Consider the following 42,754-nt stretch of genomic DNA (forward strand, 5'->3'; position numbering starts at 1 on the left):
CCGAATTCTTGGGCGCGATAGGTTCTAAACCTTCTGAAACCGCTCCAGTACCACCGACCGCTTCGTCCGCAACTCGGTCATAGCCGCATTTTTCGCCAATGTCTGCTCTGGGTCAAAGCTGCCGTTGAGACCGGTATCAGATCGTGAAGGCAGCAGTTGAGGCCGAGGGTTACCAGCGCAAACGTGCTGATGACTTTTGGGTCAACCACAATATCATTCAAGACATCCCAGAGCTAATTTGCACTTCTTCAGTCGCAATTTGCGATTTGTCGGACAAGAATCCGAACGTGTTTTATGAGGCTGGTATTGCCCACACGTTGGGCAAAGAGGTTATTCTAATTACGCAATCCATGAACGATGTCCCGTTTGACCTTCGCTCACTGAGGTGCATCACCTACCTGAACAACCAAGAGGGATTCGACAAACTTGCATCTGATTTGTTGGCCAGACTCCATTTTTTTGGCCTGATACACAAATCCATGGTGGCGACTCGGTGGCGATTCACACGCACAAAACACTAGATTTCTCAGACGCCCAAGGGCAATCACTTGAAATATTTAAGAAAAGTGGCGGACCGAGGAGGATTCGAACCCCCGACCCCTTGATTCGTAGTCAAGTACTCTATCCAGCTGAGCTATCGGTCCGCGTTGGTGAGGCGGTATTTAGACCCAGGTCCGGGGACGTGCAAGTCGATTCTCAAAAAAAACTTCAAAAAGTCCGATCGCCGCGTGGCAGGCTTATTTCAAAGGTGGTTCCGTCAGGACCTGTGTGCTTCAGCACCAAATCACCGCCATGTCCGCGCACCAGTTCCTGCGATATCGCCAGGCCCAGACCCGAACCTCCTTTGCGCACGCCGCCCTGAAACGGGGTAAACAGGTTTTCCTGCGCTTTCGGGGGCAGGCCCGGACCGTTGTCGCGGATTTCAACGCACCAGCTGTCGTCGTCTTCACGGCCTTCTATCGTGATCTTCCCGGGCTTGCCCGAGGCGACAAGCGCCTGACGCGCATTGCGGACAAGATTCATCATGACCCGGAACATCTGCTCGGGGTCGGCGCGGGCGATCAGGTCTTGCGGCAGGTTGTTGACAATTTCCACGCAAGAATCGGCAACCGCCAGCCTTTCACTGGCCACAACATCTTCACCGACATCGCGCAACCGGACCATGGTCAATGTGGGTGCTGGTTCCTCGGCGCGGCCAAATGCCAGCGTGCTTTCACATAAGGACACCGCGCGGGTGATCGAATTCACCAGCTTGGGGGCCAGACGCCGAACCACCGGATCATCACTGGCTTCGATACGGTCCGTGAACAATTGTGCCGAGGTCAGGATGTTGCGCAAATCGTGACTGACCTTGGCCACGGCCCCACCCAACTGAGCCAAGCGTTCACGCTGTTTCAGGGCCTGCGTCAGTTCCTTCTGCAACATTTGCAGGGCCTCCTCGGCTTCCCTGAGTTCCGTCACCCGGGAATCCGGCGAGATGATACCGCGCGCATCCTCAGGTGCGCTGGCATAGCGCTGCATGTATCCGACCACGCTTTTGATCGGGCGCACCAGAACGACACGCACCGCAAGAAACAGGAAAAAAGCGGTGATGATAGAGATCACGAAGGACAGCCCCAGAATTCGCAGGCCGTAGTCCGTCATCGCCATGCGCAGCGGCGCGCTGTCGATCGTCACTTCGATCAGCAGCCCGGCACCCTTGACCGGCTCGCCTATCACTCGGATGACTTCGTTTTCCGGAGCGAACAGCCGGGCCATCGCGTCCCGGATCAGAACCCAAGGGCTCGCGTCGCGCAGATCGTAGGTCTTGGTGATCGGCTCGGGGATCGGTGAGGACAGCATCAGCTGACGCACTTCGTCACGCCGCAACACCACATTGTAGACGCCCGCATTGGCCAGAAGCTCGGCCTCGAGATCTTCGGCCAGCATGTCATCAGCCAGCAACGCCAGCGAGGCGATCTGCGCCCGTTCAAGCCGGTTCAGCAGGAAATCTTCGCGGAACCGCGCAATCGATGGGACAAAGATCAGCACCTCGGCCAACATCACGAAGACCGTCGTCAGGATCAGAAATCGGCCCGACAGCGAGTTCAATATGCGCTCCTTTCCCGGTCAGGGGATCCAGCGCTGGACGAACCTGACCACTCGTTTAACTGCCTGATTCTCAAACAGCCTTGGCGAGAAATAAGCGCCCGCCGCGCGTTTGTTAAGCTCTCCGATCGTCGGATAGGGGGACACCATCGCGGCGACCTGACCCATCTTCAGATTATTGGCCAGGGCCAGCGACCACAAGTTGATCAGTTCGCCCGCCTGATGACCCACGATTGTAACGCCCACGGGCCGGCCTTTTACGACCATGACCTTAATGAAGCCTTTCGTTTTCCGCTGGGAAATCGCCCTGTCATTGTGATGATAGTCAAAACGGGCGACCTCGACCTTGTCACCATGGTGTGCATGCGCCTGCGCTTCGGTCAGGCCAACCTGCGCCAGTTCCGGATCAGTATAGGTGGCCCACGGGATATGCGCCGTCTTCGCCTTGGACGGCGGGCCGAACAGCGCCGAGCGGATGACAATCCCTGCGTGATACCCGGCTACATGGGTGAATTGCAGCCCACCGGCGACGTCACCGATGGCATAGACCTTGCGGTTGGTAGTCCGCAACGCCTCGTTAACCTTGACCCCGGTAGGGGACAGTTCGATCCCGGCGGCTTCAAGGTTCAGGCGGTCTGTGTTTGCCTTGCGCCCCGCCGCCAGCAACAGATGCGAGCCCGAGAAGACGTCACCATTCTCGGTCACTACCTCAATCGTACCAGCGTTGCCCCTGATCTGCGCGACCAATGCCATTTCGTGAATCACCACGCCTTCCGCGCGCAAAGTCTCCAAAACAACCGCGGCCGCTTCGGGGTCATCCTTGCCCAGTGCTGTCATCCCTTCGATCACAGTGACTTTGCATCCCAGCCGAATATGGGCCTGCGCCATTTCCATGCCGATGGGCCCGCCGCCGATGATCAGAAGGTGATCGGGCTTGTCGCGCAGGTCAAAGATGGTCTCGTTGGTGAAATACGGCACCTGATCCAACCCGGGGATCGGCGGCACCAAAGGGGACGAACCCGTCGCGATCACCACACGCCGCGCAGTGATCAGGTGACCACCCGCCTGCACATGGGTCGGAGAAACAAAGCTGCCATATTCTCGGATAACTTTGACGCCAAAACCCTCGAACCGCTCCTGGCTGTCCATCGGTTCGATCTGGGCGATTACGTCCCGCACGTGGTCCTTGACCGCCGCATAATCCACCTGCGGAACCACGTCCGCCACGCCCAGCGCCGAGGCATGGGCCTGCGCATGGGCTGCGTTGGCGCTGGCGATCAGGGCTTTGGACGGAACACATCCGAAGTTCAGGCAATCGCCGCCCATCTTGTGACCTTCCAGCAGGATGACGTTTGCCCCCATCTGGCTGGCCCCTGCGGCCACGGACAACCCCCCTGACCCGGCTCCGATCACCAGGATATCGGCTTTCAGATCTTGCATGAATCAGGCGTCCTTTCGGCCTCGAACGGATTTGATGACAATCGGCAAAGCGGCCAGCACACACAAGCCGATGATGGGACCTATGACAAAGGGTTCCCACAGCAGCGAAACGTCAGGCGTCTCGCCCCGGTCGAACACACCGCCCAGCCCCACGCCGATCCAGGTGTACACAATCCCTCCGGGGATAATGCCCAGCGCCGTGGTGATCAGAAAATTGCGGAACTTCACGCCGACCAGAGCGGGCACAAGGTTGGCCACGAAAAACGGCACGACGGGTACAAGGCGCAGCAGAAACAGCACCGGAATTTCATTCTCGCGCAAACTGTCCTTGAGCTTTTTGATGCTGCCCTCCGAAGATTCGAGGCGAGCCGTCAGGGCTTCGCCCAACCCCCAGCGCGCGGCCAGAAAGATCACCGATGCACCGACCGTGGCCGCAAATACGTTGAAGACGGTTCCGGCGATCAGTCCGAACAGGAACCCGCCGGTCATCGAGGCCACCGCCGCACCCGGCAACGAAAATGCCACGATGACAATATAAATCGTCACGAAAGCACCGGCCATTGCCCAGTAATTGGCATCACGCCACGCCAAAAGCGCCTCGCGGTTGTCGCGCAGAGTTTCGAATGTCAGATAGTCGCCCAGCGTGAAAAACCCCACCGCTGCAACGGTAAGAATCACCAGCAACGGCATATGTCGCGCAAGCCCTCTGCGCGGGGCCTGAGTTGCATCACTCATGTGGCTGTCCGGTTTCGTGTGTTTCATTCTGCAAACAACATGCGCCGCATGGCGCCTCGGCAACAGGGGCCTCACGCTGCCTTGATGTTTTTGTCCGGGAATGTGAGGGTTTGGCGCCGCTGACCCGTCTTTTTGAAACCTTTTCACGGGCTGGGTTACAGAATTGTTGCAAAAGCCGCTAAAACCCCCACCTTGGGGTTTGACTTACCCCCCGCTACCCAGTAGAGGACGGGCTTCGAACACCACGGGCAGGCGAATCCGCGCCGCACCCGACCGCATAGATTGGAGACGGAGCGATGAAACGCACCTATCAGCCTTCGAACCTGGTTCGCAAACGCCGCCACGGTTTCCGCGCGCGCATGGCCACCAAGGCCGGCCGCAAGATCCTGAACGCGCGCCGCGCTCGTGGCCGCAAGTCGCTGAGCGCGTAAACCGCTCGACCTGTCAGGTTATGAACATGACGCCGCCGGAGGCCCCTCGTGGATGGTAAGAACCAGCCCGGGGAAACGCCCCCGGCGGCGTCCGTTTGCGCGCCTGAAACTCTGACCGTTCTCACGAAACGATCCGATTTTCTGAAAGCCGCCCGCGCGCGCAGACAGGGCACATCCTCGATGATGGTGCAGGGCCGCAAACGCGCGCCTCACGAGGCGACCGGAATTCGCGTCGGGTTTACCTGTTCAAAGAAGGTCGGCAATGCCGTTGCCCGCAATCGCGCCAAGCGGCGTTTGCGCGAGGCCGCCCGCGCTGTGCTGCCCGTCAGTGGGCTTGATGGGTGGGACTATGTACTGGTCGGTCGCGCCGAAGTGACCGCCGCGCGCCCGTTTGACGCCCTTCTGGATGACCTCCGTTATGCGCTGCGCAAAATCCACGGTGCGCGGAAATGACCCTGTTCTCTCATGTCCTTGCCCTGCCTGTCAGGGCTTATCGGCTGGTTTTCAGCCCCTGGGTCGGGTTCAACTGCCGCTATCAGCCCACGTGTTCGGCCTATGCGCTTGAAGCATTGGAAAAACACGGTGCGTTCAAGGGCGCGTGGCTGGCCGCCCGACGGATCGGCCGATGCCACCCTTGGGGCGGTGACGGCTACGACCCCGTGCCGGAAAGCCCTGACGAGCAGAGCAGAACGTTATGACCCCCGGTCAGACTTGACCCGGTTGAACCTGCGCTCAACATTCGGATCAGTCCAACCCGAGGTTCTGATGCCACCAGACGCGCGCCGCACTCTGCCCACGCACACCGTCCACAACCAACCGCAAGTTCGTGGTGACATTGACCTGTGGGCCTGCGACCCGGTGCTTCGAGACACGGTGAACGTGTCCGGCGCGCGCGTAGCGCCTTTGGCGGCTTTGGGCGAAACACTTGGACGCGCCGAGACACGAGAGCTGGGGCGCGAAGCCAACCGACAGCCGCCCGAACTCCGGGTATTCGATCAGGGCGGGCGGCGTCTGGACGAGGTGCGGTTTCACCCCGCCTATCACCAGATGATGCAGATCAGCCAGTCCGCCGGTTACGCCGCAATTGCCTGGGACGGTCAGCCTGGTGGGCACGCCACCCACGCAGCCATGGTCTACTTGGCGGGACAGGTCGAGCCGGGGCATTGTTGCCCGATGACCATGACCTATGCGGCAATCCCGGCGCTTGAGGTCAATCAGCAGATCGCCTCGGTCTGGCGCCCAAAACTCATGGCGCACAGCTATGATACGTCGACGCGTCCGATCGACCAAAAAGCCAGCGCCACGTTGGGTATGGCGATGACTGAGAAACAGGGTGGCTCGGACGTACGCGCCAATACCACCATTGCCACCCGCGACGGCAATCATTGGCGTCTGCACGGTCACAAGTGGTTCTGCTCGGCCCCGATGTCGGACGGCTTCCTGACGCTGGCGCAGACACCGGGTGGGCTGACCTGTTTTCTTGTTCCCCGCTGGTTGGAGGGCGAGCGCAACGCGATCCATCTGATGCGTCTGAAGGATAAGCTGGGCAACAGATCCAACGCCTCTGCCGAAATCGAATACCATGACGCGCTGGCCTATCAGCTGGGCGACGAAGGCGCTGGCGTTCAGACTATCATCGAAATGGTGCACCACACCCGGCTGGACACTGCCATGGCTCCGGCCGGGCTGATGCGTGCCGCCCTGTCCGAGGCACATCATTGGGTCAGCCACCGAACCGCGTTTCAGCGCCGTCTGATCGACCAGCCCCTGATGCGCGCCGTGCTGGCCGACTTGGCACTGGATTGGGAGAGCGCTCTGACGTTGGGGATGCGGGTTGCGAAGGCATTCGATGGCAGGTCGCCCGAAGACAGGTCCTTTGCCCGCATCAGCGTCGCACTGGCCAAATTCCTGAACAACAAGCGCTGTCCGGTTGTCGTGGTCGAGGCGATGGAGGTGCTGGGCGGCATGGGCTATGTCGAGGATACCCCCCTGCCCCTGCTCTATCGGGAAGCCCCGCTAAACAGCATTTGGGAGGGGTCAGGCAACGTGATCTGCCTCGACATTCTGCGCACCCTGATCCGAGAACCGCTGGCTGCCGAGGTACTGCAGGCCGAGTTGGACGCCGCAAGAGGTGCAGACCGGGGCTATGACGCAGCGTTGAAAGCCCATCGCGACCGTTGGCCCGACCTGCCACCCGAGGCAGAGGCACGGTGGTTTGCCGAGCGTACAGCACTGTTGTTGGCGGCGGCGCAGTTGGTGCGACATGCCCCTGGCGCGGTTGCCGACGGGTTTATTGCCACGCGCCTGTCAGGTGAAAGCGGTCGCATCCCGGGATCGGTCACAGGATTGGACACCGACGCCCTGCTGGCGCGTCTGGGCTGACCCGCCCACTTGCCCGGTTGCCACAACTGCTGTAGGGGCAGCCAATGTTTGACGAAGCTGACGATATCCACCCGCTTTTTGCTGGTGCGCCCTCGACCACCGAGTTCAAAAAGCTGCGCAAGCGCATCGTGCGCCAGACCCGTGAGGCCATTGAGCATTACGGGATGGTGGACCCGTCCGCCCATGACAAGGATGGCAAACCGCCCCGCTGGCTGATTTGCCTGTCAGGCGGCAAGGACAGCTATACCCTTCTTGCGGTTCTCCACGAGTTGAAATGGCGCGGACTGCTGCCGGTCGACCTTCTGGCCTGCAATCTGGATCAGGGTCAGCCGGGTTTTCCCGCCACTGTTCTACCCGAGTTTCTCGAACGAATGGGTGTTCCGCACCGCATCGAATATCAGGACACCTATTCCGTCGTGATGGACAAGGTTCCGCAGGGCCGCACCTATTGCGCACTGTGTTCACGCCTGCGCCGCGGCAACCTGTATCGCATCGCCCGGGAAGAGGGCTGCTCGGCCGTGGTACTGGGGCATCACCGTGACGACATCCTCGAAACCTTCTTCATGAACCTCTTCCACGGCGGGCGTCTGGCCACCATGCCGCCTAAACTTGTGAATGAAGAGGGCGACCTGTTCGTTTTCCGCCCCCTCGCCCATGTGGCCGAGGCCGATTGCGCGAAATTCGCAACCGCCATGAACTATCCCATCATCCCCTGTGACCTCTGCGGCAGTCAGGACGGCTTGCAGCGCCAACAGGTGAAACAGATTCTCGATCAGTGGGAAAAGAACAGCCCCGGCCGGCGTCAGGTGATGTTCCGAGCCCTGACAAACGCGCGACCCTCGCATCTGCTGGACCCGAAATTGTTCGATTTCGCGAATCTTTCGCTTGTTCCGGGTCAAAAAAGCGAAAAATCGGACGAAATTCCGCGTCTGCGTTAACGACTGACTCAGTTTGGTTTCCTACGGTTGGGCTTGCGCGCTGAGTCCAAGCTGAAGGCCGTTAGAACCAATGCGGAACCGATTGATCTTTAAACGAGTTCTCAACACGATTGTCGCTGGCCTGAGCGGCCCTTCCGCACTGGCCTTCATACCGGCACTCAGCCTTGCAGCCTTCTGGATCGGCGGAGAGCAAGTGCTGTTGATCGTCGCATTGGGCTTGCCCCTGATCCTTGCCGGAGCAAGCGCCGCAAATATCTGGCCTGCGATTGGGAATTCACTTCGCGACAACTCTGGCGGGATGATGCCGGATCAGGTGTTTCGTACCAGGTTGGGGCTCCTTCTGGATGGGGCGAGGAAAAATATGGAAAGCTCGGCCTGTTTCGTGATTTCACTGGATGACTATGCGTCGCTGCTAGACCTGCACGGGCAGGCGGCGGCTGCCCATATCGCCGAACTGGCTTGCAGCCGGACCTTGTCCACGATCCGGGCCTAGGACATCGTGACCCGAGACGGCAGAGACAAAATCGCTTTGGGTCTTGGGGCATCTCAGCATCTTGACCTGGAATCCTGCATTCAGATGTCCGGCCGCATCCAGACTGCAATCGAAGAACCGATCATGCTGAATGGTGCCGGGCTTTACGTCTCGTGCTCGATCGGGTTTTGCCTGATGCCTCATGACTTCGACGGCGACGCAACCGACGGGATCGAGGCGGCGAACGCCGCACTTGCCGAAGCACAAAGAAACGGCCCTTCGACCATTCGGGCCTATTCCACCGAAACGCGCCGCCGGTCCCGGATCCGCACAAACCTGCGCAAGGATTTCGAGGCAGCGTTGGACAATGGTGAAATTCGTCCCTGGTTTCAGCCTCAAATCTCGACGGACACAGGGCGCGTCACAGGTTTTGAGGCACTGGCCCGGTGGGAGCATCCGCAAAAAGGTGTGTTGGGCCCGCAGGTGTTTCTACCCTTCGCCCAGCAGGCGGAACTGCTGGAACGGCTGGGCCATACGATGCGCCACCATGCGTTCACTGCCATGCAGGCCAGGGACCGGGCCGGCGTTGTGATTCCGCGGATCGGTATCAATTTCTCGTCCGATGAACTCCGCGACCCGGGGCTCATGGATCGCCTGAAATGGGAACTGGACCAGTTTGATCTGACTCCGGACAGGCTTGCGGTCGAAATTCTGGAAACGGTGTTTGCCAAACGGCCCGATGACGTCATCACCCGCAATGTGACCGGAATGGCCGCGCTGGGGTGCTGTATCGATCTGGATGATTTCGGCACCGGTCATGCCTCGATCGCGTCCATCAAGCGCTTTGATGTTTCGCGGATCAAGATCGACCGGTCCTTTGTGACAAAATCCGATCGGGATCCCGGTCAGCAACAATTGGCCAGTGCCATCCTGACGATGGCGGAACGGCTGAACCTGGAAACACTGGCCGAAGGCGTGGAAACCCCGGGTGAGCATGCCCTGATGGCGCAGCTTGGCTGCAATCATGTGCAGGGGTTCGGAATTGGCAAACCGATGCCATTCGAGCAGACGCTCGACTGGATCGCTTCGCACCGCGCAAAAGTGAACAAGGTTCCCGGGATTGGACGGCAAACCGGATGAAATCCGGGATTTTGCAAGGCGCAATCCCTTCCGGTGGCAAATTGACGGGCGATTCCACTTGACCTTTGGGGCTGCACTCTGTTGAACACCTCCGGTGTGTTTCCCAGCTCAAGGTGGCTGTCCCAGATGGACGATCAGAACAAGAATCTCATCCTCGCAACCGCGCTCAGCTTTCTGGTGATCCTCGTCTGGTTCGTCCTTTTCCCACCCCCGGAACAGGCACCGACACCGGATCAGGTGGAAGTCAGCGCCTCCGAGGGCAGTGAGCTTCAGACTCCAAGCGCAGCGGGTGACACAGCCGTCGGGGATGCATCTGCTGTCACGGAAGAAGCACAAGCCGATGCCGAGGCCCCGCGCATTCAGATCGACACGCCTCGCCTGTCTGGCAGCATGTCCCTGGCCGGCGGACGCATCGATGAGCTGTTTCTGAAAGACTACAAGGTCTCGATCGAAGCAGGCGCCCCGATCGTCGAGCTGCTTTCGCCCGTCGGGTCCGATTCTGCCTATTACGCCTTGTATGGCTGGGCGCCCGGGGCGGGCGTTGCCGGCGCGGATGTCCCTGGGCCGAACACGCTCTGGTCGACTGAACAAGGCGACACGCTTACCGTCGACAGCCCGGTCACACTGGTCTGGGACAACGGTAAGGGCCTGATCTTCCGACGCACCGTGTCGGTTGATGAAGACTACATGTTCTCGGTCACGCAATCGGTCGAGAATACCACGCAGTCCGAAGTGGGCATGGCGCCCTATGGCATTTTGGCGCGCCACGGGATGGGTGAGGATGGTGACCTGCCGGGCCTGAAGAACTTCTTTATCCTGCACGAAGGCGTCATGGTCATGGCGGACGGCGTTCTGGACGAGATCGATTATGGCGATGTCCGCGATTTTGACATTGATCCGAATGAACGCGCGCAAGCCGAAGTCTTTCAGATCAAGGAAGGTGGCTGGGTCGGCTTTACCGATCACTACTGGATGACCACCCTGATCCCGGCTGAAGGTTCGGCCTTCAAGGCGGCGGCAAAATACGACGCGCGCCGCAAGATCTATCAAACCGAAACCGTGCTGCCGACCCTGTCCGTTGCGCCCGGCGCGACCGAGGAAGTCACCACCCGCCTGTTTGCAGGCGCCAAGGAATGGGAAACCATCCGCGAGTATCAGGCGGAAGGTGTGCAGAAGTTCGTGGACAGCATCGATTGGGGCTGGTTCTACTTCCTGACCAAGCCGATTTTCTGGCTGCTGCACAACATCAACGTTTTGATCGGCAATATGGGCTGGTCTATCATCGGCCTGACCCTGATCATCAAGGCGATCCTGTTCCCGCTGGCGTTCAAGTCCTACGTCTCCATGGCCAAGATGAAGGAACTTCAGCCGCAGATGGAGGCCCTGAAAGAGGCTGCCGGCGACGATCGTCAGAAGATGCAGCAGGGCATGATGGAGCTGTACAAAAAGGAAAAGGTGAACCCGGCCGCAGGCTGTTTACCAATCCTGATGCAGATCCCGATCTTCTTCTCGCTGTATAAAGTGATCTTTGTCACCATTGAACTGCGTCAGGCCCCCTGGTTTGGCCCGTTCCAGGACCTCAGCGCGCCGGACCCGACCTCGATCTTCAACTTCTTTGGCTGGCTGCCCTGGGGCGGACCGCAGCCTGATACGCTGATGGCGCTGATCTTCATCGGTATCTTGCCACTGCTGCTGGGTATCTCGATGTGGCTGCAGCAGAAACTGAACCCGGCACCAACGGATGCGACCCAGGCGATGATCTTTGCCTGGATGCCGTGGGTCTTCATGTTCATGCTGGGCGGGTTTGCCAGCGGCCTGGTGGTTTACTGGATTGCGAACAACACGATCACGTTCACGCAGCAGTACCTGATCATGCGCAGCCAGGGCTACACGCCGGACGTGTTCGGCAACATCAAGTCCGGGTTCAAGCGGACCCCGAAGACGGATGACAAATGAGCGGGTCTGTCACCAGCCTCTGGCGGCATCCAATCAAAAGTCACGGGCGGGAAAGCCTGAGTAATGTAACCGTGACCCCCGGGCAGACAATGCCCGGGGATCGCGTTTGGGCCGTCGCGCACGAGGCGTCAAAGGCCGATGGTTCGGAATGGGCGCCCTGTGCCAATTTCAGCCGCTGCTCCAAAGCCCCGCAACTGGCGGCCATATCGGCCCGGATGAACGGCGGCACCGTGACGCTCAACCACCCAGGGCGCCCCGAGATCAGCTTCGATCCCGACACGCAGCAGGATGATTTTCTGGACTGGGTCAAACCGCTGATGCCCGTCGACAGGGCTGCGTCGGCGCGGATCATCCGGGTTCCGGGACGGGGAATGACCGACAGTGACTTCCCCTCGATCAGCCTGTGCAACATGGCCTCGCATCGGGCGGTCGAGCAGAAGCTGGGGAAGGACCTGTCCCTTGTCCGCTGGCGCGGCAACATCTGGTTCGACGGGCTGCCCCTGTGGGAAGAGTTTGACTGGCTGAACCGCGACATTCGCATCGGTCAGGCCGTTCTGCGAGTTCGGGAACGTATCACGCGCTGTCTGGCCACGACCGCCAACCCGGAAACCGGCACGCGGGATGCAGACACGCTGGGCGCCCTGAACGCTTGGGATCATCAGGATTTTGGCGTCTACGCCGAAGTTATCCAGGGCGGAGATATCCGTGTCGGCGACAAGGTAGAACCAGTATGAGCACGCTTCCTTTTCCAATGGCGGACGCGCCGGATGCGATTGCGCAGGAAACCGGGCGCAAGCTGTTTGCTGGCCCGTCCGAATTCGTCAAAGGCGTGGTTGCCATGGACGGCCTGCCCGCCCCCGACCGGCTTGAGGTGTGTTTTGCGGGCCGCTCGAACGTGGGGAAATCCAGCCTGATCAACGCGCTGACCGGGACCAAGGGATTGGCGCGCGCATCGAACACGCCCGGCCGCACGCAGGAGATCAACTTTTTCACGCAAGGGCCCGACCTCTATCTGGTTGACCTGCCCGGTTACGGTTATGCCAACGCGCCGGTCAAAGTAGTCGAGAAATGGCAGCGACTGCTGAAACAGTACCTCAGCGGACGACAAACCCTGCGCCGCGCTTTTGTACTGATCGATTCGCGCCATGGGGTAAAACCTGTGGACGACGAGATCATGAAGCTGCTGGATACCAGCGCCGTGACCTTTCAATGCGTCATGACCAAGGCCGACAAGGTCAAGGCCAAAGAGCGTGAGAAGGTGCTGGATCAGGTCCGCACCGCGCTGTCCAAACACCCTGCCGCCTACCCCGAGATTGTGCTGACCTCCTCCGAGAAAGGTGACGGAATACCGACCCTGCGCTCGATCATTGCACATCTTGAGTAGCTTCACCCTTGGCAGCACCGTCCAAAGGCCCTAACACGGTTCGCCAGAAGGACCTAAGCCATGAAGACACGAGACATGAACCGGGACTGGATTGCCACCGCCGCCACTCTGAACAGCGCACTGCCTTACCTTCAGCGGTATGACGGCGCGATCGTCGTGATCAAACTGGGCGGTCACGCCATGGGCAGCGACGAGGCGATGGAAAGCTTTGCCCGCGATGTCGTGCTAATGCGGCAGGTCGGGGTAAACCCGGTCATCGTGCATGGTGGCGGACCCATGATCAACGCGATGCTTGATCAGTTGGACATCCAGTCGGATTTCGTGAATGGCAAGCGGGTCACCGACAAGGCCACGGTCGAAGTCGTCGAAATGGTGCTGTCTGGCCTTGTCAACAAACGGATCGTGCAAGCCATCAACCGTCAGGGCGGAACGGCGGTCGGGCTGTCCGGCAAGGACGCCAATCTGATGGTTTGCGAGCAGACGGATTCCTCGTTGGGCTTCGTCGGCACACCATCCGAGATGAATCCCAAACTACTGCATGATCTTTTCTCGCATGATGTAATCCCCGTGATTGCGCCGCTCGGAGCAGGCAAAGACGGTGAAACCTTCAATGTGAACGGCGATACCGCTGCCGGAGCCATCGCGTCGGCCCTGAAGGCGGATCGCCTGTTGCTGCTGACCGATGTATCCGGCGTCAAGAATGCAGCCGGAGAGGTGGTGACCGAGCTCAAAGCCGGACAGATCCGCGAGATGACCCGCGAAGGCACGATTGCCGGCGGCATGATCCCAAAAACGGAAACCGCTCTGGACGCGCTGCACAGTGGCGTTCGGGCGGTTGTCATCCTGGATGGCCGTGCCCCAAATGCCGTATTGCTGGAATTGTTCACCGAACACGGTGCGGGCTCTCTGATCCGGCCGGACTGACGCCTATGTGAATTTCCCGGTCTTGTCTCGGGCTTTAATATGCCTGAATGTGAATGTATGGAGCACGAATCCATTATTCGGCTGGGTATTTTCCTGGGGCTTTTTGCGATTTTCGCAATAGCCGAGACATTTGCACCCAGACGTTCGCTAGATTGCTCGAAACGACGGCGCTGGCAAACCAATCTTGCCATAACGCTTCTCAACACCCTGACGCTGAGGGTTATGGCAATCTGGGTCCCGTTGCTGGCTGTTGGGGCGGCGGTAGACGCCGGTCATCACGGGATTGGGCTTTTCAACAGGACCGCCTGGCCCGGATGGCTGGAAATTCTTCTGAGCGTGCTGATTCTGGACTATGCGATCTGGCTGCAGCATCTGGTGACACACAAGGTGCCGATCCTTTGGCAGCTGCACAGGGTGCATCACGCGGACAGGGACATGGATGTAACGACCGCCGTGCGATTTCATCCCATCGAAATCGCACTGTCCATGATACTGAAAATCGCGCTGGTTTATGCATTGGGTCCCAGTGCACTTGCCGTTGTTCTGTTCGAGGTTCTGTTGAACGGAACCGCGCTGTTCAATCACTCCAACATCAAACTCCCCCTTGCCGTGGACGCGGTGTTGCGTAGGGTTCTTGTGACACCTGACATGCACCGGGTTCACCATTCGGTGCACAGGAAAGAACACGACAGCAATTACGGCTTTGCGCTGTCGGTCTGGGATCGATTGATGGGCACCTATGTTGCGCAGCCAGGCGACGGGCATGACAGGATGAAGGTGGGACTGCAATGGCGGGACGAACAACCAACCCGGCTGGGATGGAGCCTGACACTGCCGTTTCGGCGCAAGTGAAATACTCCGACGTGACAGCAGCCGCTGGTCGGTCGGGCCTGGTCGTGATGGGTGCGCAGCACCCCCGGCACAGCGGCGCCAAGCAGCTGGATGGCGGCACCCTGATCCTGCTGGGTGCAGCGCAGACATTCTGGCCGGTTTTGAAGGCGTCGCCCGAATGGGCGGATGGGCTGGCGGACCCGGTCGACAGATGGTCCTTGCGGGTTGTTGGCGCGATGGCTGGCGCACTGGGTGCCACGCCATACTATCCGTTCGGCGGACCACCCTACACACCCTTCATCGACTGGGCGCTGAAGTCGGGGCGGACGTTTCAAAGTCCGGTTGGCGCATTGGTGCATGACACCGTCGGCATGATGATCTCGTTCCGCGGTGCGCTGCATTTTGCCGATGAGTTCCCGATACCTGCCGCCGAAGGGCCAAGCCCCTGCGCCACCTGCCATGCCCCCTGCAAGTCGGCCTGCCCGGTGGGCGCTTTGTCGACCCACAGCTTTTACGACGTCGACACCTGCCATGCACATCTGACCACGCCGGAAGGCCAGACCTGCATGGCTGGTGGTTGTCTTGTGCGACTTGCCTGCCCGCTAAGTGCGGGTGCCGGGCGGCTGGCAGAACAATCTGCGCATCATATGAAGGCCTTTCACCCATCATGACCCGCACCCTGATCCTGACCCGTCACGCCAAGTCCAGTTGGGACAATCCGCTGAGCAACGACCATGATCGCCCGCTGAACAAGCGCGGGCGCAAATCAGCCCCGGCCGTCGGGAAATGGCTGTCACGGAACGCCTGGCTTCCGGATGAAGTTCTGAGTTCTTCGGCCACCCGGACCCGCGAAACCTGGGACAGGATGGGGCTGACTGCTGCCAGGACCACCTTCACCCGCGACCTGTATCTGGCCGATCCCGCTGAAATGATGAAGGTATTGCAACAGGCGACCGGACGCACCGTACTGTTGCTGGGTCATAATCCCGGTATTGCCGCCTTTGCGGATCAGATTGTGAAATACCCACCGGACCATGTGCGGTTCTACGACTATCCCACCTGCGCAACGACGGTTATTCGATTTGACATCAACAATTGGAGAGGCTTGCAGCGGCACAGCGGCAAGGTCCTGGGCTTCGCAATCCCGCGCGAACTGCTGAACTGAAAAAGGCGGGGCCAGACCCCGCCTTTTTCCGGAATTATTTGCAGGTTCAGTGCCCCAGAATCTGGCTGAGGAACAGCTTGGTCCGCTCGCTTTTGGGGTTGTTGAAGAACTCTTCCGGTTCGTTCTGTTCCACGATCTGGCCGGCATCCATAAAGATCACGCGGTTGGCGACCTGACGGGCAAAGCCCATCTCGTGGGTCACACACAGCATGGTCATGCCTTCTTCGGCCAGCTCGATCATGGTGTCGAGCACCTCTTTGATCATCTCGGGGTCCAGCGCCGATGTTGGTTCATCGAACAACATGATCCGAGGCATCATGCACAACGAGCGGGCAATCGCCACACGCTGCTGCTGACCACCGGACAGCTGGCCGGGATACTTGTCGGCCTGTTCCGGAATCTTGACCTTTTCCAGGAAATGCATCGCGCGCTCTTCGGCCTCTTTCTTGGGCGTCTTGCGCACCCAGATCGGGGCCAGCGTGCAGTTTTCCAGAATGGTCAGGTGCGGGAACAGGTTGAAGTGCTGGAACACCATGCCAACCTCGGACCGGATCTTGTCGATGTTCTTGAGGTCATTCGACAGAACGGTTCCATCCACAACGATCTTGCCCTGCTGATGTTCCTCCAGCGCGTTCAGGCAGCGGATCAGGGTGGATTTGCCCGACCCCGAAGGCCCCGCGATCACGATCCGCTCGCCCTGATTGACGGTCAGATTGATGTCGCGCAGCACGTGGAAGGCCCCGTACCATTTGTTCATGTTGGTGATTTCGATGGCGACCTCGTCGCTCACCTGCATTTTCGAGCGATCGATTTCACGGTCAATTGCAAGTTCAGACATGTGTTGAACTCCTTAACGATGGCCAGTCTGAAGCTTGCGCTCCAGATACATGGAATAACGGGACATGGAGAAGCAGACGACGAAGAACAGAACGCCGATAAAGGCAAACAGTTCCCAGTAGACGCCGTTCCAGGCGGTATCGGCGCGGATGCCGTTGGTCAGACCGATCACGTCGAACAGACCGATGATCGAAACCAGTGTCGTATCCTTGAAGATACCGATGAACGTGCTCACAATGCCCGGGATCGAGATTTTCAGCGCCTGCGGCATGATGATCAGCCGCTGCGCCTGCCAGTAGTTCAGTCCAAGACTGTCAGCCCCTTCGTACTGACCCCGCGGAAGCGCCGCCAGACCACCCCGGATCACCTCGGCCATATAAGCGGCCGAGAACAGGGTCATCATGATCATCACCCTCAGGATGATGTCAAAGTTGGTCCCCGGCGGCAGGAACAGGTTCAGCAGCAGCGAGGCCACGAACAGCAGGGTGATCAGCGGCACGCCCCGAATGAACTCGATAAAGCCCACGCAGAGGTATTTGACGATCATCAGATCAGACTGACGACCGAGCGCCAGCACGATGCCGATGGGAAGCGAGACGCCAATGGCCACAACACCCAGCAGGATCGCCAGCATGAAACCGCCAAAGTCGCGACTTTCGACAGTCGCAATACCAATTGGAATGACAGAGTCGACCGCGTCAGCAACTGCGCCAGCAGCAAACAACCACCACAGAATGGGCAGCGCGACTGCAAGGATTAACGCCGTCAGGGACCCCGCCATTGGAAGCACAACCTTGTAGGCGAAATAACCGATTGCGAACCCGGCAGCGACCGTCAGCGGTCCCCAGATCGACCCGCCCCACATCAGCCAAGGCAGCAGGAACGGATAAGCCGCCGTCACGACCAACAGCTTGCGCGGCACTTTGGTGAACAACACCGGCGCAATCGCAACCAACAACAGGATGAAGGTCAGGTTCGGCCGGAAATAGGCCGGCCAGCCGCCCGATTCAGGCGGATTTGACCACGTTGCGTCCGGATGCGCCGGATAAGGTGGATAAAACCCGTACAGCAATTGCAGCCACCGGTCCTTGATCACACCCCAGCAGGCATGACCATGAGTATCGCCCCAGGTCGCCATCATGATCTCACGACATTCCGACAGGGAATTGGCGTTCCAAACGGATTCGAACGTCCAGGACAGAATGTTGGAGAGCACGTAGTAGATGAAATACAGCGAGATGAGCGTCAGGATTGCGTTCAGCCAGCTTGAGAACAGGTTATGTCTGATCCATCCCAGCACACCGACCTCGGATGCGGGTGGTGCCTGTTCCGGCAACATTTCCGTGCGGACAAATGAAACATCACTCATATTACCGCTCCACCAGTTTGACACGGTTGTTGTACCAGTTCATCACCGCCGAAATGCTCAGCGAGATGGTCAGGTAGACCAGCATCAGCAGCAGAACGCATTCCAGCTCGCGGCCGGTCTGGTTCATGGTGATGCCGCCCAGCGTCCCCGTGATGTCCATATATCCGACCGCGATCGCCAGCGACGAGTTCTTGGTCAGGTTCAGATAGTTCGAGATCATCGGCGGAATGATTACCCGCAACGCCTGCGGCAGGATCACCAGACGCATGGTCCGGCCCGGGCGCAGACCCAGTGCGGATGCGGCCTCGGTCTGACCCTTCGAGATGGCCAGAATACCGGCACGCACGATCTCGGCGATGAAAGCCGCAGTGTACAGCGACAGGGCCAGCCACAGGGCGATCAGCGAGTTCCGTAGGTGGGTGCCGCCGGTGAAGTTAAAGCCCTTCAACTCGGGATAGCCCAGATGGAAGCCCAGCGCGCCCAGCAGGATGGCCGATGGCACGAACAGCAGGCCCAGTTGGATGTACCAGATGGTCGGACGGTCACCGGTCTTTTCCTGCGTGGCATTGGCCCAGGCCGACACTTTGCGCATGGCAAAGATGCTGCCGCCAAGCACGATCAGGAAAGCGATCAGGTCCAGCGAGACGTCAAAACGCAGGCTTGATGTCCCGAACAGGTGGATGTCGCCCAGGCTGCGCGAGAACAGAAACTCGGGGATGTAGACCCCGCGGTTGGTCACAGCAACAGTGCCGAATAGATCCATCGTGGCTTCTGGATTTTCACCCCGGAATGCGCGCGGCGCAGGCAGGCTTTCAATCAGAATCGCCATAGCAAACACGATCCAAAGCAGGACCGGAACGTTGCGGAACATTTCGACATAAACCGTCATGATCCGCGCGATCAGCCAGTTATTCGACAGACGCAGAACACCAACCATGACGCCGATGATTGTTGCCGTGATACAGCCCAGAACTGCAACAACCAGCGTGTTCAGCAGCCCGATAAAGGCCGCGCGCAGATGGGTATCCTGCGAGTCATATTCCAGCAGGCGCTGGTTGATGTCATAGCTGGCTGGTTCGGCGAAAAAGTCGAACCCGACTGTTCTGCCCAGCGTTTCGAGGTTCTGAATGGTGTTGTTAATAATCCAGGCTGCCAGAAGCATGAAACCGATCATAGCAATGACCTGAATGGTCGCAGATCGGTACCGCGTATCGTAAAGGAGCATGGACAGCCGGAACTGCTCCTTCGGCGGGTCAGTGAGAGTCGTCATGACCTATGTTTATCCCCGTGCATCCCGGTCTTTTGTCGGCAGAGTTGATCTCTGCTCGGACGTTTCCGGGCGTGTTTCTTATTGATTGAAAAAGGGCGCAGGTTGCCCTGCGCCCTTTTCCGTGGATTTTAGCGGAAAGGCGGTGCGTACAGCAGGCCACCTTCGATCCACTGTGCGTTCAGACCGCGTGCCAGGCCGATCGGGGTTTCCTCACCGATGTTCTTGGCAAAGATTTCACCGTAGTTGCCGCCGACCTTGATGGCGCGCTGTGCCCAGGTCGCGTCCAGACCCAGCATTTCACCCAGAGTGCCTTCGCTGCCCAGCAGACGGTTCACTTCCGGATTGTCGGTTCCAGCGGACATTTCATCGATATTGGCCGATGTCACGCCCATTTCCTCGGCTGCGATCAGCGCGTTCAGAGTCCAGCGGACAACATCGCCCCACTCGTGGTCGCCATGACGAACCAGCGGACCCAGCGGCTCTTTCGAGATGATTTCCGGCAGGATCACGTGATCACCGGCATTCTCGAATGTGGCGCGGGTGGCAGCCAGACCCGATGCGTCGGTGGTGTAGACGTCACAGGCACCAGCCAGATACTGCTGCTGCGCTTCGGCGTTGGTTTCGATCGGAACCGGCTCGTAGCTCATGTTGTTGATGCGGAAGAAATCCGCCAGGTTGAGCTCGGTTGTGGTGCCGGTCTGAATGCAGACGGTCGCACCGTCCAGTTCCTTGGCCGAGCTTACGCCCAGTGCCTTGGGAACCATGAAACCCTGACCGTCATAGTAGTTGACGCCGACGAATTCGAATTTCAGGTCAACGTCGCGGCTGAAGGTCCAGGTGGTGTTCCGGGCCAGCATGTCGATCTCACCCGAAGCCAGCGCGGTAAAGCGTGTCTTGCCGGTGGTCGGAATGAACTCAACTGCAGTCGGATCGTTCAGAACGGCGGCTGCTACGGCGCGGCACACGGCCACATCAAAGCCTTGCCATTCACCATTGGCGTCCGGGCTGGCGAAACCGGGTACACCGGTGGCCACGCCACAGTTCAGTTTGCCGCGTGCCTTGACGTCATCTGCGGTTCCTGCCGCGGCGGCGCCAGCAGCCAGGCCAGCAATCGTCGCCACGCCCAAGATTACGGATTTTTTCATTTTTACCTCTTCCTGATTGTCCGCCCCACTCAGGGGCGGTTCTGTCCGGCAGCATTTTGCCGGAAAGGTTACCCCAAAGGTGTCTCCCCTTTAGTGGCCACGAGTTTGGTCGCATTCATAAACAAACGTCAAGGGTTGGATCAGCGAAAACGATATCAGACGCCGCGCGGCCGCGCGCGACGCACTAAAATACTGTCTTTGAAGGATCAAACCGATAGATCGAAAAAGCGTTTGGCGTGTAAAAAGGCGGATTTCTTGACCTCCGAGGCTTCATGCGCCTCGTCGTCATGACCCCATTGCTCGATCTGCCAGATTTCGTCCAATCGCGAAATGCGCCATATCTCGTCCGGTTTGCGCCAATTCCGCGCTGCGGCAAAACCCAGAATCAAGGACCCGGACAGGCTCACAAGGTCGTGAAACCCGGCAAGCTGAAACTCACCAAGCTCATGAACTTGCCGCCGCAGAGTCGCCAGCGCATCGTCGGATTGCGGTTGATGCAGAACACCCTCGAAGGATACAAGCCGCGCGGACAAGGTCTTTTCCGCCCAGTCCAGCGCCGGATCCCATTGCCCCGCCTGCCGCTTCTGCAACTCCAGCGGGTGCGTGGCACGGTAACACAACAAGTCCGAATCGCCGTAGTCGGCCAGCATGTCGGCCACTTCGGCATGCTGATGGCGGACCTTGTCGATTGCCGCATTTGCCGATCGGGTAAACGGCATGGAGGTCGGATCAACCTCTTTTTCCTGCGCGTCCCATTCCGTAGCCACAGCGGTTGCCATTGCGTGCGTCGGCAGAACCAGCGCCGCCTTGGCCGGGGTTCTGACCTGACGCCCGTCCAGTTCGACGGTGAAGCCTTCTTCGGTTTCAGCCACCGCGCTTTCGGTCCAGAACCGTTTCGGTTTCCAGTCGCTCATACCGTCATCCCCAAATACTGTGCAGCGCCGGAGGTAGCTGATCAAAGGTTTCGATCACCTGCGCAGCTTGTTCCAGTGCTGCGGTGTCGTGGTATCCCCAGGCCACACCGATACCTGTCACGCCAGCCGCGCTGGCCATATCCATGTCAAAGCGGGTATCGCCAATCATGGCCGTATTTCGCCGGTCGACACCGGTTTCCGCGCGCGCCGTATCGATCATCGACGGATGCGGTTTCGAAGGGTGATGATCTGCCACCTGACGGGTGACAAAGAACCGTTCCAAACCGTGCGCCTCGATCAACGCATCCAGCCCGCGTTGTGACTTTCCGGTGGCAACCCCCAGCAAGACCTCGGGTATGTCGTGCAGCGCCTCCAGCACCTCCCGGGCACCGGGATAGAGGGGCGAGTTTGCAGCACCCTGCCTCAGACGCTGGTCGTGATAGGCCTGTTTATACCCATCCACCAGTTTTTCCTGAACCGAAACCGGGTGATAATGCGCCAGACGGGACAGGGCGACCGGCAGCGACAACCCGACAATCGACAGGATCGCGGAACGATCCGGCACAGGCAGGCCCAAGGCGTCGAAACTGGCGGTCATGGCCGAGACGATACTGCCCTGACTGTCGACAAGCGTACCATCGACATCGAAAAGGACCAGCCGCAATGGTGAGGTCATTGCAAATCCTCAAAGGGATCGTCCGAGGCCAGATCCTCGGTCCAGCCGAAGGTATCCCAGCTGTGTTTCATATGATCCGGCAACGGGGCCTTGATGATGATGGTCTTGCGCGTCACCGGGTGTTCAAACGACGCCTGCCGGGCATGCAGGTGCAGCTTTTTGCTAATAATCCCGCCCAGTTGCGCGCCCCAGCCATCGCCAAGGTTTTCCTGACCCGAACCGCCGTATTTGCCGTCACCAATGATCGGATGCCCAATGGCGGCCATATGCGCGCGCAGCTGATGGGTCCGGCCTGTGACGGGTTCCATGGCAACCCACGCGGCGCGCCCGGCAACCCGGTACAGCGTCGCGTATAGGGTATGCGCCCTCTTCGCGCCCGGAGTACCGTCAAGGTCGTTCAGGTGAACGGCGATCATCTTCTCGCCTTCACCTTTCTTGCCGTGGCCCGGGGCTTTTACCAGACCAGTTTTGATCTCGCCCAGATACGGAGTCGGCACCCCGGCGACCAGGGCCCAGTAAATCTTGCGCGTGTCGCGGTGACGGAACGCGGCTGTCAAACCCTTGGCCGCTTCGCGCGTTCTTGCCAAAAGCAAAACGCCCGAGGTGTCCTTGTCCAGACGGTGTACCAGACGGGGGTTTTCCTCATAACCGAACCGCAGCGCCTCGGACAGGCTGTCGACATGGCGGGTCTGACCACTGCCGCCCTGCACCGGCAGTCCATGGGGTTTGTTCAGGGCCAGAACGTGATCGTCGCGGTAGATCACGCAGGATTGGATCATCTTTGCGTCGGCATCCGAGATCCGGCGTTTGACCTCAACCGGCTTGTGATCAGCGTCCGGCAAGGGCGGAACCCGCACGACCTGCCCGGCCTCAAGCCGGGTCGAAGCCTTGGCCCGCCCACCATCAATCCGCAGCTCGCCCTTGCGGCACATCTTTTCGATACGGCCCTGCCCGACATGCGGGAACATGCGGCGCAACCAACGGTCCAGCCGCTGGTCGCTGTCGTCCTCTGCGACGGTGATCATCTGTACGCCACTCATGCCATTGCCCCTTGCACCGCGCGACTGGCCCGCCCGGATTTCACCGATGTCAGTGTGTTAGAAAACATGCGCGTCTGTCGCGCGCAAAGCAGCAAGAGTCAAGCCAGCCCTAGCTCTCGTTCCGCTGCGCGCGCAGCTTTGCGAAATAGTCCAGCCGCTTTTTCAGTTCCCGCTCGAATCCCCGCTCGACCGGCTGGTACAGCATCGGCCGCTTCATCGTTTCCGGAAAGTAGTTCTGGCCCGAGAATCCATCCTCGGCATCATGGTCATAGGCATAGCCAGCCCCATAGCCCTGATCCTTCATCAGTGTCGTGGGCGCATTCAGGATGTGCTTTGGCGGCGGCTCGCTGCCGGATTGTTTGGCCAGACGCATCGCCGCCTTGTAGCCGACATAGGCGCCGTTCGATTTTGGCGCCAGCGCCAGATAGACCAGCGCCTGCGCCAGCGCCAATTCTCCTTCCGGAGAGCCCAGCCGCTCGTACACCTCCCACGCATGCAGGCAGATCGACTGCGCCTGCGGGTCGGCCAGTCCGATATCCTCAACCGCCATCCGGGTAATCCGGCGGGCCAGGTACCTTGGATCCTCGCCCCCGGTCAGCATACGTGCAAACCAATACAGCGCCGCATCCGGGTCCGACCCGCGAACTGATTTGTGCAGGGCCGAGATCAGGTTGTAATGCTCGTCCCCCGATTTGTCGTATTTCGCGGCACGCCGCATCAACCGCGTGGACAGCGCGTCCGGGCTAAGCGGTCCGTCGACCTTCCACGCCGCAACCTGCTCAATCAGATTCAGCAACGCGCGACCGTCTCCGTCCGCCATTTCCTGCAAGGCATCCCGGGCGGCAGGCGTCAGGGGCAAGGCGCGGCCAAGCTCTTTTTCGGCCCGCTGCGTCAGACGTTCCAGATCGGCAAGGCTCAGCCGTTCGAGCACCAGCACCTGTGCACGGCTGAGAACAGCCGCATTCAGTTCGAACGAAGGGTTTTCCGTGGTCGCCCCGACCAGAAGGATCGTGCCATCCTCCATATGCGGAAGAAACCCGTCCTGCTGGGCCTTGTTGAACCGATGGATTTCATCAACGAACAAAAGGGTGCCCTGCCCGTTCTGACGCCGTATCTTAGCTGCCTCGAACACTTTTTTCAGGTCCGGAACACCAGTGAAAATCGCGCTGATCTGGACAAAATGCAGATCAGTCTCTTGTGCCAGCAACCGCGCAATCGTGGTCTTGCCTACCCCCGGCGGTCCCCAGAACACCAAACTCGACAGGCTGCCAGCGGCCAGCATGACGCCCAGGGGGGCGTCCGGGCCAAGCACCTGCTCTTGTCCGATCACCTCACCCAGCGTCTTGGGGCGCAGCCGGTCCGCCAAGGGGCGATGCGGCGCGGTTGCGGGCTCGGGTGCCCCGGTATCGAACAGATCACTCACGGGTCAGAGCCGAAACCGCAACGAAACCGCGCGTCCACCGCGCTGAACGTTCATTTGCACCCGGCGCCCGGGGTCAGTCAGCGCCTCGACGACATCGCCGGGCTGCTCAATCTCGGTGTCATTGATGCTGCTTAGGACGTCTCCGGGCCTCAGACCGGCGCGTGCTCCCAATGAGCCCGGATCAACCACAACAATGCCGGTCTGCGACAGCACCAATCCCAACTGCGAGATCAGTGCGGGATTGATCCGGGCGACGGTCAGGTTGGGCAGAACGGTTTTGTCATCCAACGTGGTCTCATCGGCGGGCGGACTGTCCGGAGCGCGGACCAAATCCACTTTCACATCCGCGCTTCTGTCTCCGCGCAGACGGGTCAGAACCGAGGTTCCGCCGACACCGGCAACCGACATCCGGAATTTCATCTCGGCAGGCGAATTTACCTCATCCCCGTCAACATGGGTGACAACATCGCCAACCCGCAACCCGGCCGCAGCCAGCGGGCTGAGGTCATGCAGGTCCGAGATCACCACGCCCAGCGGAATGGCCAGACCCAGCGATTCGGCGATATCGGCGCTCATATGCTGGCCCGCCATCCCGGCCCAGGGGCTGACAAAGCTCTCGTTGCCGGACTTCGCCTGCCGCAGGAATTCGGCAACCAGATTTGCCGGAATGGCAAAGCCAATGCCGTTGGACCCGCCCGACCGGGTCAGGATCGACGTGTTGATCCCGATCAGATCACCGTTCACGTCAATCAGCGCCCCACCGGAGTTACCCGGATTGATCGGAGCATCTGTCTGGATGAAGTACCCGCGCGCATTTCCCGTTGCTGTTCCGGTTCGTGCCAGCCCGGAAATTATGCCGGACGATACGGTTTGACCCACGCCAAACGGATTGCCGATGGCCAGCGCCAATTCGCCCACCTCGACCTGATCGGAATCGCGGAAATTCAGATGCGGCAGTTTTGCGGCCTCTTCCAGCCGAAGAATGGCAATGTCGCTTTCCTGATCGCCCAGAACCACTTGCGCTGAATACTCGCGCCGGTCCGTTGTCACCACACGGATTTCCGTCGCCATGCCAACAACATGGTAATTTGACACAACATAGCCGTCCGCAGACAGAATGACGCCGGACCCCAGCGAGTTCTGAACCCGCGGCTGCGGTTCGGCAAATCCTCTGCCGAAGAACTCCTGAAAGAACGGGTCCGAGAATAACGGATTGGCCCGGCCTTGCGTTACGATCTTGGCGTAGATGTTAACGACGGCCGGAGCAGCCTGTTTGACCACTGGGGCAAATCCCAGGCTTATTTCGGCCTGCGAAGTCGGCACTTTCGTTTCGGCATTAGCTGACGCGGCAAGCGTCGCCAGCATCAGAGAACAGAGAACTTTCCGCATGATCCATCCGTCGATTAATGGTCCATCGGATATGCGTCTACACGGGCCGTAATGCAAGCTTCCGCGCGGCACCTGTTGGCGGTCAGTCCAACGGCGCGTGCAGCCGCGTTCCTTCCGTGATGATCCCGCCGCGTTGTCCGACCTCAATTGTTCCGTACCGCTGCCTGAATACATCGGGCAACTCACGGTCTCCATCGGGCGACAGCCACAGTCTCAACAAGTGCCGCCGTTCAGATGGGTCAGGCCAGTCCACAAAGCTGGTCCTGTCATGCAATTGCGAGTGGTTGCACACGAACTGCATGTCCCCCGGTTGCAGCCGCATCGTCAGGCAAAGGTTGGGGTCATTCGCCAGCGCATCAAACCGATCCAGCGCCCTAACGTGATCCGGTGTAAGGCGCATCGCATCCGGAAACCGCTGGGCACTGTCGATATACTGCCTTTGATAAAACACTGTCAGCTTGCCGTCGTGCCAGGAAAATGGTGGAATCGTCATATAGGGCTTCATGCCCTCCGGAACCTCCCCTCGCCTGTCGGTCGCAATGGGATCAAACAACAGTTCCAGCAGTTCCGGGCAGTCGGACCGCATCCTGTTATAGATCGTTTCAGCACTGACCAGCAGCGAGTCTCCGCCTTCTTTGGCCTCACGCAGACAAAGCAGGCCAACAATATCTGCGCTGTCGGTGTGAAATGTCTGGCGTTCATGCGTCTGATAGATCCGGGTATTCGGATCGTTCGCGTCCGCACCGATGTCGCGGACGTGGCCCAGAATGTGCCCCTGAGCATTCTGCGAACGGGCCGAGCCCAAATGGGCACCAACACCGCAGAAAATCGTAGCTGCCATCTTTTGCGTATAGTCCTGCACCGGAAGGCCGCGGATCACTTCGAACCCGATCCCGTTGATCAGCTTCTTTCGTAGCAGCGCCAGATGTCGATCAAATCGTTGCAGAGGGAAAGCAGCCTTTGTGATCTCACCTATATCTCTTCCCAGGCTCAAATAGTGACTAGCGGCCCGCTCAAGATCGTCAATGTCGTCGGCCGTCAGATCGATAATCCATTCGCGCTGTCGCGTTCGCATATCCTGACCGGTCCAGACAGACGGGCCCGTGAGTACGCTTGGTATTTCATCTGGGATTGCCATAATCCGTCCTCCTCACTCACCTTGCAGTGGAACCTGTAAGGTTCAGGGTTTCATAATCGGATATCATCGCAAATGCGCTCTTTGCGACAGTTAGGGGGCAAAAAATGAAAAACCCCCGCGTCCGGGACACGGGGGTTCAGATCAGAAAGCTAGGCTTTCTTATTCTTCGTCAGCAGCCTCTTCAGCGGCAACGCGGGCTTTGTCAGCCGCGCCTTTGGCATCAACGTCACGATCAACGAATTCGATAATCGCCATCGGCGCCATGTCACCATAGCGGAAGCCAGCTTTCAGGATACGGACATAACCGCCCTGACGCTCGGCATAGCGGGGGCCGAGAACTTCGAACAGCTTTGCGACGTCTTTGTCTTCTTTCAGCTGCGAAGCTGCCTGACGGCGGGCGTGCAGGTCGCCGCGCTTGCCCAGAGTGACCAGCTTTTCGATGATCGGGCGCAGTTCTTTTGCCTTCGGCAGAGTAGTTTTGATTTGCTCATGCTCGATGAGCGAGCCAGCCATGTTCGCAAACAGCGCCTTGCGGTGCTCATGTGTACGGTTCAGGCGGCGGTAACCACGTGCGTGACGCATTTTCTAGTTCCTTCTTTCGCGTATTGCTTTGTCTGGCCGGCGATGCGTGTCACCGGCTCTCCTTGGGGCGGAAGTGCCCTTGTTGTCCCCGGTCGTCCGGGCATTGGGGAAGACGCGCTTAGAACGCGTCTTCGAATTTCTTCGCCAGATCTTCGATATTGTCCGGCGGCCAGTCCTCGACATCCATGCCGAGGTGCAGACCCATGCCGGACAGCACTTCTTTGATCTCGTTCAGCGACTTGCGGCCGAAGTTCGGGGTGCGCAGCATCTCGGCTTCGGTCTTCTGGATCAGGTCGCCGATATAGACGATGTTGTCGTTCTTCAGGCAGTTTGCCGAACGGACCGACAGCTCCAGCTCGTCCACTTTCTTCAGCAGCAGCGGGTTGAATTCCAGACCGTCGTCTTCGTCCTGGCGGCCAGCCGATTCCGGCTCGTCGAAGTTGACGAAGATCGACAACTGGTCCTGCAGGATACGCGCGGCAAAGGCCAACGCATCATCCGGAGTGATCGATCCGTCGGTTTCGATCTTCAGGGTCAGCTTGTCGTAGTCCAGAACCTGACCTTCACGAGTCGGCTGAACGTCGTAAGCAACCTTTTTGACCGGCGAATAGATCGCGTCGATCGGGATCAGGCCGATGGGTGCGTCTTCCGGCTTGTTCTTTTCAGCCGAGACGTAGCCCTTGCCGGTGTTGACGGTCAGTTCCATGAACAGGTCGGCGCCATCGTCCAGGTGGCAGATGACGTGATCGCGGTTCAGAACCTCAATGCCGGCGCTTTCGCTGATGTCGCCAGCGGTGACGACAGCGGGGCCTTTGGCATTGATCGACAGGCGCTTGGGGCCTTCGACTTCCATGCGCAGGGCGACCTGCTTGAGGTTCAGGATAATGTCGGTGACGTCTTCACGAACGCCCGCCACGGACGAGAACTCGTGCAATACGTTGTCGATCTGGACGCTGGTGATGGCCGCACCTTGAAGCGAGCTCATCAGGACGCGGCGCAGTGCGTTGCCCAGGGTCAGACCAAAGCCACGCTCCAGCGGTTCGGCAACCAGGGTCGCCTGACGCGCAGGGTCGTTGCCCGGCTTGCCTTCCAGCTGGGTCGGTTTGATCAATTCTGCCCAATTCTTGTGGATCATGTAATCCCTCCATTCCTGTCCGCGCCCCATGACCAACAAGGTGCAGACGCCCGAGGTTCAAAATGACGTGCTGGGGCCGTGCAGAAACACAGCCCCAGCCAAATTCAAAATCGCTTAGACGCGGCGGCGCTTCGGCGGGCGGCAGCCGTTGTGAGCAATCGGTGTCACGTCGCGGATCGACGTGATGTTGAAGCCCACTGCAGCCAGTGCGCGCAGAGCCGATTCACGACCCGAACCGGGGCCCTGAACTTCGACTTCCAGCGTCTTAACGCCGTGTTCCTGCGCCTTCTTGCCTGCGTCTTCCGCAGCCATCTGTGCAGCATACGGTGTCGATTTCCGCGACCCTTTGAAGCCCATGGTACCGGCAGACGACCACGAGATCGCGTTGCCCTGTACGTCCGAGATCAGGATCTTGGTGTTGTTGAAGGTCGAATTCACATGGGCAACGCCCGATGCGATGTTCTTACGCTCTTTGCGCTTAACGCGAGTCTTGTCACGTGCCATCAGTCAGACCCTCCCTTATTTCTTCTTACCAGCGATGGCCTTTGCGGGGCCTTTGCGGGTACGAGCGTTGGTGTGGGTGCGCTGACCGCGAACCGGCAGGTTGCGGCGGTGACGCAGACCGCGGTAGCAGCCCAGGTCCATCAGGCGCTTGACGTTCATCTGAACTTCACGACGCAGGTCACCTTCGACAGTGTAGTTGGCGTCGATGTGTTCGCGGATGGCCAGAACTTCGGCGTCGGACAGTTCATTGACGCGACGGTGCGCTTCGATGCCCACGGCTTCGCAGATGGCCTGCGCCGAGGTGTTTCCGATACCGGTGATATATGTGAGGGCGATTGGTACCCGCTTTGCAGTCGGGATGTTTACGCCGGCAATACGTGCCACGTGTCACTTTCCTTTTCGTTGCGGTTCCGTAACTCCAGAACCTTTTTTCACAACGCTTGACCGTGGCAGTGCCGCCAGAGGGTCCAGCATTATCTGAGGTGGTCGGGGCAAACGGAACGAATCCCGCCTACGGTCTTGATTCCCTATAGGGATGGGGGTCGATATGGGCTTTTGAAGGGGCCGTCAAGCCCCAACCTGAAATCAGCCCAGGATGGCCTCGATCGAGGCTGTCACTTCTTTGATTTCAGCCAGGCCATTGACCGGCCGCAGATCACCCTTGGCATAGTAATAGCCAATCAGCGGCGAGGTCTTTTTGTAGTATTCCATCAGACGCGTACGAAGGCTGTCTTCGTTGTCATCCGCGCGACGCTGGAAATCATTCTCCTTGCCGCAATTGGTGCACTTTCCATCCGCCGGGATCGGTTTGGTGATGTCGTTATAGACTTCGCCACACCCACCGCAGGTCGAGCGTGCCGTGATTCGGGATACCAACGCTTCGTCATCGACGCGCATCTCAATTACGGTGTGCAGCGACTGGCCCAGTTTGGCCAGCAATGCCGACAGCGCATCGGCTTGCGCCAGCGTGCGAGGGAACCCGTCAAAGATGAAACCGGCCCCTGTTTCGGTGGTCAGCTTCTCCTCTATCAGACCAATTACGATCTCATCGGTGACAAGTTTGCCGGCGTCCATGATCGCGGCAACTTTCTTACCCATCTCGGTGCCCGAGGTTTTCGCTTCACGCAGCATATCCCCGGTGCTGAGCTGCACCATGCCGCGTGTCTCGACCAGGTGACGCGCTTGAGTCCCTTTACCTGCCCCGGGGGGGCCAAGAAGAATAATGTTCATCGACGAGATGGTCCCTTCCTGCCGCGTTTCTTGCCTTTGCCGCGCAATTGGGACTTTTCGATAAGCCCTTCGTATTGGTGCGCCAGCAAGTGGCTCTGGACCTGTTGGATCGTGTCCATGGTCACAGAGACGATAATCAGAACCGAGGTGCCGCCAAAATAAAACGGAATGGCGAACTGGCCCCGCAGAATTTCAGGCAGCAGACAGACCGCCGCCAGATAGCCCGAACCCAGTACCAGAACGCGGTTGACCACGTATTCCAGATACTCTGCCGTTTTCTTGCCCGGACGGATGCCAGGAACAAAGCCGTTCTGCTTTTTCAGGTTGTCCGCCACATCGTCCGGTTTGAACGACACGTTGAACGTGTAGAAATATGCGAAGAACACGATCATCGATGCAAAGAACAGCAGGTAGAGCGGTTGCCCGGGGCCAAAATTCGCCAGCAACCACGACATCACAGGACCGCTGGCCGCACCCGACGAGAAGGTCGAGATCGTCACCGGCAGCAGCAGCAGCGAACTTGCGAAGATTGCCGGGATAACGCCGGCCGGGTTCACCTTGACCGGAAGATGGCTGGAACCGCCTTCATAGATCTTCATGCCAGCCTGACGGCGCGGATACTGGATGTGGATCTTGCGCAGGGCCCGTTCCATGAACACCACAAAGGTAATCACGGCGATGACCATCACGATTACACCAATGATCACGGCGGGGCTGATCGCACCGCTGCGTCCGCTGGCAAAGAACTGCGCCAGTGCGGCTGGAACCTCGGCGATGATGCCAACGAAGATGATCAAAGAGATACCGTTGCCGATGCCGCGCGCAGTGATCTGTTCACCCAGCCACATCAGGAACATGGTGCCGCCAACCAGCGTGATCATGGTCGACATACGGAAATAGAGACCCGGATCGGTCGCCAGATCCCCCGATTCCAGCGAAACAGCCAGGCCATAGGCCTGAACCGTGGCCAGCGCCACGGTGCCGAAACGGGTATACTGGTTGATCTTCTTGCGCCCCTGCTCGCCCTCTTTCTTGAGCTGTTCAAGCGCGGGAACCATCGATGTCAGCAGCTGCACGATGATCGAGGCCGAGATGTAGGGCATGATGCCGAGGGCAAAGATGCCCATCCGCCCAAGCGCCCCACCGGTGAACATCGAAACCATGCCGCCGATGCCCTGCCCCGCCTGCTCCATGAACTCGCGCAGCGCCTGACCGTCGATCCCAGGCACCGGAATGAAGGTGCCCAGACGATAGACGATCAGCAAACCCAGCGTGAACAGGATGCGGTTGCGCAGATCGGTGGCTTTGCCAAGGGCAGCCCAGCTTGTGTTGGCTGCCATTTGTTCTGCTGCTGATACCATAAATCGGTCTCTCTTATGAAAACACCGCCCGGAACCGTTTTCCGGCTCGGGCGGCGTCTTGGAAAACTCTGAGGTCTATGTAAGCGGGTCTTTGCCCGCTCACAAGCGCTTACTCTGCCGCAGCGGCTTTTGTGACCGTCAGTGAACCGCCCGCTTTTTCAACTGCCTCGACGGCAGCTTTCGAAGCACCGGTGACTTCCAGGTTCACTTTGGCGCTGATTTCGCCCTTGGCCAGAACACGGATGCCGTCCAGCTTGCGGCGCACCAGACCGGATGCAACCAGTGCGTCCTCGGTGATCGCAGCCTTGGCGTCCAGTTTGCCGGCTTCGACGAACTTCTGGATCAGGCCCAGGTTGATCACGGCGAATTCCTTGCGGTTCGGCTTGCTGAAGCCGCGCTTGGGCAGGCGCTGGTACAGCGGCATCTGGCCGCCTTCGTAGCCATTGATGGCCACACCCGAACGGGATTTCTGGCCTTTGATACCACGGCCACCCATTTTACCTTTGCCGGAACCGGGACCACGGCCAACGCGGGTACGTTTCGGTGTGGCGCCAGGATTGTCGCGCAATTCGTGCAGTTTCATTTCGCTTCTCCTAAGCCGGATGTGGCCCCCGAAGCGTGATGGGCCAAACACGGCATTTCTTGGTTTTGATTCGTATGGCGCAAGGCCACCGCAGGCGTATAGGCCCGTTAATGTCAGTTGGCAAGCCTGCGGGCCGGGTCGGATGTCATTCCTCACCCTCAGCCATTTCGTCCTCAATAACGCCCTTCGGCCTGAGCGGCGCCGCATGTGGATCGATACCATGCTTTTTCACAAGCTGACCCACCAGGCTTTCGGGGTGCGGAATGCCGTTAAACCTGTTGAAGATGAATGACCGCATGCGACGGCCGTAGAAATGGATCGACATCGTCTCATCTGTGATGAATCGCTCGGCACCACCATTGGCCCGGCTCATGACGCGCCGTTCCTTATAAGATACCGGGTAAAGGACTTGGGTGGGAAACGAGAAACGATCCTCGCCATTCTGCTGCAACAGCCAGGTCAGTGCTCGGGGGCCCCAAACGCCCCAGGGCATTTCACCGGCATGTTTGGGGTTGCCGTCCAGGGCATCGCGGATCAGCTCGGCCCGCAGTTTCGACGGCAGCCACGGTGGGATACGATACGGGTTTTCAGTGTAGTCGATCAGATCATAGAGTGTCGGGCTGTCCGGCGGCAGCCTGAGAACACCATTGTTGATCTCATGCGCAGCGAGGCGGCCGTGGAAGTGGCCGTTTTCCGTAGTGAACGGCTTGACACAATACGCATCGGTATCCGCCCAGATCAGATCATGATGCTGCGCCAGCATGCGATAGCGAAACCTGTCCGCGTGTACTGCGGGGCTGCCGGTTCGCTTATGCGTGATGATGTTTTCGTCGGGCATGACCTCCCGCGCATCGCGCCGTTCGGCTCCGTCGGGAATGTTGGGCACATCGCCGTATGTGTAAAGGCGCACGTGCTGGCCAGCATCCAGAAACGATTTGATGCAGAGCTGCTCCAGAAAGCTCAGCGGGCCGTCGACCCACAGCATCCCGATCTGAAATTCCCGCGCCATGACCGGCCTTTCCGTCAAACTGAAACGACCCTTTCAGCACTTGACCTATCCCGCGCGCTTTCGCAACGGGGTTCAGGAAATAACCTGCTCCTGTGGCATACGTGGCTCCCAAAACAAAAGAGGCGCCATAGCGGCGCCTCTGGATCGGGTGGTGCGTGGTCTTACACGCAGTAGGCGTGCTTGCGCGCGATGTCCGCAATGTCGCAACGGCGAATGCCGATATCGTCCAGCTCACGGTTGGTCAGGCGCTGAAGTTCGGCATAGGTCCGGTTGTATTCGGCCGCCTGCGCGCGGGCTGCCTTCACGCGTTCAACGAAGTTTGCGAAGCGGGTGGAGAAGTTGAAACCGTTATGTGTCAGTGTTGCGGTATGTGCCATTTCTGAGTTCCTTTCTGACCGGGGCGCATTCCCCGGAGTTGCTTGTCTTGTTCCTTTTGGGACAAGGCTCAGATAGGCGCAGAGGATAACGCTAACAACGCAAGTTTCGGTCTAGCCGGTATGCGTTTTTGGAATAACCCCCACAGTCACAAAGTATGAGGCGCTAGGTCTCAAAGTTCAAAGTATTTGCTGTAGATAATCAGCCCCGCGAATGGCAAAGTCCAGCAAACTCTAATCAAGGAATTTGACGGAATGAACAGCAAGGGATTGCTACACCGGCACTTTTTGAACAACGGTGAACAGCGCCTGCACAAGTGGCTGCACTATTTTGACATTTACGAGCGCCATTTCGACCGGTTTCGGGATCGACCTATTAAGATTCTGGAAATTGGGGTTCACGGAGGCGGCTCGCTGCGTATGTGGCGTGAGTATTTTCACAGGAATTCGAAAATTGTCGGGATAGACATTAATCCCGAATGCGAAAAACACACCGGTGAAAACATCAATGTACATATCGGCAGCCAGGACGACGAGAGTTTCCTGGCTGAAGTTGCTGACCAATATGAGGGCTTTGACATCGTCATAGACGACGGAAGTCACGTGAACTCTCACGTCATCAAGACGTTTGACACGTTGTACGAGCGTGTTTCCTCCAATGGTGTCTATTTGGTGGAGGACATGCACACCTCTTACTGGCCCAAGTTTGGTGGGGGACTTCGGCGCGAGGGCACATTTATTGAGTTTGCCAAAACGAAAATTGACGAATTGAACGCTCAACATGTCCGAGAGGATTTTGTGGTGACCAACATAACCAGGACTACAGACAGTATAACTTTCTACGACAGCGTGGTCGTCTTTGAACGCCGTCCGCAAGGCAGACGGCAAGCGGTCATTACGCAGTCTATGTAGCGCGAGCCTGATTCAGGTCTCTTTGCGGAAGTAACCACAAACCAAAAGCGCAATAAAAAACGCCCCAAAACCGAAGTCAGGGGCGTTTCAATTCATTCGAAGGTTTCGCGCTTAGCCGCGCTCTTCGACGATCTCTACCAGATGCGGGATCTTGCGGATCATGCCGCGAACCGAAGGGGTATCTTCCAGTTCACGGGTCTTGTGCATCTTGTTCAGGCCCAGACCGATCAGGGTCGCGCGCTGTTCAGCGGGGCGGCGGATCGGGGAACCGACCTGTTTGACGACGATGGTTTTTGCCATGGTTCGCTCTCCTTACGCTTCTGCTTCAGCAGCAGCCGGTGCTTCGTCCCGCTTGGGCAGGATGTCGGCAACCTTTTTGCCACGACGTGCGGCAACCGAACGCGGGCTCTGCTCTTTCTGCAGGCCGTTGATGGTGGCGCGGATCATGTTGTACGGGTTCTGCGAGCCCAACGACTTGGAAACAACGTCCTTAACGCCCAGCATTTCGAACACGGCACGCATCGGACCACCGGCGATGATACCAGTACCTTCAGGTGCGGTACGCATAACCACTTTACCGGCGCCGTGACGACCTTCGATGTCGTGGTGCAGGGTACGACCTTCGCGCAGTTGCACGCGGATCATCTGACGCTTGGCTTGTTCAGTCGCCTTGCGGATGGCTTCAGGTACTTCTTTCGCTTTACCTTTGCCAAAGCCGACGCGGCCTTTCTGATCGCCGACAACCACCAGAGCGGCGAAGCCAAAGCGCTTACCACCTTTTACGGTTTTCGACACGCGGTTGATTGCGACCAGGCGATCTGCAAATTCCGGTGCTTCTTCACGGTCGCGGCCACGGCCCCGACGGTTTTCACGTTCTGCCATTTGGCATCCCTTTTCTCATGTGGCGCATACGGCGCCGTCTTCTTCAATCCAAGTGAGCCCCGACTGTTGCCGAGGCCCCCGGATCATCGGGGCGGATCGAAACCCGCCCGCAAGTCTTAGATCTTCAGACCACCTTCACGCGCGGCGTCGGCAACTGCCTTCACCTTGCCGTGGAACAGGAAGCCACCACGATCGAAATAGGCCTCTTCGACGCCTGCCTTCTTGGCACGCTCGGCGATGGCCGCGCCCACTTTGGTGGCCGCTTCGACGTTGTTCTTGCCAACAACACCCAGGTCTTTTTCCAGGGTCGAGGCCGAGGCCAGGGTCACGCCACGTACGTCGTCGATCAGCTGAACGCTGATGTTCTTGTTCGAACGGTGTACGGACAGACGCGGACGACCCGCGTTGACCTTGCGAAGTTTGTTCCGAACGCGCAGGCGGCGCTTCAGAAACAGGGTTCTTTTGCTGTTTGCCATTGTCTGCGTCCTTACTTCTTCTTGCCTTCCTTGCGGAAGATGAACTCGCCCTTATAGCGGATGCCCTTGCCTTTGTACGGCTCGGGACGGCGCCACTCGCGGATTTTGGCCGCGGTTTCGCCCACCAGCTGCTGGTCGATACCTTCCACAACGATCTCGGTCTGCTTCGGCGCGGTGATGGTGACACCTTCCGGAGCAGTGAAATCAACATCGTGGCTGTAGCCCAGGTTCAGCTTCAGGGTGTTGCCCTGCATCTGAGCCCGGTAACCAACACCCTGGATCTCCAGCTCTTTTTTGAAGCCAGTCGTCACACCGGTTACCAGGTTGGCAACCATGGTGCGGCTCATGCCCCACTGCTGACGGGCACGCTTGGACATGCCACGGGGGTCGATCTTGACCACGTTGTCTTCAACCGACAGCGTCACGTCGTCGGTGGCGGTGAAGCTGCGGGTGCCTTTCGGACCTTTCACTTCGATGGTCTGGCCAGACACAGAGGCGGTAACGCCGCTGGGCAGCTCGACCGGCTTTTTACCAATACGAGACATTGCAGACCTCCTTAGAAGACGGTGCAGAGCACTTCGCCACCAACATTGTTGGAGCGAGCGTTTGCGTCCGACATCACACCTTTCGGAGTGCTGACAATCGACACGCCCAGACCCTGACGGACCTGCGGGATGTCATTGACGCCCATGTATACGCGGCGACCGGGCTTCGAGACCCGCTTCAGTTCGCGAATGACAGGGGTGCCTTCGTAGTACTTCAGGCTGATTTCGATGGCCGGGTGACCGTTTTCACCGGTCGTGTTTTCGTAGCCACGGATGTAACCTTCGTCCGCCAGCACGTCCAGAACCCAACCGCGCAGCTTGGAAGCCGGGGTGGAAACGGTGGACTTGCCGCGCATTTGCGCGTTGCGGATACGGGTGAGCATATCGCCGATAGGATCATTCATATCTATGTCTCCCTTACCAGCTCGATTTCACCATGCCGGGGATCTGACCAGCAGAACCCAGCTCGCGCAGCGCGATACGGCTGACCTTCAGCTTACGGTAGTAAGCGTGGGGACGGCCGGTCAGCTGACAGCGGTTGTGCAGACGGGTCGCCGAGCTGTTGCGCGGCAGTTTCGCCAGTTTCAGACGCGCTTTGAAACGCTCTTCCATTGGGCGGCTCTCGTCATTCGCGATTTCTTTCAGCTCGGCACGCTTTGCGGCATATTTGGCCACCAGGCGTTCGCGCTTTTTCTCGCGTTCGATCATTGCTTTTTTAGCCATGTCTCAATCCTCCCGGCGCTTACGCGTTGAACGGCATGTTGAATGCTTTCAACAGGCTCTTCGCTTCAGCGTCGGTTTTCGCTGTGGTGGCAATTACGATATCCAGGCCCCAGACCTCGTCGACCTTGTCGAAGTCGATTTCCGGGAACACGATGTGCTCTTTCATGCCCATGGCAAAGTTGCCACGACCGTCGAAAGAAGGCTTAACACCGCGGAAGTCACGAACGCGAGGCATCGCGATGGTGATCAGACGATCCAGGAATTCGTACATCCGATCACCGCGCAGGGTCACTTTCGCGCCCAGCGGCATGTCTTCACGGACGCGGAAACCCGCGATCGACTTCTTCGCCTTGGTTGCAACGGCCTGTTGACCAGCAATTGCAGTCAGATCCTCGACAGCAGCTTTCGCTTTCTTCGAGTCTTTGACGGCCTCAGCACCACAACCGATGTTCAGAACGATCTTTTCCAGCTTGGGCAGCTGCATGTCGTTCTTGTAGCCGAACTCTTCCTTCAGAGCGGCACGGATGGTTTCAGCGTACTGAGCTTTCAGACGCGGGGTGTATTTTGCGGAATCAAGCATCGATCACGTCTCCCGTGGTCTTGGCGAAGCGGACCTTCTTGTCACCTTCCATGCGGAAGCCAACGCGGGTTGCTTTACCGTTCTTGTCCAGCAGAGCCAGGTTCGACAGGTCGATCGGGTTTGCCTGGGGCAGACGACCACCTTGCGAGGTTTGCGACTGGCGGGTGTGGCGGATGGCGATGTTGATGCCATCTACAACTGCTTTGCCGGCTTTGGGGTCAACCGAGGAAATGGTTCCCTCTTTGCCCTTGTCCTTGCCGGCCAGCACGACGACCTTGTCGCCTTTGCGGAGTTTGGCAGCCATGATTACAGCACCTCCGGAGCGAGCGAGATGATTTTCATGAAGTTCTTCGCGCGCAGTTCACGAACAACCGGGCCAAAAATACGGGTACCTACGGGCTCGTTGTTGTTGTTCAGGATGACGGCGGCGTTGCGATCAAAGCGGATCGCGGTACCGTCTTCGCGACGGACTTCCTTGGCGGTTCGTACGACGACGGCCTTGCGGACGTCACCTTTCTTTACGCGGCCGCGCGGGATGGCTTCCTTCACCGAGACGACAATGATGTCGCCGACGGAGGCGTATTTACGCTTGGAACCACCCAGGACCTTGATGCACTGAACTCGGCGTGCGCCGGAGTTGTCAGCGACATCCAGATTGGTCTGCATCTGGATCATGTGGTTTCTCCCGACCTGTGGGGGCTGGTCTTGTTAAATCCCCCAGGGTTTCGACAAATGGAAAAATCCCGGAAGCTTACGCTTCCAGAACTTCCCAACGTTTCGTCTTCGATTTCGGCGCGCATTCGATGATGCGGACTGTATCGCCGACCTTGAAGGCGTTCTTTTCGTCATGAGCCCGGTACTTCTTGGACTTACGGACGGTTTTGTGCAGCAGCGGATGCTTGAAGCGACGCTCGACAGATACGGTTACGGTCTGTTCGTTGGCGTCGCTGGTCACGGTGCCTTGCAGGATACGCTTGGGCATCTGATTACTCCTCGGATGCCGCGGCAGCGGCCTTTTCGTTCAGAATGGTTTTGACGCGGGCAGCGTTGCGGCGGGCCGCTTTGATGCCGGCTGTGCTTTCCAACTGACCGGTTGCCTGTTGAAAGCGCAGATTAAAGCTTTCTTTCTTCAGGTTGGCCAGTTCCTCGCGGAGCTGGTCCGGGGTCTTGTCACGCAGTTCTTGGGCGTTCATCGCCTTTTTCCTTTGCTCAAAACACCAGAAGGCCCCGTAAACGGGTCACCTTGGACCTGGTGGATGAATTACAGACATGCGAATCCCCCGACTCAGCCGGGGGACTTGCAGGATGCCGCCGTATAAGGGTTTGAGGGGTGGGTGGCAAGGGAAAGTTTGGCGGGGCATTTAGCGAACAATAGTTGCCGATACGAATTTCGCAAAGGCCAAGATTCAAGGCGATTGAATCTCTCCACCATCACAGTCCTGCCCGAACGCCCTAGGCGCGCAAAATTGACCTGAAACGCCATCTTACCTATAGTTCGAACTCCATTATTCATGTGTTTGTGTTTTAAGGTGTGTATTCATGGCATCGAGTAAGTTCCGCCAAACATCGCTTGGTAAATTCCTTGTTCTTTCTACGTTTGTTCTGGTTTCTGGTTGCGGCGTACCCACAGCTCAACTGACAAAGCAAGACGTTGCCCAACTGTCTGACAGCGACCTGTGTGGACGATACGCTTACTCGGTAAAGATTCGAGAAGTGGTTCCTATATTGGACGCTGAACGCAGAAAGCGCCGTTTGTCGTGCAGCAGTCAATTGGACTCGACAGTAGGTGATTGCTCGAAAATGCAGATCACCTCCTACGGCCCGGTCGATGCTGCACGCGGACAAGGGAATGTATACACCGTTCGAAACAGTTCTCAGAAACCACGTAGGTTCCGTATTTACCACGCGGGAATTTCTTCTTCAGAATTCAAGATACGCTCGAATTCCACCCAGGAGTTTGGCGTAGGAACGAGCACATTGGTCGCCACCATCGGCGCTTCGTCTTCAGGAGGCGGAGGGCCGGAGTTGTATGGGTGCCAAGCGCTATAGCGCGGCCCGCGCACTATCCGACACTGCGCATTACTTAGATTTTTGTTTTATTGTAGGTCCTAGTGCGAATCCAGATTTCCTCTTGATTAACGAGGTCACTATGAAATCAAAACATTCATTAATAGCCACCATCGCCATGGTGATCTCCGCGACGGTCGTTTCTGCCGCCCCCGATGGCAAATGGACCCTGACCATCAATTCCAGCCGTCCATGGCAAATGGACGTCGCAGTGAAAAACAACACGCCGCAGGTCCTGTCCGCGCATGGCATAACACCCGAGGGCATCGTGGTTCGAAAGGCGACCGATGACCGGCTTCAGTTCGACGCGACAATTGCAAAACAGGGCAGTTGCTCTTCGGGCAGCGTCATGAAATTCAACCTGAAGTTCAAAAACGGTGCGTATCATTCCGGTTCCGTGAACGGTAACTGTATCGGTTTCCCCAGATTTCGCGCGCGCCTCACCACAAAATAGCTTCTTTGAGATCGCCACTGATCACAAATGCTTCCGCAACACGAGATTTTTCGACGAATAATCTCGGGCGGGCACAAAGCAAAAAAGGGCGTCCCGAAGGACGCCCTTTCCGTTCGATTTTTCGCTTGCGCGAATTATTCGATGATCTTCGACACTATGCCAGCGCCGATGCGGCGGCAGCCTTAACTGATGGCGAAACGCAGACCGTTTTCCATCGCGATCGGCGCGATCAGCTCAAAGCCTCAGTTTCTCGCGAAAAACTTATGTTAGTTCCGCACAAGCCATGGGGTTTCGAGCTTCATGCCTTGATAAACCGCATGCAAAAAAAGGTGCGCGATTACGGGATCATTGGAAAACGGCGAGAATTGCAGATTGCCTTCCCTGATACCGTCTTCGGCCTCATAGACAACCTCGTCCCCCTTTATGGTCACAAGTACTTCAAGTTCGGCCAGCTTCTCGGGATCAACAGCAGTTGGATCGTCGGACAAAATGACGAAATCGGCGACTTTTTCAACTTCGATTGAGCCCTTCTGATCTTCTTCGAAATGTTGCCAGGCGGGCCAAATTGTCATGGCTTTCAACGCAGTCATCACATCAACCCTCTGGTGCGGCCCAAGAATGTCACCAGACCGTGTTCGACGTGTAACCGTCGCCGCAAGGACACGCATACTGTTCGGAAAGGCGACCGGGGCATCGTGATGCGTGCCGAACATCATGTCCCGCTCATGCAGCCACCCTGTTGGAGAGATATTGTCGGCATTCACTGGACCGACTGTGTGTTCCCGGTGCCAATCACCCCAGTAGAATGTGTGCATAGGGAAAAGCGTCGGGAACACTCCTAACCGTTTTATGCTGGCAACCTGGTCCTCTCGCAGAAACTGACCGTGAACCAGAACAGGGCGGTTGCCCGGATTCCCATACTTGATTTGCGCCTCTTCGAGGGCCGCAATCAGCATGTCAGATGCCCCTTCACCGTTGGAATGCACGAAGATCTGGAAACCGTTCTCGAAACACCAGTTCACGGCATCCTGGAGTTGCTCCATCGTGATGGCGGCGTATCCTACATACCCAGCTGCATAGTTGCCAACCGGATCGTAATAGGGTCGGTCCCGCAAAGCCGTGAAGCCCTGCGGCGATCCGTCAATTGTCAGCTTGCAGCCACCTACCCGAACCCGGTTGTTATAATCTGCCGAGGTGTTTGCGCCAATATACTCCCTCGACTCAAGAACATCTGGAAACGCGACAACGTCGATAGGAAGCCCTTCTTCTGCGGCAACTTTCTTGAGAGCTTCGACTATTTCACCCGATGACCGGCCTTCTTGCCCGGTCGTGTATCCAAACTTTGCCCAAAGTTTGGTTCCGGCTCGGGCAAAAGCCGCCAGACCTTCCTCGCCCAGATTCCCCAAAATCGGCACCAGAACCGAAAAGAACGCGTATTCTTCCAGAACACCATTTGGTTCCCCGGCCTCATCGCGTTGAATGACCCCACCCGGAGGAGCCTCTGAGGCGGCTGTGATGCCTGCCAACTCCAGGGCTTTCGAGTTTGCCACCCCCAGGTGCCCGGACTGATGAATAATGACGACTGGCAGGTCCTCGGACACCATGTCCAACTCCTGCCGCGTAGGGTGGCGCAGTTCCTTTAGTTGCGCATTGTCGTAACCAAAGCCGATGATCATTTTGACCTTTTCAACAGCCTGCGCATTCTCCTCGGCCCAGTCGGTCAGTGTGGATTGCAGACTGGCGATATCAGTGACTTCCCCGTCCGGTGGCGCAAGAAGGTTGGCGGACAAAGCCTGCACACCCCCCAAAACGACATGCCCGTGGCTGTCGACGAAACCTGGAAGCATCGCGCGCCCTTCCAGATCATAGGTTTCGGTTTCTTCACCCTGATGCGCCGACAAGTCAGACAGCGACCCAACGGCAAGAATGCGCCCGTCTTTAACTGCGACAGCTTGGGCGGACGGAGCCGTATCGTTCATCGTTACGATGGGCCCTCCGAGATAGATCTTATCCGCAATCTGTTGTGAAGACGCTGAGGTAGATGAGAAAACAACTGCTGCGACAAGACAAAATGAACGCGCCGAAAAATGCATCTTATGACTCTTTCTAATTGCAATGTCTCAATACGAAAGAAGTTAGCATTACAGAAGGCTTAGCAAAAACAAAAAAAGGGCGTCCCGTGGGACGCCCTTTCCGTAGCTTTTCGCAGATGCGAATTACTCGATGATTTTCGACACAACGCCGGCGCCG

50 protein-coding genes, 1 tRNA gene and 1 pseudogene (1 of these 52 running past the window's edge) are annotated in these 42,754 nt (G+C 58.3%); 17 read left to right on the forward strand and 35 right to left on the reverse strand.

All coding sequences use genetic code 11. The annotated features are described in order from the left end of the window. Positions 1-28 carry the 3' portion of an AraC family transcriptional regulator gene (locus tag ACR0JW_RS17805; protein WP_480714262.1) on the forward strand. It extends 953 nt beyond the left edge of the window, so 28 of the gene's 981 nt are visible here — the last part of the coding sequence; the start codon falls outside the window, past its left edge; the stop codon is at positions 26-28. A gap of 539 nt (positions 29-567) precedes the next feature. On the opposite strand, the gene ACR0JW_RS17810 is transcribed toward ACR0JW_RS17805, so the two are convergent. From ACR0JW_RS17810 to ACR0JW_RS17825, 4 genes are all read right to left on the reverse strand, one after another. Further along, positions 568-644 (reverse strand) — tRNA-Arg (locus tag ACR0JW_RS17810). Positions 645-708: 64 nt separating this feature from the next. Continuing rightward, positions 709-2,094 carry a sensor histidine kinase gene (locus ACR0JW_RS17815; RefSeq protein ID WP_170678605.1) on the reverse strand — a complete coding sequence of 462 codons (1,386 nt, stop codon included), beginning with the start codon at positions 2,092-2,094 and terminating at the stop codon, positions 709-711. A 15-nt stretch (positions 2,095-2,109) separates the two neighbouring features. Beyond that, positions 2,110-3,528, reverse strand: a complete 1,419-nt coding sequence (locus ACR0JW_RS17820) for an FAD-dependent oxidoreductase (RefSeq protein WP_170825374.1) — start codon at positions 3,526-3,528, stop codon at positions 2,110-2,112. A gap of 3 nt (positions 3,529-3,531) precedes the next feature. Beyond that, entirely contained in the window at positions 3,532-4,263 is a 732-nt protein-coding gene (locus tag ACR0JW_RS17825; protein WP_170678510.1) for a TVP38/TMEM64 family protein, read from the reverse strand. A gap of 296 nt (positions 4,264-4,559) precedes the next feature. Here ACR0JW_RS17825 and rpmH point away from each other — a divergent pair, with 296 nt between their 5' ends. From rpmH to ACR0JW_RS17895, 14 genes and pseudogenes are all read left to right on the forward strand, one after another. After that, a complete protein-coding gene (gene rpmH / locus ACR0JW_RS17830; protein WP_005980833.1) occupies positions 4,560-4,694 on the forward strand; it encodes a 50S ribosomal protein L34 in 135 nt (44 codons plus the stop codon). Positions 4,695-4,720: 26 nt separating this feature from the next. Then, positions 4,721-5,147: pseudogene (gene rnpA, locus ACR0JW_RS17835) on the forward strand (ribonuclease P protein component). Beyond that, positions 5,144-5,392: a membrane protein insertion efficiency factor YidD gene (yidD, locus tag ACR0JW_RS17840; RefSeq protein ID WP_170678514.1), complete on the forward strand. Its 249-nt coding sequence runs from the start codon at positions 5,144-5,146 to the stop codon at positions 5,390-5,392. The pseudogene rnpA and the gene yidD overlap by 4 nt, the downstream one beginning before the upstream one ends. Before the next feature lie 67 nt (positions 5,393-5,459). After that, positions 5,460-7,076, forward strand: coding sequence for an acyl-CoA dehydrogenase family protein (locus tag ACR0JW_RS17845; protein WP_170678516.1), 1,617 nt, complete (start codon positions 5,460-5,462; stop codon positions 7,074-7,076). Positions 7,077-7,120: 44 nt separating this feature from the next. Next, positions 7,121-8,014 carry a tRNA 2-thiocytidine(32) synthetase TtcA gene (gene ttcA / locus ACR0JW_RS17850; RefSeq protein WP_170678518.1) on the forward strand — a complete coding sequence of 298 codons (894 nt, stop codon included), beginning with the start codon at positions 7,121-7,123 and terminating at the stop codon, positions 8,012-8,014. 70 nt (positions 8,015-8,084) lie between these two features. After that, positions 8,085-8,507, forward strand: coding sequence for a hypothetical protein (locus ACR0JW_RS17855; protein ID WP_480714263.1), 423 nt, complete (start codon positions 8,085-8,087; stop codon positions 8,505-8,507). 6 nt (positions 8,508-8,513) lie between these two features. Next, a complete protein-coding gene (locus tag ACR0JW_RS17860; protein ID WP_480714264.1) occupies positions 8,514-9,626 on the forward strand; it encodes an EAL domain-containing protein in 1,113 nt (370 codons plus the stop codon). Between the two features lie 126 nt (positions 9,627-9,752). Further along, complete coding sequence (gene yidC, locus ACR0JW_RS17865) at positions 9,753-11,582, forward strand: membrane protein insertase YidC (protein WP_170678520.1); 1,830 nt, start codon at positions 9,753-9,755, stop codon at positions 11,580-11,582. After that, a complete protein-coding gene (locus ACR0JW_RS17870) occupies positions 11,579-12,316 on the forward strand; it encodes an MOSC domain-containing protein (RefSeq protein WP_170678522.1) in 738 nt (245 codons plus the stop codon). The genes yidC and ACR0JW_RS17870 overlap by 4 nt, the downstream gene beginning before the upstream one ends. After that, positions 12,313-12,966, forward strand: coding sequence for a ribosome biogenesis GTP-binding protein YihA/YsxC (gene yihA, locus ACR0JW_RS17875; protein ID WP_170619183.1), 654 nt, complete (start codon positions 12,313-12,315; stop codon positions 12,964-12,966). Before ACR0JW_RS17870 ends, yihA begins: the two co-directional genes overlap by 4 nt. Positions 12,967-13,026: 60 nt before the next feature. Next, complete coding sequence (gene argB / locus ACR0JW_RS17880; protein WP_170613723.1) at positions 13,027-13,890, forward strand: acetylglutamate kinase; 864 nt, start codon at positions 13,027-13,029, stop codon at positions 13,888-13,890. 57 nt (positions 13,891-13,947) lie between these two features. Next, positions 13,948-14,742: a sterol desaturase family protein gene (locus tag ACR0JW_RS17885; RefSeq protein ID WP_170678524.1), complete on the forward strand. Its 795-nt coding sequence runs from the start codon at positions 13,948-13,950 to the stop codon at positions 14,740-14,742. Then, the gene (locus ACR0JW_RS17890) at positions 14,679-15,392 is read left to right on the forward strand and encodes a ferredoxin (protein ID WP_480714265.1); all 714 of its coding nucleotides are present in this window, start codon (positions 14,679-14,681) and stop codon (positions 15,390-15,392) included. The genes ACR0JW_RS17885 and ACR0JW_RS17890 overlap by 64 nt, the downstream gene beginning before the upstream one ends. Continuing rightward, positions 15,389-15,886, forward strand: coding sequence for a SixA phosphatase family protein (locus ACR0JW_RS17895; protein ID WP_170678526.1), 498 nt, complete (start codon positions 15,389-15,391; stop codon positions 15,884-15,886). Before ACR0JW_RS17890 ends, ACR0JW_RS17895 begins: the two co-directional genes overlap by 4 nt. Before the next feature lie 46 nt (positions 15,887-15,932). Here ACR0JW_RS17895 and ACR0JW_RS17900 read toward each other — a convergent pair whose 3' ends face one another. The 19 genes from ACR0JW_RS17900 to ACR0JW_RS17990 all read right to left on the reverse strand — a co-directional run bounded on the left by ACR0JW_RS17900 (position 15,933) and on the right by ACR0JW_RS17990 (position 33,868). Continuing rightward, positions 15,933-16,724 (reverse strand): amino acid ABC transporter ATP-binding protein, encoded by a 792-nt coding sequence (locus ACR0JW_RS17900; RefSeq protein WP_170613728.1) that lies wholly within the window; start codon positions 16,722-16,724, stop codon positions 15,933-15,935. A gap of 12 nt (positions 16,725-16,736) precedes the next feature. After that, complete coding sequence (locus ACR0JW_RS17905; protein WP_170678528.1) at positions 16,737-18,092, reverse strand: amino acid ABC transporter permease; 1,356 nt, start codon at positions 18,090-18,092, stop codon at positions 16,737-16,739. 1 nt (position 18,093) lies between these two features. After that, complete coding sequence (locus tag ACR0JW_RS17910; protein WP_170613732.1) at positions 18,094-19,362, reverse strand: amino acid ABC transporter permease; 1,269 nt, start codon at positions 19,360-19,362, stop codon at positions 18,094-18,096. A gap of 128 nt (positions 19,363-19,490) precedes the next feature. Further along, positions 19,491-20,507: an amino acid ABC transporter substrate-binding protein gene (locus ACR0JW_RS17915; RefSeq protein ID WP_170678531.1), complete on the reverse strand. Its 1,017-nt coding sequence runs from the start codon at positions 20,505-20,507 to the stop codon at positions 19,491-19,493. Positions 20,508-20,713: 206 nt separating this feature from the next. Further along, positions 20,714-21,421 carry an ATP12 family protein gene (locus tag ACR0JW_RS17920; RefSeq protein ID WP_170678533.1) on the reverse strand — a complete coding sequence of 236 codons (708 nt, stop codon included), beginning with the start codon at positions 21,419-21,421 and terminating at the stop codon, positions 20,714-20,716. Positions 21,422-21,425: 4 nt separating this feature from the next. Then, positions 21,426-22,097: an HAD-IA family hydrolase gene (locus ACR0JW_RS17925; protein ID WP_170825376.1), complete on the reverse strand. Its 672-nt coding sequence runs from the start codon at positions 22,095-22,097 to the stop codon at positions 21,426-21,428. Then, the gene (locus tag ACR0JW_RS17930; RefSeq protein ID WP_170678537.1) at positions 22,094-23,137 is read right to left on the reverse strand and encodes an RluA family pseudouridine synthase; all 1,044 of its coding nucleotides are present in this window, start codon (positions 23,135-23,137) and stop codon (positions 22,094-22,096) included. Before ACR0JW_RS17930 ends, ACR0JW_RS17925 begins: the two co-directional genes overlap by 4 nt. Positions 23,138-23,246: 109 nt before the next feature. Further along, the gene (locus tag ACR0JW_RS17935) at positions 23,247-24,560 is read right to left on the reverse strand and encodes a replication-associated recombination protein A (protein WP_170678539.1); all 1,314 of its coding nucleotides are present in this window, start codon (positions 24,558-24,560) and stop codon (positions 23,247-23,249) included. 3 nt (positions 24,561-24,563) lie between these two features. Then, the gene (locus ACR0JW_RS17940) at positions 24,564-25,949 is read right to left on the reverse strand and encodes a trypsin-like peptidase domain-containing protein (protein ID WP_170678541.1); all 1,386 of its coding nucleotides are present in this window, start codon (positions 25,947-25,949) and stop codon (positions 24,564-24,566) included. An 82-nt stretch (positions 25,950-26,031) separates the two neighbouring features. Beyond that, positions 26,032-27,087, reverse strand: coding sequence for a TauD/TfdA family dioxygenase (locus ACR0JW_RS17945; RefSeq protein WP_170678543.1), 1,056 nt, complete (start codon positions 27,085-27,087; stop codon positions 26,032-26,034). 159 nt (positions 27,088-27,246) lie between these two features. Further along, entirely contained in the window at positions 27,247-27,669 is a 423-nt protein-coding gene (gene rplQ, locus ACR0JW_RS17950) for a 50S ribosomal protein L17 (protein ID WP_170613748.1), read from the reverse strand. A gap of 118 nt (positions 27,670-27,787) precedes the next feature. Then, positions 27,788-28,804 (reverse strand): DNA-directed RNA polymerase subunit alpha, encoded by a 1,017-nt coding sequence (locus tag ACR0JW_RS17955; protein ID WP_170678545.1) that lies wholly within the window; start codon positions 28,802-28,804, stop codon positions 27,788-27,790. Positions 28,805-28,918: 114 nt separating this feature from the next. Further along, positions 28,919-29,308, reverse strand: a complete 390-nt coding sequence (rpsK, locus tag ACR0JW_RS17960) for a 30S ribosomal protein S11 (RefSeq protein ID WP_008757289.1) — start codon at positions 29,306-29,308, stop codon at positions 28,919-28,921. 15 nt (positions 29,309-29,323) lie between these two features. Next, positions 29,324-29,692, reverse strand: coding sequence for a 30S ribosomal protein S13 (rpsM, locus tag ACR0JW_RS17965; RefSeq protein WP_170613752.1), 369 nt, complete (start codon positions 29,690-29,692; stop codon positions 29,324-29,326). Positions 29,693-29,893: 201 nt separating this feature from the next. Next, positions 29,894-30,538 (reverse strand): adenylate kinase, encoded by a 645-nt coding sequence (locus tag ACR0JW_RS17970; protein WP_170613754.1) that lies wholly within the window; start codon positions 30,536-30,538, stop codon positions 29,894-29,896. Further along, positions 30,535-31,899, reverse strand: coding sequence for a preprotein translocase subunit SecY (gene secY, locus ACR0JW_RS17975; protein WP_170613756.1), 1,365 nt, complete (start codon positions 31,897-31,899; stop codon positions 30,535-30,537). Before secY ends, ACR0JW_RS17970 begins: the two co-directional genes overlap by 4 nt. 109 nt (positions 31,900-32,008) lie before the next feature. Continuing rightward, positions 32,009-32,482: a 50S ribosomal protein L15 gene (gene rplO, locus ACR0JW_RS17980; protein ID WP_170613758.1), complete on the reverse strand. Its 474-nt coding sequence runs from the start codon at positions 32,480-32,482 to the stop codon at positions 32,009-32,011. Positions 32,483-32,627: 145 nt separating this feature from the next. Continuing rightward, positions 32,628-33,491 carry a hypothetical protein gene (locus ACR0JW_RS17985; protein WP_170678547.1) on the reverse strand — a complete coding sequence of 288 codons (864 nt, stop codon included), beginning with the start codon at positions 33,489-33,491 and terminating at the stop codon, positions 32,628-32,630. Positions 33,492-33,652: 161 nt separating this feature from the next. Beyond that, positions 33,653-33,868, reverse strand: coding sequence for a DUF1127 domain-containing protein (locus ACR0JW_RS17990; protein WP_170678549.1), 216 nt, complete (start codon positions 33,866-33,868; stop codon positions 33,653-33,655). Between the two features lie 252 nt (positions 33,869-34,120). On the opposite strand from ACR0JW_RS17990, the gene ACR0JW_RS17995 reads away from it, so the two are divergent. Continuing rightward, on the forward strand, positions 34,121-34,777 hold the full coding sequence (locus tag ACR0JW_RS17995) for a class I SAM-dependent methyltransferase (protein WP_170678551.1): 657 nt from the start codon (positions 34,121-34,123) through the stop codon (positions 34,775-34,777). 111 nt (positions 34,778-34,888) lie between these two features. Here ACR0JW_RS17995 and rpmD read toward each other — a convergent pair whose 3' ends face one another. The 11 genes from rpmD to rpmC form a co-directional block, all read right to left on the reverse strand. Beyond that, positions 34,889-35,077, reverse strand: a complete 189-nt coding sequence (gene rpmD, locus ACR0JW_RS18000; RefSeq protein WP_170613764.1) for a 50S ribosomal protein L30 — start codon at positions 35,075-35,077, stop codon at positions 34,889-34,891. 12 nt (positions 35,078-35,089) lie between these two features. Continuing rightward, a complete protein-coding gene (gene rpsE, locus ACR0JW_RS18005; protein ID WP_155148691.1) occupies positions 35,090-35,659 on the reverse strand; it encodes a 30S ribosomal protein S5 in 570 nt (189 codons plus the stop codon). Between the two features lie 116 nt (positions 35,660-35,775). Further along, the gene (gene rplR / locus ACR0JW_RS18010) at positions 35,776-36,135 is read right to left on the reverse strand and encodes a 50S ribosomal protein L18 (protein ID WP_010437103.1); all 360 of its coding nucleotides are present in this window, start codon (positions 36,133-36,135) and stop codon (positions 35,776-35,778) included. Positions 36,136-36,146: 11 nt separating this feature from the next. Then, positions 36,147-36,680 carry a 50S ribosomal protein L6 gene (gene rplF, locus ACR0JW_RS18015; RefSeq protein ID WP_170467582.1) on the reverse strand — a complete coding sequence of 178 codons (534 nt, stop codon included), beginning with the start codon at positions 36,678-36,680 and terminating at the stop codon, positions 36,147-36,149. 11 nt (positions 36,681-36,691) lie between these two features. Then, positions 36,692-37,084 carry a 30S ribosomal protein S8 gene (gene rpsH, locus ACR0JW_RS18020; RefSeq protein ID WP_155148687.1) on the reverse strand — a complete coding sequence of 131 codons (393 nt, stop codon included), beginning with the start codon at positions 37,082-37,084 and terminating at the stop codon, positions 36,692-36,694. Positions 37,085-37,097: 13 nt separating this feature from the next. Then, positions 37,098-37,403 (reverse strand): 30S ribosomal protein S14, encoded by a 306-nt coding sequence (gene rpsN, locus ACR0JW_RS18025; protein ID WP_068340744.1) that lies wholly within the window; start codon positions 37,401-37,403, stop codon positions 37,098-37,100. A 19-nt stretch (positions 37,404-37,422) separates the two neighbouring features. Next, positions 37,423-37,983 carry a 50S ribosomal protein L5 gene (rplE, locus tag ACR0JW_RS18030; RefSeq protein ID WP_170613766.1) on the reverse strand — a complete coding sequence of 187 codons (561 nt, stop codon included), beginning with the start codon at positions 37,981-37,983 and terminating at the stop codon, positions 37,423-37,425. Then, positions 37,976-38,287 carry a 50S ribosomal protein L24 gene (gene rplX / locus ACR0JW_RS18035; protein ID WP_039523375.1) on the reverse strand — a complete coding sequence of 104 codons (312 nt, stop codon included), beginning with the start codon at positions 38,285-38,287 and terminating at the stop codon, positions 37,976-37,978. The genes rplE and rplX overlap by 8 nt, the downstream gene beginning before the upstream one ends. A 2-nt stretch (positions 38,288-38,289) precedes the next feature. Further along, positions 38,290-38,658, reverse strand: a complete 369-nt coding sequence (gene rplN / locus ACR0JW_RS18040) for a 50S ribosomal protein L14 (RefSeq protein WP_005621870.1) — start codon at positions 38,656-38,658, stop codon at positions 38,290-38,292. Between the two features lie 76 nt (positions 38,659-38,734). Further along, positions 38,735-38,965, reverse strand: coding sequence for a 30S ribosomal protein S17 (gene rpsQ / locus ACR0JW_RS18045; RefSeq protein ID WP_170613768.1), 231 nt, complete (start codon positions 38,963-38,965; stop codon positions 38,735-38,737). 4 nt (positions 38,966-38,969) lie between these two features. After that, positions 38,970-39,176: a 50S ribosomal protein L29 gene (gene rpmC / locus ACR0JW_RS18050; RefSeq protein ID WP_037311745.1), complete on the reverse strand. Its 207-nt coding sequence runs from the start codon at positions 39,174-39,176 to the stop codon at positions 38,970-38,972. Positions 39,177-40,012: 836 nt separating this feature from the next. Here rpmC and ACR0JW_RS18055 point away from each other — a divergent pair. Continuing rightward, entirely contained in the window at positions 40,013-40,504 is a 492-nt protein-coding gene (locus ACR0JW_RS18055) for a hypothetical protein (RefSeq protein WP_170678553.1), read from the forward strand. Between the two features lie 266 nt (positions 40,505-40,770). On the opposite strand, the gene ACR0JW_RS18060 is transcribed toward ACR0JW_RS18055, so the two are convergent. Continuing rightward, on the reverse strand, positions 40,771-42,483 hold the full coding sequence (locus ACR0JW_RS18060) for an amidohydrolase (protein ID WP_480714266.1): 1,713 nt from the start codon (positions 42,481-42,483) through the stop codon (positions 40,771-40,773). Between the last annotated feature and the right edge of the window lie 271 nt (positions 42,484-42,754).

This window comes from Ruegeria sp. BG6, assembly GCF_056538465.1.

Excerpts from the sequence above, each read along its gene's own strand:
- ACR0JW_RS17890 (WP_480714265.1), top strand. The coding sequence starts at position 14,679 with ATGGCGGGACGAACAACCAACCCGGCTGGGATGGAGCCTGACACTGCC.
- ACR0JW_RS17970 (WP_170613754.1), bottom strand. The coding sequence starts at position 30,538 with ATGAACATTATTCTTCTTGGCCCCCCCGGGGCAGGTAAAGGGACTCAA.
- ACR0JW_RS17995 (WP_170678551.1), top strand. The coding sequence starts at position 34,121 with ATGAACAGCAAGGGATTGCTACACCGGCACTTTTTGAACAACGGTGAA.
- ACR0JW_RS17855 (WP_480714263.1), top strand. The coding sequence starts at position 8,085 with ATGCGGAACCGATTGATCTTTAAACGAGTTCTCAACACGATTGTCGCT.
- ACR0JW_RS17845 (WP_170678516.1), top strand. The coding sequence starts at position 5,460 with ATGCCACCAGACGCGCGCCGCACTCTGCCCACGCACACCGTCCACAAC.
- ACR0JW_RS17915 (WP_170678531.1), bottom strand. The coding sequence starts at position 20,507 with ATGAAAAAATCCGTAATCTTGGGCGTGGCGACGATTGCTGGCCTGGCT.
- rpsN (WP_068340744.1), bottom strand. The coding sequence starts at position 37,403 with ATGGCTAAAAAAGCAATGATCGAACGCGAGAAAAAGCGCGAACGCCTG.
- ACR0JW_RS17955 (WP_170678545.1), bottom strand. The coding sequence starts at position 28,804 with ATGATCCACAAGAATTGGGCAGAATTGATCAAACCGACCCAGCTGGAA.
- ACR0JW_RS17990 (WP_170678549.1), bottom strand. The coding sequence starts at position 33,868 with ATGGCACATACCGCAACACTGACACATAACGGTTTCAACTTCTCCACC.
- rpmD (WP_170613764.1), bottom strand. The coding sequence starts at position 35,077 with ATGGCAAAAACCATCGTCGTCAAACAGGTCGGTTCCCCGATCCGCCGC.
- ACR0JW_RS18055 (WP_170678553.1), top strand. The coding sequence starts at position 40,013 with ATGGGTGCCAAGCGCTATAGCGCGGCCCGCGCACTATCCGACACTGCG.
- rpsH (WP_155148687.1), bottom strand. The coding sequence starts at position 37,084 with ATGAATGATCCTATCGGCGATATGCTCACCCGTATCCGCAACGCGCAA.
- ACR0JW_RS17825 (WP_170678510.1), bottom strand. The coding sequence starts at position 4,263 with ATGAGTGATGCAACTCAGGCCCCGCGCAGAGGGCTTGCGCGACATATG.
- ACR0JW_RS17930 (WP_170678537.1), bottom strand. The coding sequence starts at position 23,137 with ATGAGTGGCGTACAGATGATCACCGTCGCAGAGGACGACAGCGACCAG.
- rplO (WP_170613758.1), bottom strand. The coding sequence starts at position 32,482 with ATGAAACTGCACGAATTGCGCGACAATCCTGGCGCCACACCGAAACGT.
- rpmH (WP_005980833.1), top strand. The coding sequence starts at position 4,560 with ATGAAACGCACCTATCAGCCTTCGAACCTGGTTCGCAAACGCCGCCAC.
- rplR (WP_010437103.1), bottom strand. The coding sequence starts at position 36,135 with ATGGCAAACAGCAAAAGAACCCTGTTTCTGAAGCGCCGCCTGCGCGTT.
- rpmC (WP_037311745.1), bottom strand. The coding sequence starts at position 39,176 with ATGAACGCCCAAGAACTGCGTGACAAGACCCCGGACCAGCTCCGCGAG.
- rplE (WP_170613766.1), bottom strand. The coding sequence starts at position 37,983 with ATGCTTGATTCCGCAAAATACACCCCGCGTCTGAAAGCTCAGTACGCT.
- ACR0JW_RS18060 (WP_480714266.1), bottom strand. The coding sequence starts at position 42,483 with ATGAACGATACGGCTCCGTCCGCCCAAGCTGTCGCAGTTAAAGACGGG.
- ACR0JW_RS17885 (WP_170678524.1), top strand. The coding sequence starts at position 13,948 with ATGGAGCACGAATCCATTATTCGGCTGGGTATTTTCCTGGGGCTTTTT.
- ACR0JW_RS17910 (WP_170613732.1), bottom strand. The coding sequence starts at position 19,362 with ATGACGACTCTCACTGACCCGCCGAAGGAGCAGTTCCGGCTGTCCATG.
- yidC (WP_170678520.1), top strand. The coding sequence starts at position 9,753 with ATGGACGATCAGAACAAGAATCTCATCCTCGCAACCGCGCTCAGCTTT.
- argB (WP_170613723.1), top strand. The coding sequence starts at position 13,027 with ATGAAGACACGAGACATGAACCGGGACTGGATTGCCACCGCCGCCACT.
- ACR0JW_RS17920 (WP_170678533.1), bottom strand. The coding sequence starts at position 21,421 with ATGAGCGACTGGAAACCGAAACGGTTCTGGACCGAAAGCGCGGTGGCT.
- ACR0JW_RS17925 (WP_170825376.1), bottom strand. The coding sequence starts at position 22,097 with ATGACCTCACCATTGCGGCTGGTCCTTTTCGATGTCGATGGTACGCTT.
- rpsE (WP_155148691.1), bottom strand. The coding sequence starts at position 35,659 with ATGGCAGAACGTGAAAACCGTCGGGGCCGTGGCCGCGACCGTGAAGAA.
- ACR0JW_RS17905 (WP_170678528.1), bottom strand. The coding sequence starts at position 18,092 with ATGAGTGATGTTTCATTTGTCCGCACGGAAATGTTGCCGGAACAGGCA.
- ACR0JW_RS17945 (WP_170678543.1), bottom strand. The coding sequence starts at position 27,087 with ATGGCAATCCCAGATGAAATACCAAGCGTACTCACGGGCCCGTCTGTC.
- rpsK (WP_008757289.1), bottom strand. The coding sequence starts at position 29,308 with ATGGCACGTGACAAGACTCGCGTTAAGCGCAAAGAGCGTAAGAACATC.
- ttcA (WP_170678518.1), top strand. The coding sequence starts at position 7,121 with ATGTTTGACGAAGCTGACGATATCCACCCGCTTTTTGCTGGTGCGCCC.
- rplQ (WP_170613748.1), bottom strand. The coding sequence starts at position 27,669 with ATGCGTCACGCACGTGGTTACCGCCGCCTGAACCGTACACATGAGCAC.
- ACR0JW_RS17985 (WP_170678547.1), bottom strand. The coding sequence starts at position 33,491 with ATGGCGCGGGAATTTCAGATCGGGATGCTGTGGGTCGACGGCCCGCTG.
- ACR0JW_RS17820 (WP_170825374.1), bottom strand. The coding sequence starts at position 3,528 with ATGCAAGATCTGAAAGCCGATATCCTGGTGATCGGAGCCGGGTCAGGG.
- ACR0JW_RS17870 (WP_170678522.1), top strand. The coding sequence starts at position 11,579 with ATGAGCGGGTCTGTCACCAGCCTCTGGCGGCATCCAATCAAAAGTCAC.
- secY (WP_170613756.1), bottom strand. The coding sequence starts at position 31,899 with ATGGTATCAGCAGCAGAACAAATGGCAGCCAACACAAGCTGGGCTGCC.
- yidD (WP_170678514.1), top strand. The coding sequence starts at position 5,144 with ATGACCCTGTTCTCTCATGTCCTTGCCCTGCCTGTCAGGGCTTATCGG.
- rplX (WP_039523375.1), bottom strand. The coding sequence starts at position 38,287 with ATGGCTGCCAAACTCCGCAAAGGCGACAAGGTCGTCGTGCTGGCCGGC.
- rplF (WP_170467582.1), bottom strand. The coding sequence starts at position 36,680 with ATGTCTCGTATTGGTAAAAAGCCGGTCGAGCTGCCCAGCGGCGTTACC.
- rplN (WP_005621870.1), bottom strand. The coding sequence starts at position 38,658 with ATGATCCAGATGCAGACCAATCTGGATGTCGCTGACAACTCCGGCGCA.
- rpsQ (WP_170613768.1), bottom strand. The coding sequence starts at position 38,965 with ATGCCCAAGCGTATCCTGCAAGGCACCGTGACCAGCGACGCCAACGAA.
- yihA (WP_170619183.1), top strand. The coding sequence starts at position 12,313 with ATGAGCACGCTTCCTTTTCCAATGGCGGACGCGCCGGATGCGATTGCG.
- ACR0JW_RS17895 (WP_170678526.1), top strand. The coding sequence starts at position 15,389 with ATGACCCGCACCCTGATCCTGACCCGTCACGCCAAGTCCAGTTGGGAC.
- ACR0JW_RS17940 (WP_170678541.1), bottom strand. The coding sequence starts at position 25,949 with ATGCGGAAAGTTCTCTGTTCTCTGATGCTGGCGACGCTTGCCGCGTCA.
- ACR0JW_RS17900 (WP_170613728.1), bottom strand. The coding sequence starts at position 16,724 with ATGTCTGAACTTGCAATTGACCGTGAAATCGATCGCTCGAAAATGCAG.